The following is a 55,604-nucleotide window of genomic DNA, read 5'->3' on the forward strand; positions in this document are numbered from 1 at the left end:
TAAAAAGCTGCAAAATACATCATAGTAAGAAAAACGAGGTGACAAACATGCATACAGTGTGGAAAGGCAGTATTTCCTTTGGTTTAGTCAATATCCCAGTTAAACTACATGCCGCTACTGAAAATAAAGATATTAAATTGCGTCAGCTTCACAAAGAATGCCATACACCTATTAGCTACAAAAAGGTTTGTGAAGGCTGTAATCAGGAAGTAAAAGATGAGGATATTGTTAAGGCTTACGAATATACAAAAAATAAATTTGTTGTCTTGGATCAAGAGGATTTAGAAAACCTACGTAAGGAAAATGAAGAGAAGGCTGTAGAAATTATTGATTTTGTTCAATTAACCGAAATCGATCCGATATATTTTGAACGTACCTATTTCTTATCTCCTGATTCAACCGGTGCTAAAGCCTATTCCCTATTGCGTAAAACATTAGAGCAATCAGGAAAAATTGGTATCGCGAAAATTATTATTCGATCAAAAGAACAGCTTGCCGTTGTGCGAGTTTATCAAAATGCACTCGTCATGGAAACAATTCATTATCCAGATGAAGTGAGAAGTGTTGGCGACGTGCCCAATATACCTAGTGAGCAAGACGTGGTGCCGAAGGAGCTTGAAACAGCTCTCATGCTTGTAGATCAGCTAACCACTACCTTTAACCCTGAAAAATATACTGACGATTATCGCAACGCTCTACTAGAACTAATCGAAGAAAAGAAAGCTACGAATACAATCGCTGCAAGTGATAAACAACGACCAATTCCCGATAATGTCACAGATTTAATGACAGCACTGCAGGCTTCCTTAGATAAAACGAAGAAGCCCGCTCCAAGAAAACGCACCACCCGCACAAAGAAAAATGCTTAAAAAGAGAGCGTATCCTTTCTACAGGATACGCTCGAAATAGTTATCTACATCCTTTTTATGTTGTACCACTAACAGCTTATCCAATACATCCCCCTGTTGTTTGAAAAATTTAGGTTTACCCTTTAGCTCAAAACGTTTATTCCAACGAAACATTTTGAAGAAAATAGAAAAAGTTGGTTGGTAATGGGCTTTTTCAATACCGATTTTTTGTTTCACAAACCTTTTAATAATGCGAAAAATACGGATTTTATAGGGAGTATCAAGAAAGATGATGCAGTCTGCTTGCTGAAAGCTCTGGATTACCCACTCCTCTTGATGAATTCCTTCAATAATCCAAGAGTCTGTCTGGACAATACTTTGTAAATACGCCATTCTTTCTTGTTCCGTTCTCATACTATCCCCTGTTTCTTTTCTAATCCAAACAACATTATCCAACTCATAATAGGGGATGTGATAGGTTTTAGCTAATTCCTTTGCTAATGTTGTTTTCCCACTGCCAACGGACCCAATGATATGTATTTTTTGTGGAATTGCCATTATCCCCGAACGCCCCTTTACCCTATGTATCTTTGTAGAAATATTCCCTTTATTATACAATGATTCTAGCAAAGGAAAATAGGAGGATAAAAATGTTCTACCATGAATTCGAGCATAATTTACAAAAATATAATGACCCAACCGAATATGATAATCTCTATGCTAATTATCAAGACGATCTTCATTATATTCAGGACTATATAGGTACGAAAAAAGAGCCCATTATCGAATTAGCATGCGGGACAGGACGTATAGCTATTCCATTAGCTGCACGGGGTATTCCTGTCTTTGGGGTAGATCTACATGAAGGAATGATCCAGCACGCGATCGAAAAAGCCAGTAAACGAGGTGTGCAAATCCAATTTAGCTTACAAGATTGTACACAACTACAATTACCTATAACGACTAATTTTATTTATATGACAGGCAATTCATTTCAGGACTTTTTAACAAATGAAAGTCAAAATGCTTTATTGCAATCTGTGAAGAAGCATTTACAACCAGGGGGTCATTTCTTTTTGATACGAGAAATGCCATTTTAAATGAGTTATCCGCCGTTGATGAATACAAAGAACAAACAATCACTAGCAACGGTGAAAATAGAAAGACGTTCCATCGTGAAGAATATAATCCTGTCACGCAAATATTAACGTGCCGTGCTGTTCATCAACAAGGGCAACAAACTTTCGAAGATGCCATATTACTGCGCTACACATATCCTATGGAAATGACTAGACTATTACAGCAAAACGGGTTTGAGTTGAAACATCTTTACGGTTCCTGGCAAAGAAGTGAATTTCATGCACTAAGTCCTTCTATGGTTGTCCATGCTCGTTTATTATAAAGTCTTTGATTTTTGCAAAAACCATGAAAAAAAGAGGCTACCTTAAGCCTCTTCCCTTACCTGATAATGCATTTGCACCATTTGACCATATCGTTTAGTTTCGAGTAGTTTTAACTCTTCAAAAGGACGTGGATATTTAAACAGTGGGATACCCGATCCCAGCAAATGTGGTGTAATCGTAACAATCCATTCATCAATTAACTGTTCCTGTAAAAAGGCATCTAGTATAGAGGCTCCACCAACCATCCAGATTTTTGCGCCTTGTTGTGCTTTTAACTGTTTAGTAAAAGTTACAACATCCTCTTGGACAAATTCAACGTGCTCATTTTTCTCCGTTTGAGTTGTAGTAAACACATAGCATTTCTTGTCTGTATATGGAAAAGGCTCGATATACTCTACGATGTAATCATATGTTCGTTTGCCCATAATGACGGTATCAATGGTTTGATACATATCCGAATAGCCGTTATCTCCTTCTCCCTCTGTTTCTTCTAGCCACTGTAAATCATCATTTTCCTTAGCTATAAAGCCATCTAAACTCGCTGCGATAAATACCACTATTTCTCGTGACATCATGTCAACTCCTCTTCTTTTTGATAATCACTTGTACAACGTCTATACTAACTATAAAACATGACAACTACTGGCATGATTAAATCAAAAGGTGAAAAAATATGTCCAAAGCTAAACGTTTAATTGATATTTTGCTATATATCAGTGCTAAAAAGAAATTTACGGCGCAGGAAATTGCAGATGATTTTAATATTTCTGTGCGAACCGTGCATCGTTATTTGTTAGATTTAAGTGATATGGGCCTGCCTATTTACGCGGAACAAGGGAGAAACGGTGGCTACACAGTACTTTCGAGCACGCTTCTTCCTCCTATTCTATTTACAGAGGAAGAAGCGGTAGCCATATTTTTCGCTTTTCAATCTCTTCATTATTACCGGGATCTACCTTTTAATACGGAAATGAAATCTGTATCTCAAAAGCTGTATGACTCCTTGCAGCAAGAAGCGAAAAAAAAGGTAGATACGCTTCAATCCTATATTGCCTTTTGGAACCCTAAGCGAACAATAGAAACACCACTATTAACAGACGTGTTAGAAGCAATAATCAACCAGGAACAATTACATATCCAATATGAATCAAAATCTGGAATCACGACAAAGCATGTCCAGCCTATTGGTGTGTATGCTCATGATGGCTTATGGTATATGCCTGCCCTTCATGCACCATTTGAAAAAATTCTCTTATTTCGAATAGACCGTATTCATTCCATAGAAGTCAGCGATAAGAACCCTGATTCTACCATTAATTTGCAGCAATGGCTAGAGAGTGACTATGAGCCTCAACAGCCTATTCGTTTATATGTGGAATTAACTAGAGAGGGTGTGCGCCAATGTTTAAGTGAGCCGAACCTTGAAAAGGCAGTTGTTCGTTCAAGTGATGGGACGGGGTTTATTGAGATGATGATCGATAAAGGAGAGCTTCATTTTATTAGCTCCCTTTTCTTCCGTCTTGGCCAGCACGCCATTGTAAAAGAACCACAAGAACTAATCCAACTTATACGAAAACAGGCGCATGACCTATTATCGATTTATCCAGAACAACGCGACATCTAAATTTCAAGTGACAATTTTGTCAGATTCACGTAACGTTCATCGTTATTACTTTTTAGTGACCTTCCTTATAATTGATCATGAAGGAGGAGATGACTGTTGCAACCAACCGACAACAACACACGTATTGATACGTTAGATTATTTAAGAGGGTTCGCCTTACTCGGTATTATTTTAGTGAATATCCCCTCATTAATGTGGATTGAACCACCTACACTAGCAAGCGATATTGCCTATAATCGCTTTTTAACACTTTTTATAGAAGGTAAATTTTTCATTATTTTTTCCTTTTTATTTGGAGTAGGATTCTACCTTTTTATTTCACGTGCTATGGCTAGAAACGAGAAAGCTTATGCCTTATTTAGCCGAAGACTTTTCATTTTATTACTTATGGGGCTTGTCCATTTCTATTTTCAACCTGGTGAAGCACTAACCATTTATGCCATTTTTGGTTTTATAGCCCTACCTTTTTATAAAATGCGTAAAGAAATCAATGTAATTATCGGTTTATTGCTATTGGCCCTTACAGCTTATTTTGGCATAAAAATTGCGATGCCATTTCCACTTATTCTACTAGGTCTAGCAGCTGGTCAATATCGTTTATTTGAAAATATTTCTATTCATCGTAATAAATTGATGCTTGCAACAATTGTAATGTTCTGTATCAGTATTGCTAGTTGGTTTTATCAATGGCAGTATGTGCCTGAAGCCAATGTCAACTTCGACCAATTGTCCAAGGATCAATTAGAAGAACATATCATAAATGTAGAGCAATTTACATTAATAGGTCTACAGATTAGTCCAATAGTGTCAGCATTTTATATGGGAGCAATCATCCTATTACTACAGAGCCCTCTATTCCAGCGCCTATTATCACCGTTAAAAGCCTATGGTCGGATGGCTTTAACTAATTATTTAGGGCAAACAGCACTTATTCTGGTCATTGGGCATGCATTCGATCTAATTGGTCAGCTTCGTTTCATCGAATCATTATGGATTTGTCTAGGGATTTATGTTTTCCAATTGCTCTTTAGTAAAGGATGGTTACACTTTTTCCGCTTCGGGCCAATGGAATGGCTCTGGCGAATGGGTACCTATTGGACAGTCCCTCCTCTACGACATAGAAAAAACATCGATTAATTTTTTAGTCAATGATAAATACCTATCAGCATGGCGTTAAACGTCATATATTGGTAATGTACCCTACTCGCTTTCCATCTTTGCTCATATCTTCAGCAAGAAACACATCCCCATATTATTTGGTCACTTATCGCAACATAAGTGACCTTTTTTATTATATGCAGCAAGCATTATGCTTCACCTGCCACATACCCATTGCATACTATGCAAATAAAACCCTTTTTTGTAGGGAGGATTGTATGAAAAATAACAAGGGCTATCGGAATAGTGAGGCAAGTGATTCTGTGAGTCAGGCAGCTAAGCTGGCCGTGATTGCAGGAGCTATTACAACACTTGGTGATGCACTAGCAACCATTGCAGCTGGCCTTGCTTTAGAGGATGAATTGAAAGAAAATGAGAGTAATCGTGATGACATTGACAAACTACAAAAGCAAATTGACGAATTAAATTATGAAATGAAGCAATTAAAAAGAATGTTGCGTTAATATTAAAACTCATACCAAAAATCGACAATACCCAATTGGATATTGTCGATTTTTCATGTTATTTAGCTGCCCAAATTTCAATTTCTATTTTAATGGCTGGTAATCCTAGTGCCGATACGTAGGCTATAGTCATAGAGGGATAGGAATCATTAAACATCGCTTCCCATTGTTGATAGAAATAATCCCAATCTATCTCCTCTGTCGCCCAAATATTTACTTTCACTACCTGCGTGGCATCCATTCCCTCCGCTGTTAAAATCATTTCAATATTTTTTAGCGTATTGGCAATTTGCTCATGCAATGTCTGTGGCAATTGATCGTCTTGTCCAACCCCTATCTGACCAGAAAATGCATACATCGTTGCATCTTTAGGAATAATGGTTACATGACTATACTTTCCAACAGGACTTGGCACTTGCATAGGATTTTTACGAGTTAGTTTTGATTTCATAGTTAGATCTCCTTTAGGTTATTATTTTTCTAAAAAAGGGCAGACTTCACCCTTGTTGATCAATTTTAGAAAAAAACAGCAGTAGAGAATCCAATACCCATGCGTAAAAAACGAATTGATCTTTTTTTCATGTGAATTCTCCTCCTTTTACCTAAAGTTATTTTCAACTTACCATTTCTATCCTTAAAATTCAATAAAATTGCGCAAATATTTATAAGATATTTTTCATTATTTCTCAGGCAATTAACTATTTAACCATAACGAATACATCATATATATAATAGTGTAAAGCTAAATTAGCCTTACACCTCCGAAATTGTTACTAGGGTTACTCCATCCCAAGTGACCCTGTAAGCTAAAAAAACTAGGTACCTCTTATAGGAGGTACCTAGTTTTTTGTTAATATGCGTGTTCATTTATAGAATAACATAGTATTCTGAACATTTTCTGAACAATCTAACGTTTATAGAAAAAGATCAACTATACTTCAATCTTTCAAAATAAAATTGAATTAACGGATTCTAGCCTTACGGAAGCCATCGAATATACTGATTGCCGCATATACAACAAATATAATGATTACCCCGCCAACTATCCATATTTCAAATTGCTTCGTTGATGTGGTAAATAAATGACTCATGTACGAGATAAATTCTTCGTTCATTAAATTCGGATTGCTTAATAAAACAATGAAAACAACGGTTGCGAAAAGCTCAACAATAGTATTAAAGATGGCCATTTTTTTCGTCCATTGTCCTTTTAGCAATTTGTAGAGAGCTAACCCAATTTCAAGAGCAATGACAACGATAACAATTGGCCAATAATGAAGTAAAATATCCTGATTAAAAGCTGGAATTACGAATTTAAGTCCATTTCCCCCACCTTCATATACACCTAGAAGATGGTTTGCATAAAAATAAAGGGTTGCCCAAAACGCTGTCCACATTAAATAACCAAACACTTCAAGCTTTGTAATGGCTTTTTTCTTAGGAATATACGTGATGTTATTCAAATCATCAGGGGTCCATTTTTTTAAACTCGCTGACAATGGTTGCGGATCTTTTCCTTTATCTGTTCGTTCGATAATGGCAAAAACGACTGTTAGCCAAAAAAAGACGTGGATTCCTACTTCGATGATACTCCAAATTCCTTCACCAATACTAGTGAGGACAACATTAATGATCGCTTCTCCTTCATCAAAACCAATAAAGTATTCAGCAAACATCGAAATAACCGCAATCACAGCAGCAATTGGTAAAATCATTTTTAATAATGATAGATATACATCAAAATAGCGTGGGCCAATTAAATGCATTGGCTGATCTCGATAACCACTTGCTAATGCTGCTGGATTTCCTAACTTTTCAAGAACCCCCTTTACATCATCCTTGCTGTAATCATCAGGCAACATATCCCCAATAGTTGACCGTAACTCTAGTGCGATGTCCTCCCGATTTTTTTCGGGCAACCTCCGAGTGACCTCTTGAATATAAATATCAATCAGATTCATCGTTATCATCATCCCCTTTTAATAACTCATATAGTTCTTTTGAATTGTTAATCCATTCTCGTTTTAATTGCAAAAAAATGTCTAAACCATATTCACTTAATACATAGTACTTACGCGGTCTACTTTCAGATGTATCCCAATTACTCGTTACTAACTCCTGTTTTTCTAAACGGCGAAGCAATGGATATAAGGTGCTTTGATCGATGGTAATGCCCGAATTCTCCAATAATTGAACAAGTGAATATCCATATTGTGGTGTTCGTAATTGACTTAATACCGCTAATGTCAGCGTTCCCCTCCTAAGTTCTGTCGTTAATGAATTCAATAAAGTGCTCATTCACCCACCTCAATTTTATATACTGTACGACATACACTGTATGACTTATAGTATGCATCTTACACTATTATGGTTACAATAACAATCGAAATTAGATACTATTTAAAAAATAATTTAAAAATTAAAAAACCAGGCTCCAAATTTAATTGAGTACCTAGACTGCTAGATAAATGTTGCTTGTTATTAATCACACTACGGTCAAGTGCTAATCCACAATTTAAGTACCTTGGTCTTTTCACAGGGGATATTGAGCGTTCCTGAAAATTTAAACTACTTATATGGATACACACTTTCATACTTCATCAAGTATCATTAATACTGCAAGGGACATTGCTTTCCAAACGCCTAGCTTATGAAAAATTGAATCTAGTTAATTTCGCTTTTTTCAGAGACTAAAGAAAAAAGGGGTTTTATAAATTGCGAATTTACTTACCTTACTTCATATTACTAGTGCTAATTCTTACAAGAATGGTAGTTACTTGGGGAGAAGCCAATAAGACGATTATGTATAGCATTACGCTTATAAGTGTTGCTGGTTTAACATTATTAAAATCAATTGAAAAAAGAAAAAAGTAGACATTTAATTTGATATTTAGGGGATCATTTTCACATTGATGAATGTAAGCTAGGTAAGGTAAATTGCGATAGATCCTTTACTTCCCTCATAGCCATTTGTTATTAATAAAATAAGAAAACTCGTATTTTGATCAATCTTTCATCAAAATACGAGTTTTTTATTATCTTTGTTATCTAAACCTTGTCTTGTCCGATTCAATGTACATTTAATGTGACAACTGTACTTGTATAACGGGGTTGCCAACACGTGTAAATCTTTAAATAGAAGATTCTTTTGCTACTTCTTTGCTTGATTTTCTGTATTTTGCTTTACCGATTCTTAACAATCTATCTTTATCTAGAATTGTTGGTAAACTTATACCGATAACAATAGTGATGATACCTACTATTTGCAAAGTTGTAACCGTTTCGCTTAATAAGATAACGGATACCATGACCGCGATTGGCAATTCAACAGCACTCAATATTGATGACATACCTAATCCTACTTTAGGCACTGCAATTGTGAACAGGAAAACCGGTATAATCATGCCGAATAACCCTAATGCCAATCCATAAATCCACAGTCCCTCGTTAAACAAAGTACCATTCCAAATAATTTCTGGAGACTGGAAAACGGCAGTAATCATGAATGCAAAGAATGAAACAAATACTAAGCGGTTAGAGGTTGTCATACTTTCAGTTGCTTTCCCGTTAACATACAAAAATAAGGAATAACAAAGTGCTGCTGCTAACCCCCATAACCACCCCTGGAAAGGTATTTGGGATAAATCAACATCAATTATACCAGCAGCTGGTATTGTTCCTACTACCAATATGATTAAAGATACGAATTCAATTCTACTTGGAAGTTGTCGTTTTGTTATACTAGAAATCAACATACCAATCCATGTAAATTGAAATAGTAAAACTACTGCCAATGATGCTGGCAAAAAGTTCAAAGAATGACCATATAAAATATTCGTTAGCCCTGTTAAAATCCCTGCATATATAAGGGTTTTAACACCTTTAAAGCTCAATTTTGATCTGTTTGTAACTAAGAAGATACATACTGCTATACAAAAGCCAATAAAAAACTGACTTGTTACTGCCTCAGAGACAGTAAAACCACTACGCATTGCCAGCTTTATAATCGTTGAAACGATACCAAAACTGCTTGCTGCAATCACTACTAATAGGGGATAAATATACATCTTCATCACTCACTTCCCTCCTATAATTTTTATATAAAATGAATTTTGTTTATGATTTTGAGATTTAGAAAAAAAATCATAATCTCCAATATAAATCACGAATTGTTATTTTACAATCTTTTTTTCAATTAAATTGTCACAAAAATACTAATCCTTCTCATTTATCGTGGAGTATGCAGAGCCTAGATAAAAAATTTCGTTGAACTAAAAAATTAGTCTTCTTTACCATTGATAAGAATTCAGCAGTTTAGTTCCCTGCACTCTTCTTAGCACTTAGAAAATAAAGACAAAAATAAAAAGCCACTCAAAATGAATGACTTGTATACATTATATAAAGTTGGCTTTAACGATAAGTTGGAGCATATAAATAGGTTAGGAGAAACTTGTTATCCAGTAGGAAGTGGTGCTGTAAACTTGCATTAAAATCAACATAATAAGTCCATCGATTTCTGCTTTCGTGTTTGAAATAACCCTGTTTTCATCCCAATAATCAGAACTATTTGGATATTCATGGCTAAGACTATCCTCTTCTAACAAATGGAACTTCATTTTACCACCTCTTACCTTCAACCTTTCCATGCCCTCTTAATTTTCTAAATATGAAATAGGATAAGGAGAGTAAACTGCTGTATCTCCATCTTCATCACGTTTTAAAATTATGATAAAATCTGCACCATTACTATTATCCCCTCTAGGAATTGGTGTAATCATGGCAGGACATCTTAACTCATCACTATATCCTTTCAATTCCTCCCTAAAGTTATTTAAAGCAAACGTCACACGTTGATCTATAAGGGCAAACAATTTGTCCACTCCACCTGTTTTCATATCAAAATATTCAGGGTTGCTCTCTCTTTTCTCAATTATTTTCTCCTTGTATTCTGAAACTGTAAAAAAACAAAATTCCCAGTCAAGAGGAAAAAGCCCTGCACCTAACCAATAAATATTCATTTTCATACCCCCTCATCAATAGTTTAAGTACCTTCAAAATCTTCAAAATTAATTTTAACATAAATATCCAACAATAAAATCACCTGTAACAACTATTGATTCCACTTATATCTCGTTAACTTAACTTCTTCCAAAGGTACACCACTTACTTTTTAGATTATTATTGTGGAATCTGAATTGCTATATTTGACCAGAAACACCTTAAACTCGCAAATAACGAAATTAAGTTCCCATGAAAGAACTTATCCATCTTTCATTTTCTGTGGTGACGTGCTAATTTTGCCCTTCGTGAATGGTTAACGGGTGCTTTAGTAAAACAAGGATTTATAAAGTATACATAAATAAGCTTAATAACGTTTCCAAAAGCAAGTTTGTAAACACACTTAAAAGCCACAAAATGAAGTTTATATTCCATTAAAGGGCGTATTTCAGAGTATGAAATGTGCTCTTTCGTTGTAAATCGGGCATAATCAAATGAGAGGTGTTTTATACATGTTTTCTAACGAACAATTACAAGGCTTAATTGAAGGAAAGATCGGCGGGAACAAGTTCCCCTATAATACAAATAATGAACTAGAAATTGAAGCCCATATCCGACGGTTATTTCATCGAATAAACCGTATTCCTAATTTAGTATGTGAAGCAGAGTGGAGTCATTTTGGCAGTGGATACGCCTCCTTTGTTGAATTTTTTTGTTATCGAAAAGAGGATTTTATAGTCGTTGAAGAGAAGTACGGTCATCGAGAGATAAAGAAAGATGGGATTATTATTGATATTTGTCGTTTAGCACCTGTAGCAATCATGGGCGAAGATTACAGATATAAAACAATTCGTATCGAAACGAATGAAGTAGTTGGTGGGGCATATGGTTCTTTGCTTGCTAGTCCAAATTTATTAGATTTGAGCGAGAAATTCCAAACAATTGCAGAAAAATTGAAACGAGCCTTAAAAGAGTTTGATTATGAACTATTAGAAGCTGAAAAAATGAATCAACCTTTGTCTTTTCAAACAAAAATACCGACAATTTATCGTGAACCTAGAGAGTATTTAGTCATGGATGCTATTTTTTATTGGGAGGATTAGTTTAATGTATCATTAAGTCCAAAACGAGTAAGTCGGATGTATAAAAGTTGAGTAATAGGCTTTATTGAACTATTATGCGTTTAAAAAGTAAACAACTTGATTATCTTTACACTTATTCAACAATCGGGCCAAATTGTTGAATAACATTATTTTATGCAATGGTACAAAACTCTACGGATATGTTATATATATTTTAAACTCAATTAATGTTATAATTTACCAATAATATTATTTGAGGAGCGATTATCTTTTGAAAAAGCGTTTTTTACATAGAAATGATTGGACTAGAATTATACAACGCGACTATTCTATAGAGCAGATAAATGACAAAGATTTTAATGGATTTATTGCTCTTATAAAAATGAATGAAGTAAAAGAGCCATTAATAACAGAATATTTAATTAAAAAGGTTTGTATTGTTGATAACAATTACTTATGGTTACAACAACTACCACTCAATGAAAATTTCGCTATTACATCAATGTTTAATGAAAATAGAGAAATTATTCAGTGGTACATAGATATCACATATGGAAATGGCGTTGAGAATGGAGAACCCTATATGATGGACTTATTTTTAGATATTGTTGTATTACCAACTGGAGAAATCATTGAAAAAGATAAAGATGAATTAGAAGAGGCTCTACACAATAATTGGATTACAAAATCACAATACGATTTTGCCTATCGAGTTTTTAATCAAGTGTTGAAACAAATACACGAAGGTACTTTTAAATACTATGATTTAAGTTTTAAGCATCGAGACTATTTACTAGGTAAGATTCGTGAATAAATCATGCTTTAATATGTCATTACCAAATGAAAGTTTGAGTTTTACTTTAGGGGTAGTTAAAAAAGGATGTTCAACAATCGGGTTTGCATTTCTTTATTAAGGAATGCGTCTTTCTTCATCAAAAGGCCAGATTGTGGAAGAACATTTTCAATAAAATTCGATATTACTGTTGAAATATAGAGTAAGATTGGGAAGTTTCTCACTTAAACTAACGGAGCAGGATAGTTAAAGAACATTTAGGGTACGTTACTTCTAAAAAGGAGTAATTTAAATGAAAAATCCATTCTTAATTAGTTCGTTTGTGATTATATTTTTGTTCAGTTTTTCTATATTATTAGGAAGTCCTGTTCATTCTCAAACTAATCCTTCAGATAATAATGAATATTTATATCCTGCAAATAAGGAAAAAGTTGTTAATGAAACTGTAGATGAATTTTACCAGGCATTAAGGAACCTAAAGTATCCTATACATCAGGAGGTTTATCAAAGATATAAGCAGAAGCCAAAGCAACAACAATGGCATTTGGATACTGTTCTTTTTAAAGAAATGCCTGATGCAACTGTAAATGTTAGAAAAAAATTATTGTTCAATGAGGTAGAAAGATTAAATTATATAACTTTTGATGGAAATATTCTTAGTACCTACCCTTATATAGATATTAACTATCATCAGACCGTTAGTCCTGATAGACAAGTTTATTTTTTTTATTCCTTTAAAGACACAGAAAAAGAATTTAGAGGTAATTATGCAATTTATGATGTTGAAACAAAAGAAATGGTAGCAGGCGGAAGTACTTATATGCCAAAGCTCAATCTTACAAGGAACACTTATGATTAAGAAAGATAAATTTAGGTAAAATAGCAACATGATTGTGTTCGTTGTTGAACTAGCTTAATATGGAAATTTATTCCTATTATAGTGTGTACACTGGATCGCTTGTCCCACCACTTGCCTTTTGTAGAGTTGCCTCAATCCCGTACATAGCGGTTTTCGCCCCAATGTAACTATTGTTATTTTCCTTCGCTACTTGTTACCTTGCTTCCTCGATTGTTTTTTACTATCCACCGATAATTCTCAATCCACTGTAACAAATTCTCTTACGTAACTGTTATTTGCCCTTTTAACATAGGATTGCCCTCCTAAGTTATGTTATAATGCTAATGACTAAGCCATTATTCAAAGGGCATAAACCAATTCGAGCTGTAGCGTGTGCAAACGCTGCAGCTTTTTCTATGTTATAATTTACACAAATTACATATTGAGGTGATATTATGGAAAGTGATAAATTGGTTTGTAAGGCTTGTGGTAGTGATTCCTTTACAACCGGTCAAGTTGGTGGTAGTAGTAGCCAGGGTAATATAAGACCAATCGGATCAGTAATGACTTTTGGTTCACCACTTCTTATGACTTTTTGTAAAAACTGTGGAGAGGTTGCTTCAATCAAAGTTGATAACCCAAAAAAATTTAAATGAAATATCTGTTTAGGGTCACTCCAAACTAGTGACCCTTTATAATTTCTTTACTCATATTGTGCAGTAAACTACTGTTGAATTATCTCAAGTATTTTTTACCTTCTCTTTTAACTACATACTTTTAAATGGATGGTTAATAATAAATTTATACAATATTTAAAAGAGGTGTATTATTTTATAAATGAAAAAAGGCTTATCTGCTTTTATAATATTAATTACTCTTGCTTTATTTTTCCTACCAAGGACAGGATTAGGGTTTTATGGACCCACTCATGATTCTAACGACCTTAGATTACAGGATATGCTCATGCTCATCCTTACTCCTTATATTGAAAAGGATTTGAGAAGCTATTATTATCCGAAGATTTTAAAGGATGTTTCACCCTTTGTTACTCCTTGGAAAATTGAATTAATTGAAACAAAAAGAAATCATTTCCGAGGCTTTGATCTGCAAATTACATTTGAAATTGAGCCTACAGATGGCGGACATAATATTTCATTAGGAAAAGATAGAATGACCTATGAAATAACTGTTGGTCCTGAGGTTAAATTGATAAATCACACTCACCTTAAGACTTATAAATATCCACCAGAATAATTCATTAAAATTTTTAACCTTTTATAGAATTTTGTATTTTTCATTGTTGAACAAATACTGAAAGGAATTTTTTCTATGAGAAAAATAATAATCATTTCGTTATTTTTAATAAGTTCCCTAGGGATAAATTCTACTTTTGCTAGATCAGATATACAGTATTTCCCTAAAAACCAACCCCCAAGTGTGATTGAGTTAGCCTTTCTACGTGAATTAGGTTTACCAATTCTTGAAACAATGTCTTCATATGGTGATAATCAATTATTCGATTATGCAAGAATTGAAAAAATTGAACGAAATAGACAAAACGACTACTATGATGTTAGTTTAAGGGTTATTTCCTTTGAAGGTGCCCACGATCAACCATTTAAACTAATTAACATCACTTTTCGTATACCGCCTGGTGAATCTGCAGAAAAATATAAAGTGATTTCAAATAAGGCAGTCATTTCATATAAAGTTAAAAATATTTCTCCTGAAGAAGTTGAGAAGTTATCTAAATTCACTAAGTAGCTCAAAAATTTTTTTTCACATTTTCTTTCAACTAACCACTTTCCTCTTCCCTAACAACCCACCAGCCCTTGGCCCAATCCTTCCAGCCATTTCAAGGTCCATAGCAATCAAAGCCACGCTCACCCTTCATTAATTGCTTCTCTTTCAGGTCCTGCTTTCCTAGCCTTTTTAAGTTCATCATGTGTTATCCCCCAACCACCATCAATCATTGAATACGTCAGAAGCTTTAATTAGTGAGGAAAACGGTATTCGAACAACTTCTTCCTCAATTCGAATTGCTGTGTAACCATTCCCTTTATGTCACCCACTTCTGTATGACCATCAACATAATGAACTGTGAAATCAGCGTTATAACCAAATATCGCGATATTTCTTTCCGTTCTTTTCGAACTTCGGCAGTAACACAAACCTTGGCTGTAATTCAAAGGATGTCACAATACCTTGTGCTTGTAAGTGCTTCAAGTGAACATAATATTTTGCTTCTATCGCTGAATCGAATATAACTCCGTCGTGTATAACTTTCTTGTTCCCGTATTTTGCTTTACTCATGTTATTTTGCTTACACTAGCAACTACAGGGATGCGTAAAGGTGAATTGGCTGGCCTTACGTGGAAAGATATAGATTTTATGCAAAACATCATATCTATAACAAAAACACGTGATGAATATGGGGTCAGATCAATGATTATGTAATTATTACTGCCAATTTAGAACCAATTAGCAGTAATTATATATCTAAAATGTTTAACGCTTTAAAAAAGAAGCATAATTTTGAGCGTTTCTCGTCCCATATACTTCGCCATACATTTGTAAGTATTCTTATTGCAGAGGGAACCGCTGTAACTACAGTTGCAAAAATCATTGGGGATACTCCTGAAATGGTGATGAGGGTATATGCTCATTCCCTCGCTGATGAGGAATTAAAGGCAACTCAAGTACTTTCATCTTTGATTAAAATCGAATAAATCATTTAAACATCAAATTTGGTGTACAAAGTGGGGTACAATCATAAGTTATACCCCACAACCATTGATATATTAGGATTTGTAAGCTTATCTAAAAATACTGTGCTCATAAAGATAATCATAAGAAAGGTCAACAAACAAATATTCATGTTCGTTGATGGCGATTGAAAATGTTCTCGTAATTTCTCCTGTTTCAATATCACGATATAATTCTGAGATCTCTCCACTTTGATCATTGCGCATTTTAATGATCGTTTGTAGGAAGTACGGTCGCCAACTCCAATTTTTATTAATTGCTCGTGGCTGCAATTCCCAATTGCCGTCAATTCTCATAACGTTAGGCGTTAACTGGAATCCATCTTCATTACAAATATATAGCCTAAAGGAGTAGTTATCCAGTAGTTCAGCTAAATACTCTAAATGCGAGATATTGTCACTCGTTGGTTTGACACGGTGAACAATCGCCTCTAGTTCATCCCTTAATTTTTTAAGCTGCAAAAATTGCGCCTCTAGCATTTTCTTTTCAGACGTAATAAATTGCTGGCATTCTTTTTTAAAGCGTTCCTTTAACATGTCTTTATCGACAAAGGTCATTGAAGGATTTGCTAAATATGGCCCTTGATAGTAGCGACCTCCATTTTTCCAAGCAAATTGTAGCTGATACACTGTTTCAATATCTTCAAATAAAAGATTGGCCCCTATTTTATAAGCAAGGCTGCCAATGGCAGAAATCATGTCCGATTGTGCTGACCAGGAATCATAATTTAAATCACGTGTATTGACCTTTAAAATATGTGGCGCCAATAACGCAATGTGCTCTAAATGACTTTCCGCTCCTACTTCTTGCACAGCAATTTTCACGCCGAACGTCGTAAAATAACGAAGGGCATGGTGTAATTTGTTTATATCCCCCATAAAACGATGCTCTGATACAACAATAACGATTCGATGTAAATCTTCTTCTCCTATATATTGCTGGATTATATTAAAATGACTTTCACCAAAATCTTGCATCAATAAATTAGGATTACTTGGAATGTAAATATCAATATCTGATGCAATTTCATCAATTTTGGCTAAGGCTGCATGTAAAATTTTATGCTCCATATCAATTCGATATTCTTCTGGAATATCTTCATTATTAACGAAGTCCTTTAAATTAATTTGTTGCCCTTCAATTTGTAGATGTCCGGAAATTTCGTAGGCAATCACCGTATGCGCATCTGCGCTAAATATCGGCTGATAATACCCATGTATTTGATCTAAATTTGTTAACACTTCAATTGCGTCCATCATCGAAACCTCCATTATGAATAACTTTTTATAGTTATTCAAAAATAACATTACACATACCATTAATATCTAAAAAAATGCTCTCTGTCTGTATAATAAGTGGTTTAAAGTAAATTCGCAACTTCACCTATCATAATTTTTGGCCAATCTAACCTAAATTTTTTAGATTGGCTTAGTTGTAGCCATTGTTCGATTTTCACCATTTCTTATGACTTTTAGACATAGGAGGCTGTATTTTTACTCTATCATTTCTATGCTCTCACACAAACCTACATGTCATTGTTTCAAGGCTGCTCTCTCACTATAATTTATGCGACATACTAATAAAACGGCCATGACAATGCAGGGGAATAGCCCGTTCATTCCACATAATTCAGTCATACACCTAGTATTTTAAGTCAATTTTATGTTGATTTTGCGGCTGAGTCCCTACGTATTTAATGATCTTTGGCAAATGTCATCAATTTTGCAAAGATGGATCGATGAAAAAAGCAGCATTCCAAAAAGGAGTGCTGCTAGTCATTATTCCGACATAAAGAAATACCAAATCATTGCTATCACCATTAATGATATGATAACAGCTATCGTTACACGAAGTGGTGAAATAGGGGCATCTCCACCTACTCGCCCAGTTTGTCCATTGACCATAAAACGATAAACCTTTTCCTTATAACGAAAAGAAGACAGCCAAATCGGTAACATTAGATATTTGTATGTAATATCATCATGGTTGGTGGAAAAACGCAGATTTGATACAACATCCGCATTATTTTCCCAACGAATTTTGGAGGAAATTTGCGCGTGAAGATGATCATGAATTTCACTTTTAGCTTGATTCCACCCATCCTGCAAGCCAACACTATAACGCTCTGACAAAAATCCAGCTACATATTCTGGTTTATAAGCCTTATTATTTAAAAGATTAAATGGTTCAATTTTTCGCATCATATCACGATCGTAACGTGTTGTTGCACTTACTAAGTGGTCGTCGATAAATTCCTGATAAAAGCCACTTGTCGAATACCAATCTGTTTCAGTATGAGTTTTCCCATCTTTATCAGTAACTGTTCGATGTCGTCCATATCTTGCAGAATATCTAGAGCTTGTTTTGGAGTCGAATGTCCAATAAGGAAGATAAACCCCTTTAAAGGCATCAGGCTTTGCGCTAATTTTAGCAGCCTTCGGTGTAAACCATCTGCCTTTGATCCATTTTTGAAAATGTTCCCCTGCTTGCTTATCCGTTACTTCAAAAGCACATACACCATTTGGTGCTAACGTATTATCAGCAGTAGCCTCCATAACCTGATTGGAACCACAGTAAGGGCAACTGTCAGCAACCTGCAAGGCATCGTAAATCGTTTCGGCTGCACACGCTTTACAAATGACTGTTTTTTTCTCCACGCCCCAATTAAAATTCCCACGTTCCTCTGCTTTTAAGAAGTCCATTTCCTGGGCAACTTTTTCCTCTTCTTGCTCCGGCGTAGCAATTTCCGTTTCAAAGCCACAATAAGGACAAGTTAGCTTTCCTGTTGCAGGATTAAACTCGATCGATGCACTACAGGACGGACATTCAGCATCAAAGTCAAGCTTCACTTGTTTGGCATTTTCAACCTCTTGCATTGACATAGGCCATCATCTCCTTACTTGACATCATTCTCATCAAAAACATCTCCACATTCCGGACAGAACTTCGGTGGGTTTGAAGGATCTTCTGGTGTCCAACCACATTTATCACAAGCATAAAGTAAAGCGCCTGCTGGTTTTTTCATCCCACATTCACTACAGAATTTCCCTTTATTTACCGCTCCACACGTACATGTCCAACCCTCGTCAGCTGGTTTTGCTGCACCACATTCTGAACAGAACTTCCCTGTATTTTCATGACCGCATGCACATGTCCATGCACTAGGTGCTTTCGCTGTCTGTTCTTGCATAGCAGCTTGAGCCATTTGGGCTTGCTTATTTTGTTCATTCATTTGATAGAGTTGACTAGCATTAACGCCACCAGCCTGTGTAGCCATGTTCATGCCCATAAATCCTGCCATAGCTCCCCCATCATTGTTAGCAGCCGCAATCATCGCATCTGCCTGTGCCCCTGTTAAATGAGCAGCCGCCATTCCTGGATTTCGCATCACAGCATTACGCTGAAGTTGTTTAATCATTGCTTCATCTTCTTCAGAAGCTTTCAGTGTACTAATCCCAAATGACACAACAGCTAAGCCACGTGTGGCAAGCCATTTTTCAGATAACACTTTATTGAGTGCCTCTGCTAACGCAACAGTATGAGCCGGTATTTCACTATAACGAACACCACTTGCAGAGATTTGCGCAAAGGCTGGCTGTAATGCCGTCATTAATTCTGATTTTAACTGGCTATCAATCGTATCTCGTGTAAATTCACGTTCCACATTACCACAAACATTTGTATAGAATAATAATGGATCAATAATTTTATACGAATATTCCCCATGACAGCGAATTGCGATGTCAATATCTAAACCAATATTGCGATCAATCACACGGAAGGGAATCGGTGCAGGGGTTCCATATTTATTTCCAACAATTTCTTTCTTATTAAAATAATAAACTCGCTGATCTTTCGCAGGCTCTCCTCCAAATGTGAAACGCTTACCTATCTGCTTGAACGTTTCCATTATTCCCTGTGATAAGTCTGTGCCATACATAATCGAAGGTTCTGTTGATGTGTCATAGACATATTCCCCTGCTTCTGAAGAAAATTCTACAACTTTCCCCTGCTCTACAATCATCATACACTGCCCTTCATTGATAGCAATAATCGAACCATTGCTTATAATATTGTCATTCCCTTTATTTGATCCACGTTTCGAAGTACGCTTCATTCCTTTTGTTACAAGGATATCTGCGGATAATGCCTCACAATAAAAATATTCACGCCATTGATCCTCTAAAACACCTGTTAATGCGCCAACCCCAGCTTTTAATAAACCCATATTATTCCCACCTTCAACTTGATATTTAACTTATTTTATCATCTACAAACACTATGTAATACGCATTATCGGACAAATTGTTTCATTTATCGTATGAAAGAGTAAAAAAACGAGAAGCTCCTATGATATGAATCATAAAGAACTATCCCGTTTCATTACATCTTTTAAGCCAATGCTGCTACCGCAACAAGCACCCAAGCTACGATAAATAACATCCCACCAATAGGTGTAATCGCACCAAGTTTTTTCACACCTGTCACTGCTAGCACATATAAGCTACCAGAGAAGAAAATAATCCCTGTAAACATAAGATATCCAGCCAAAGAAAGCAGGCTAGTACTTCCTAAAAGAGACTCACTAGATAGAATCCCTAGCCCAATAATCCCTAAAGCATGGTACATATGATATTGCACAGCCGTTTCCCAAATGGCAGCATAATGAGGTGATGCAAATTTATCCTTCAGTGCATGTGCACCAAAAGCACCTAAAACAACACCTAGACACGCTAAAATCGCGCCTAACGCTAAAAACATTTCCATTCGTTGCTCTCCTATTTTGCCTCAACAGCAATTTCTTTATATTTGGCATCCCAAGCAGGATCAATTTTACTTAATGATACCGGACGCAATGTATCCTTATGCGCTAGAATATGTACGGATTGAGCAGTGGCTGCTACCGTGCCATCCTCATGTAAAATTTCATAGCCATAGGTTGTACGTAAACGGTCATGCTTTTCCACCCAAGTGCGCACAGTTGCCACCTGTCCATAATGCATCGCTGCCTTATATGAAATAGATAAATCCATTACTGGTGATACATAGCCATCTTTTTCTAAAGCGGCATACTCAAAGCCCGCATCACTTACAAGCTGTGTGCGTCCAATCTCCATCCAAATGATGTAGTTTGCATGGTACACCACACCCATTTGGTCGGTCTCTGCATACCTTATTTCAATCTGTTTCTCACTCACAAACATTTTCTTCACCTCGTCCTACATTATAGCGTAAAAATGTTGATTTGGTGGGGTTTTTGCTCTGAGGAAATTAGAACGGTGAAAAATAGAGCGTTGCTTTTCTTGGTATTTAAAATAAATATCGATTTTTCTAATATAAATTTTTATTCCATATAAACTCATATAAACACTTTTAAATGGGGTACTATCTGGGGTACTGTGGGGTACCACTTTTTGAATAATTAAATAAACGTGCACGAGCAGTTACAATACAGCACCTACAAAAATAACCAGGTACTCATTCGAGCGCCTGGTTATCAGTTTATTGCTTCTGGAACTTTATCAAAATCAAACCTTTAAACGATACGATTCTTAAGGACCCTGATGCAGTTTTCTCTAAATACTGAACTTTGCAGCACAGTCTAGGTTCCAACCACATCATATCTCGTTCTACTTTGGTAACGATTTGTTTAGCTATTTCTCTAAATGCAGTTTTTTCCCCTGGCTTGAATCCAAATTCTAAATTTGCGAGTGGTTTATACTTACCATTGCTTAACTGTTTACCAACCAGCATAGTAAATGGATTTTCTTTATAACCTAAGATTACTGCATCTGTGATTTTAAAGTGTTTATATTTTAACCAATCATACGATCTATGATTAGTTTTGTATGTTGAATTGCTTCGTTTTCCTACAATACCTTCCATGCCTTTGTCTTTTGTTAGCTGAAAGATATTATTGCCATTACCTGCTACAGAAGGTGTGATAAGCAGGCTATTAGAGGGTTCAATTATTGATGAAAGGATTTCTTTGCGTTCCACTAATGGCTTGTTTGTATATGTTTTATCCGTTGCCAGTACATCAAAAGCAACAAAAGTTACTGGATGGGTTAAAGTAGCCTGTTCAATCTTGCTTGTGTTTGTTAGTCGACCCCGAAAAGCGAAGTCATCAAACACAGATACACCATTCTTTAACACTACTCCCTCACAATCAATGATTGCTGTATGTGACTGAATTGAACGTCCAACTTCTTGAAGTTCCGGAAACTTAGCTGTCACATTGTTACCATGTCGAGTAAAAGCCTCAATCCGTTTGCCTTGCTTGTGTAAAAGGATGCGCCAGCCATCCCATTTTATATCGTAAATCCAATCAGGATTATCATTAATTTCTTCATTGTTACCCATGTGAAGTAACATTGGTTTAATTGGAGTAAATAACATTACCTATCCCTCCTTAACCTACATTATCTCATGTCAGTGAAAGCAAGAATACATGTAAATCAAGGTACTGATGGTAACCATTTAGATTCGTTCACTGAGAGATAATATCTTTATCTAAAATTTTTGCGATGACTTCTATACTACTACTCTTCCTTAGACTTTTTTAAATGGTGTTTATTCAACAAACGGGCCATATTGTTGAATAACACTAAATAAGAATACTTTAATTATTTAAGTTAATATTTAATTATATTTGTGAAGGATTCTACTTAAACTAACGAGCAGGTTAGTTAAGTTGGGAATGTTTAATTTTAAATAAAAACAAGGTAAAATTAGATAAAAATAAGTAGGCGGTGAATAATGAATGGAACCTAAATGGTTAGAATGGGCAAAACAACTTCAATCCATTGCACAGGCCGGACTAACCTATTCTAAAGATGTTTATGATGTAGAAAGATTTGAGTTGATTAGAAATATTAGTGTTCAAATTTTGGAAAATCATACAACTATAGACAATACAACTATAAAAGAACTATTTGCAAATGAAACTGGGTATGCAACGCCAAAAGTTGATATTAGAGCTGTTGTATTTAGAAATGATAAAATATTAATGGTGAGAGAAACAAAGGATAGGGAATGGTCGTTACCTGGAGGATGGGGTGATATAGGTTTATCACCAAGTGAAGTTGCAGTCAAGGAAGTAAAAGAAGAGTCAGGATTTGATGTAAAACCGATAAAATTATTAGCCTTATTCGACAAAAAATGCCATCCTCATCCACCTTCTCCATATCACGTCTATAAAATGTTTATCCAATGTGAAATCATTGGCGGTCAACCGAAAGAAAGTATTGAAACAGATGCCGTAGAATTTTTCGCCGAAAATGAATTACCACAATTATCGATGGCAAGAAATACAGAATCACAAATTCAACTTGCATTTAAACATTTGTATAATCAGCAAGAACCTGTATATTTTGATTGATAGTTAAGATTAATGGCTCCCAAGTTATTCAACTAACTGGTGTCTTAGTTTAATAACAATCTTCCACAATCGGGCGCGATTGTGGAATAAACCTAGATTTAAAGACTTTATTTTTTAGTGTAAAGAAATAACTTATTTCAAAAAACACAACTATATTTTAACCCCGTCCTTGCTTAGAACGGGGTTATGCTTGTTTGAAAATTAAATAGTATTTGTACTGTCACTTATCTCCTTTAAGTACTGAAAAATAAGATTTTCAACTTGGGTTTTTAGCGCTTGTTTTGCGTACCGTAGCACTACATCTTCTCCAGGATTTTTCACCACAACATCGCTAAAATATTGGTCTATATGAATCCACTTCACTACCTCTATTTTTTGTTTGGCTAGCATTCGCTTCTTGTTGTAATAATCAGGCCTAATAACTTTTAATAGAACATCAACTATTTCGATATAGACCTTGGACATCTTTAGATTCCCTAGTTTATCGTAGTCATTTTGTAAAGATTTTACTGCCATATCCAATAGGATATATTCATGTACATTTCTACGCTCATCAGGCTTAATCATCTGTATCTACCAATTATGCTTTTTGTATCTTCTCAAATTGAATACGTTTTATTGATAAATCAGCATCTAAAAGTAGTTCTTTCCTATACAAGTCTGTTCCTGTTATTTTTCCTATTTCATCATGTAGCTTGTTATGGTCCCATAGTGTTAATTTGATTAGTTTCCTCATTTTAAAAGCGCGTTGGGTTGTTTGCTCGATTTCTTCAAGTTCCCATTCAGCCAACTCTCGCTTTTTATCGTAAAATTGCTCTCTTTTCCACTCCTTTATCAACTTTAGATGCTCTGGTAGCATCATTGATGTCCATTTCATATTCCCACGATCATGTAGCATCACAAATCACTCTCCACTAATATTCAGTATCTGAAATACTTAAAATATCTAAGAAATGTACTTTATGAATGTTGTAGTACTTATCTTTAATATGGATTAGTTTTGTGTTTGCATCCATTTTGGTGACTGTACCTTCTAGAGCTTCGTCGCGTTTATAGATGCTAAAGACTTTGTTTTGTTTTTCTTCTATAACTTCAGTTAATGCATTTACTATTTCCTCTAAATCAAATTCATCTCTTTCTGGGTGTTTAGGCTCCTTTTTCTTTTTTATTGCTTTTGTTTTAGCTGCCATTTTAAGCTCTCCTTAAACAGAACATTTGTTTGTATAATTGTAGAACAGATGTTTGTATTTTGACAAGATTAAATTTATGGAAATAGAAAACCCCTGCTACCGAAAATTTAGGTAAGAAAATAATTAGCCACAAAGAATATTGTTAATATTAGGAATTTTTCTTCTTTAAGGAAATTATTGAAAAATATTATTTAAAATGAGATGATTTCCTTAATATTCCGGAATATTAATAAAATTGAAATACAAGGAGTCAAAAATGAAAAAAATATTTAACAAATTATCTATAATAATAATATTTACATTAATTCTTCAATTAACTTTACCTTTAACTAGCACTGCCAACACTCAAAATGGGTTAGATTTAATTAGACAAGAAACAAATTTAACAGAAGATGATATACAATTAAGTTTAGATATTATTTCTGAACATAGCAGTTTATTTCTTGAAAATGCTGATATTACTGTCCTTAATTCATATGGTCTTGAAGATCAAAATATTGCATTACTAAAATATTTTTATGATATTAATTATCCATCGGTAACTTTAAATGCCTTTGCTGTTTCACAGAATGTAACTAACAATGATAACATTCAACCCCGTTTAGCAAATGTATTAATCAGAGTATTGATTAAAGATGCACTTAAAAAGAAAATGGGTGATAAAATAAAAAAAGAGATTGGTGAGGAAGTAAAAGATAAAATTGAGGATAAATGGATAGCTGCAGCTGAAAAAGAAATTGATAAACATGGCTATTCTAAATTCGTAGGACCAGAAGGTTCTGGGGCAAATGGAATTAGACAAGGTGAACACATTTTTGAAATTTACGGAAAAAATGGTAATTCTATTATGAGAGGACATGTAGGCCTTGAACAAAATAAAACTGTAACTAACTGGCACTACCACCTTAAATATGATGGTTTTGAATATCATCATGGACAAACACTTTTAAGACATAATAGCTTACCTGCATGGGGGACTCCGATTAAGTGAATGAACATGAAGAAGTTTTTATATTAAGCTATGGGTGTGATTTGGATCATAGTAATATTGATTATTTAGTAAAAGAACGGCTGTTACCTTTTTCTCATTGGACTAATAAGAAACGACCTAAGGGAACAGATATTTGTGTTAGATATGAGGTATTTGATATTAACCCAAAGAAACACAAACAACTCTATTACGGCCACAAATTTTATATTAATAAAATAAGATTAGAGGCTTTCATGTATTCACTCTCTAAACTTAAAGGAAATCATGTTTATGTTCACCCTAAGGTTAGAGGGCATGTTAATGTTTATATTGATGACCTAGAGTATACAGGCCGAGTATACCAAACATTAGTGAATGACCAAAAATTAATTTTTATAGACGAGGAATCTGAAAATAATTTCACTTTAAGAGAAAAATTGCCCAAACTACAAAAAGATTTACACTATCTAAAGATGCAAAGTAATATAGCTTTCGAAGAGAGAGATCGGTTAGTTACTAATTGGATAAATCGCATAATTAACGAAATAATTTAAAAAAGCAATAAAATTGTTCAAAGTCTATACTTTAATAGTTTACTGTAAATTGGACACACTAAGCCCAGGCTCAATTTAATGAGTACCTGGGCTTTTGCCATTAATTGCTACGTTGAGCAATGATAATTTCCAATCCTTTAAAATCACCACCAGTTAATGTCCCAGCATCGAATTTATCTAACCATGACTTATCAATTAACTTTTTATCCACGGCTTGTTTAATGTAATCACGTACCGCACCTTTTGTTGTTGAGTTAGTGAATTTCATAATATCCTCATCCTTTTCTGTTGGTTTTCCTATTTCCATCGGCTTCATTGTTTCTTCAATTCGTTTCAAGAAACTATTCCAGCGATTTTCTGCCAATATACGGTGCGGACAATATTTACCGTTCCAATCTTGATGCTTCTTAACTCGCTCAATGCCCCAACCAAATTGCTTTAATAGCTTAGAAATGTATTGAACTGCGTTTTCCTCTGCCACTCCATAGCGAACACCACCACTTTTGCTGTAACAAATTTCTACACCTATAGAAGTACGGTTGCTTTTCTTTAGTGCGTTCGGATCTTTGTCACCTCCACCATCACCACAATGCCAGGCACTTCGGTAAAATGGTATTGCCTGTATTACTTCTTTATCATCCACAGCAACATGATAAGACACCTGATTGTTGTTGTTAATCATGTATTCAATTTCCTTTGCTTCAGTAGCATCATTGGCTGTGTTGTGCACAGTTATAAATTGAGGCACAATGGTGTATGTTGCCTTAATTGAATACTTGCTTGCTGGCAAGAAGGTTTGTTTAAATGTGTAAGCCATTACTGCTCACCTTCTTTTTTAGCTGCCTTTAACAAAAAATTATATGAACGAGACAGGTACATCTTCAGTTGATACAGCTGCTCTCTTTAATATTTCATCTTCTGGCTTAATTCGGGGTTGGAAATTAAAGTTTGAAGTTGGTGGTTATGATGCTCTTGTTTCCAAGAAAAAGGGGCGTCCATCCATGAAAACAGACACAAAAAGAACAACGAAATCAATACCAGCTGAAGGGTCTGTTGAGGCGTTAACAGCACGTATTAAACAATTAGAAATGGAGAATGCCTAAATTAAGTTACCGTTTAAAACGTTTAACTTTTGATTACCTTCTGGTTGGAATAAAATATGTGCATATCCATCATTTCCATCATAGTAAAATTTGTAACGTTGTATAGGATATGTATTACTTGTTTGACTATTTAATTTGTAACCGTTTTTTAATTCAGGTGCATTATCATAAATGCTACTAGTAGTAATAGCTTGTACTTGAGCTTCAGCAGCTTGAGTATTAGAATTTAACTCTTGTGCAGACGCATCACTAGAAACTCCAGTGAAAATACCGATTGCTACAGCAGGGACAATAAATAAACTCTTCTTCATTAAAATTCCTCCTTTGATATGAATAATAAAATGTAAATTTTTATATATAATTGTAAAATATGCATTAATAACTATCGAAGGATAATGATAATTACAATTTTAAACCATTTTTAGTATAAAAAATAAAATCCATTATAATATCATGATATAAAAACCTTCATCTTTGTTCTGATGAAGGTTTAATTTATCTATGTTTTATTGTCGAGAGCTCTTTTCCGACTCGTGGTAGAGCGACACCACGTTATTTTGTAACGAATTGTGTTCTAGTTTTAGAGTGCATTTCCGTGCACTTTGTGGATGTAGTAAGTTTGACTGAAATGATGGAAAGTGGACGAAGTTCACATATAAACCACTCCTTTCAAAATTCGAAACTGTAAAAACAAAATTAATCTATAAATACAAAAAGCCACACCTTATTAGATGTGACTCGCAATAAAACCATTATGCTAATCTTAAAATGACAATAGATGCACTGATAACTTGTGTGCCCAAAGTAATGCTATTTAATAAAGTAACTGGGTTGACATTAATATTTCTTAATGTAAGAACATCTGATGCATTTAAAGTTGTTATTACTTGACCATTTTTCGTTGAGTTACCAGTAGAGTCTCCATAATTGGAACCAGCTATTTGGTTGTCGCCATTGAAAAGAGCAAATGCATTAGGGCCACCTCCAACATTCAACTCATAGGTAATAAGGTAAGTACCCGTTTGATTTATTATGATAGGTGCTGTTCCTGGTACATGTGTTACAAACCCTGCAGGTGTAATATTGCCATTTGTATTAAAAGTAACTTGGCCATTACTCGGGATAGTTAGTTGTAAAGTTGTATCATAAATATAAGCAGACCCTGGAAGCCCCATACCTACAGGTTGTTGTGGTACCTGTACTCCTTGATGGATATTTTTGTCATTACACCTTTCTTCGCAATCATCATGAATTCTGCTAATTCTTTTATTAGTTGGTTCCTTTTCACTTCTATTGAAACTGTCGAAACCCATTTTATCATCCTCCTTGTTTTATTACATTATTCAATGAAGGGACAAATGAAATAGACAATTTTACTAAACTTATATGTATTAATTAGCTTTTATTAACTAAATAAAAGACCACTATATTAAGTGATCTTTTTAACAAGGGAATGATTTATTTTTATACATATTATTCTTAACAAAACACGTAAGTTGGGGCATTGCCTTATCTCTTTAAAAATATGTGCCGGCCACGTATGTCTCGCTCCGAACAAGTTTATTCAGCGCAGGTCAGTCGTCGGTCTGTCTTTCCCTAATATTTAGGTTTTGGTAAATACCAGGGGAGGAAACCTTTACCGCGCCGTCCTCCCTCACAGTATACAATTAAATTGGTAAATCTATGAAACAACAGACATTTCGGACATTCTTTTGGCATTTCGCTGATAATCCTACGTACATGTCGTTCCGTAATCCCCTCTAGTTCAGCAATATGTTTCGTTTTCATACCTGATAACTTCCAGTGTAAAATAGTAATTTCTCGCTCTCTCTTAAGATGGCTAGAACTTTTATCAATGAATGCTATCTTATTTTGGTACTCTCTCACTAGTCGTTCTGGTAATATGCTTTTGTTTCTGAATGCCTGTTTAGGTGTTGGATCACTAATACCTCCACCTCTTGGCATGCCGATATTATCATAATCGGTAACCATAATATCGTTTGCATACGGATTCTCTGCCTCATATCCTAATGCTCTTTTTTGGTAACGGGCCTTTGTTGTTTAATGCTACTCACCGTTAAAATGAGATTTATCAATAAGCTTTTTGTCTACTGCTTGTTTGAGGCAATCCTCGAACTGCAGCTTTAAATGTTTCATTAGTAAATCGCATTATATCATCATCCTTTTCTGATTTCGACTGGTGTGCCATGGCTCTTTCCGTTATTGTTGCCTACAGGAGCACCCCTACTTCGTTTAGTAACGTTACCTTTCATAAACATCCCATTTATCTTGGTTCTTCCACTTACGTATTTGCGAATCGAGTAATTCTAGTTGTTCTGCAATATCCTTTAGGAGCATTTGCCCTTTGCTTTCAAGCCACATTTGAAACGCTTTATAACATTTCGGATTTCTTGGTCTAGCCATATCTCATACACTCACTACCACCTCCATCATTTGTTTGTTATGTAATCACCCCATTATGCTAGTTGCTTAGAAATTAAAACAAATTTCTATACGACACATCGTTATGTCTAAAAAAATTTATCTTTTATTTTTCTCTAATAGCTGATTTATTTTGTTATCAGTATTTAGTAATACTTGTTTTATTTGTTTAATCTGATGTTCTTTTTGTAACATCTGCTCATACTTTTCCTGGAATAAAACTTTTATCTCAAGAAGATTTTGTATTTCTTTTTTTGTGAGTTTTTTATTTTTATCAGTATTTCCCGACCATTCAAAAAGGATTTTGATTTCTTGGAGTGAAAATCCAGTTTGTTTAAGTTTAAGGATTGTTTCAACTATATCAATGTCTTTCTTATTATATTGACGCTGCTTATTTTTAATTTCTGGATGCAATAAATCCATTTTTTCGTAATACCGGATAGTATCTTTACTAAGGCCTGTACATACTGCAAATTCGGAAATTTTCATTATTATCACCTTCTAGATTATATATTTATAAACCATTAAGGCCATTATACAATGGAATATAAAGCGAACGATATGATGGCTATACTTAATCCGTCCATTTGTTAATAGCCCTTCAGTAACTGTTAATATATGTAACAGAATAAATGCAAGTATCAACAGCATAAACATCCAGTTTTTGTTTGGTATAAATAATATTAAAAGAATACTAATTGATACGGTAATAAACAAAAACGTTTGTACTTGGAATCCGATTTCTTTCCATTTTTTTAGCCCTGCTATTCCTATTAAAACTGCGTATAAACCAATTAATATATTTGTGACAATTACCATTCCATCACTCCATTCTTTTTATTTCATTCATCTTAAAAGATGGAGTTGACTCCATGTCAATAGATAATAAACAATTTATTTTCACTCTCAAAAGTAAGTACCGTTGCCCTAGCAGTCAAAGGGGGAGGAAACTGCTTGATACACACTTTTCAGGGCAAAATAAAAACACCCAATTAGGGTGCGTTAATTTGACTTTCTTAAATTTTTCGATTAACCTTTTTTCGTGATTCTGTTCAATTGTTAGAGTAAGAGTATCTGCTAAATCAGCAAAGTTTGACTGAAATTATGGAAAGTGGGTGAAGTTCACAGGATAACCACTCCTTTATTTAAAGAAGATTTCAATTGAAACAAATACTGAAAATAAAAATACCCCAATATGGAACCAACCAGAAACTTTTCTCTCTCTTTGAAATTCTTTTATTCCAAGAACTAAAATCAATAATCCTAAGAAGAATAACACTAGGAAACTCAACTGATAATCACTTGTGATAATTGAGTAAGTTGAGAGTGATACTACTATGATTGAAAAAAGAATTTGTAATATTGTTAGCAAATTTATCATCACCTTTTAAATATTGTAGTTTGATTATACAATACAACAGATAACATGGATATAATTACCATATATTTATAACCATCCATCTTTGGTAAAAAATATGATTTTAAATTCAATTAGTTAGTGCTCGGAATTGTTCTTGAGTGGCCGAACTAATAGTTTAATCCCTTTTTACGCGTTCATCCACAAATTTGGTCCAAACCATGAATAAAGACGCTTTCCGTATTATTGAAAAGCGTCTGTTAGCCGAAAAATTATCTGCTTATAAACAGTGAATTTTCATACTTCTTTTATTCATTGAGATAGCTGTGTAGCTTACTAATTAGATCTTTGTCTACATCAACCTTATAGAGAGAACCTAGCATTTCATTCAAAGCTTCAACTATATTCAACGCGTTCTTATAAGCCAATTCTATCTCATTTTCTTTTAATTTTGAGGTTATGGATACATAATCTTTATACGACTCTGTACTTATATCTTCTTCTAAATTTTTTGTACTATTTAACCATCGTTCAACCGTATTTTCCTTTACCCTTATTAATTGTAGTATATACCTTTGCACAAGGGTTAAAGCCTCCAGAGAACGTGCTAACTCTCCTCTTCTCATAACATTTACACCCATCAACCAAGCATTCACGAAGTTATTAAAAGCGAAGTTAACATTCTCATCAGTCATTCGGTCTGGTCCAGCTCCACCTAAATCATCTAGTAAAGGCTTTAATTGCTCTGTAGAATCATAAATATACATAGACTCAGGATCGGGAAAAAGTCCTGTAGGCTTAAAACTTTTTATGATTTCTATTTTTGAGACAGGAAGAAAATGAAATTCTCCACGAATCATATTCGAAAAAATCACTACCTCTGTTCCAAACTCATTGTAAAAGATCAAGTGAATTGGATAAACTTCAGAAACCCAATGTCTAGAGCTAAATTTCTCCATCTTATCATCTTCAATGAATATATAAAACTCAACATCAGAATACTGATCTCCTTCACCTTTTGTAAAAGACCCATACATCATACATGCTGAAACAAATTCATCTGCAATACATTTATCTCTAACACTTTGAATAATTTTATTTTGAATTAACATATCTCCATCTCCTTATCTAATCATTTCTTATTCAGATAAGGATTTGTCAACTACTGGACAGCATGAGCAACACATGTATAATGCTCCTTCCATTTCTTAATCAGTATGAGTATAACATAATATATTATTGAGTTACGACTTCCACTTTAAACATTTTTTGTAAAATAAAACAGGAAACCGGATTTTTATTTAAGTCTCATACGATCTACACTCTCTCCAAATACCTTTAAAGAAAAAGCATGGATAAACTAATAAATATAAATTAGGAATCCACCAAGAAATATCGAAATCTAAACGGATTGTCCAAAATGCTAAAGCTTGTAACCCTGAACAAAAAGTTAAAATTAATGATAAAAAAGCAAATTGTTTCCAAATATGTTTTTGTTTCGAATATAAGTACAAGCTTAAAAATCCAGTCAACGAGATTAACAAATCTAAAGGTAGAAAAGACCAGTTCCATGCAACTAAAATAGGATTTTGATAATCTTTAAACAAATATTCTTGTGGAATCATATGAAAAATTGTTATGAACCAATATATAATAAACCCAATATCAGTAATAAGGAAAAAATATTTTAAACGTTTCAATTTACACGTTCCTCCACCATCTCTTTGTTTTTCTCTTCATGTGCCGAACTATTAAAATTTAAGATAACGACTCCAATTAAAATAAAAAGAATCGCTAGTATCTTAATTACATTGATACTTTCTCCAAAATAAAAGAAACCAATTATTGTAATCGTAACAATTCCCATACCTGACCAAACCGCATAGGCAACGGACATCTCCATCCCCTTTAATGCAAATGACAAAAATGAAAAACATACGATATAAAACACAAAAATAAGAATACTTGGGACGAGTTTCGTCAGTCCATCAGATAGCTTCATCGCAGTTGTACCGGCTACTTCAAATAAAATCGCTAAGCCTAAATAAATCCACTGCATTATTCTCCCTCCTTCTATTTGGAAATAGCAATTCCATACAGCAACATGTCCATAATAGATTCGAGCATACTCTTCAATGTATAATTACTCTTTTCAATAAACAAAGGATCATATATGCGATTGAGTGAACCTAAATATACTTCAATAAAAAACGGAATATTAATTTGTCTAATATTCCCTTCTCTCATTCCCTCTTCTATTAATCGGATTACAGTAGACCAACCTTCACGTAAAAACTGATCTAATTTCAACCATTGATTATAATGGTGTTTTTTTAGTTCTACTAATAAATGTGCATCTATGAATATAAATTGTTGTGGAATACAAATTAAGATGCGTCTTATTTTTTCAACTGTTTGTAACGTATCATCTTCAGCAATATGTTTTTCCTTTTCTTGAATACTTTCTATTACATTACGAATAACTTCATCTACTATCTCATCCTTTGAAGAGAAGTACTCATAGATTGTCCTCTTACTCACAGCTAATTGTTTTGCTAAGTCACTAATTGTAAATGTAAACCCCTTCGTTTGAATTTGGTGAATTGTTTCTGTTAAGATTCTCTGTTTCATAATCCGCCCCCTGAACTCTTGGTACTGATTTGGTTTTTATAGTACCATCATCATTTTACAATATTTAATATCATCTATACAACTAGCATTTTACTAAACCTTTTATCTAACGAATAAAATACTAAAAAAAGACACCCCATTTCTACATGAGTATCTTAATCAAATTTTAAGTTTAACTCCAAAGACTCCAAAATGAACCTCTCAATTCAGGAATCGCCCTATTCTGGCATAATAGCTAATGGGATACTAACTATTTATAAGCTTTTGTATGCAACTTGAACGATTTGTTGTTCACCATTCTTCTCAAAAAATTTATAAGTTTCCATCCCGATTTTTTCCGCAACTTTTTGTGATGGAATATTTTTTAAGGTCGTATATGAAAATATTTCAGAATAGCCAAGAACATTAAATGCATATTCCTTACAAGCAGACGCTGCTTCTGTGGCATATCCCTTATTCCAATACTCTTTAATAATGTGAAACCCAATTTCAGGTAACCTTACACCATCGATGTTCTGCATTGTTATTCCACAATCACCGATAAATGTATCTCCTTCTTTTAAAACAATTGCCCATAGACCGTGCTTATATTGCTTATAATTTTTCTCATTCCATTTGATCCAATTTTTAACCTCTTCTTGGGTAAATGGATGAGGGTAATATTGCATAGACTCTGGGTCAGAAAGCACTTTTGATAATTCGTTACAATCGTCCATTTTTAACTCTCTAAGGTATAATCGTTCCGTCTCGATTATCTTCATAATACCCATCCTTTGCAGTTAATTTTTTTGCCACAAAATGGCCCTTTGCATGAAGAAAGATGCTTTCTTATTTCAGAAAAGCGCCCGATTGTGAAAGATCATTAGCATATTTTCTTCTTAACCTAAATCATCCGTTAGTTCAATAGTAATATATTATTTAAGCAACGGTTGAAGACCTATTAGCAAGGGGGCATACACGATTAATGGAATAAGCAAAATCACTGCACCAATTTTTTTAATTCCCTTTTGTAATAGTAAAAGAGAAGTAATGAAAAATAATGGGTAAATAATAAAAGCTATTATTAATATACCATCAACTAATCGATATAGTTTTCCTGAAAATACTCCTATGAATGGGATTGAAATCCATTCTAGGACGCTAAACGCAATAACCAATATCCATAACCATTTAAGTGTCATCACTGATCACCTCTAAATCCCTATTGTTCAAATAAAAAACCTTATTCCATTTTACTCGTTCAGAGAATTTTTTTAACTCCAATATCATGTCCCATTGAAGCATTAACATTAAACATGACTATAGGATTCATATGGTCCTTGTATTTATTAATATATAAAAAACCGATTTTCCTTGTCTCAAGGGGAATCGGTTCTTTTAAGTCAGTCATCTAATGAACATTGAACTTCATTATAATTTGTAAGTTTGGATAGTAGTTCAATAAGTTGTTGTCGCTGCTCTTGAGTCAGATTCTTTAATAAAATATCTGCTGCCTCTTCTTCAAGTAATCGTACTTTTTTAATTTGCATTTGTGCATTGTCAGTTAATTGTATCAAAGTAGCTCGTCGGTCTATTGGATCAGGCATCCGGACAAGAAGTCCATCCTGTTCCAACGCATCTACAAAGTCAGTAACTGTTCGGGCCTTAACCCCTAATTTGGCTGCTAACTCGCTCATTCGTATTTTCTCTACTTCAGAAACAGCAAGTAAAACACGAAGTCTGGGTCCTGAAATTTGAAACGGCATGTCAAGATTTGATAGATGTGCTTCAAATTCTCTCTGGATATAATGAGAAGTCTTAATTAACGCATGAATACCCTCTACTGCAGATGTTTTTGAAGAATGTTGATTTGTCATAAAAATTCCTCCTTGACAGTTTTAAATTAATCGCATAAACTCATTTTGAGCAAACTTATATTGAGTAAGCTCACTAAATCAATACCCTATAATATCATTGTACCATAGAAGGGTATTGTGAAAAAAAACAATATATTGGAGGGATTATCTTGTTAATTATATCTATTATTCTTCAAAGCCTGCTAGCCTTAGTGTTCTTGTTGACTGGGTTTATGAAGGTATCTGGTAATAAACAGCAAGTAGAAACATTCGAGCACCTTAACCTACCTCAATGGTTCCGAGTGATTACTGGATTGGTACAACTAATTGGGGCCACTGGTTTAATTATCGGTTTTTGGAATCCTGGAGTAACAGCATTAGCTGGCTTATGGCTTGCGATTACGATGCTTGGTGGAGTGATGACGCATATTAGGGCAAAGGATTCTATCACTCAGGCAATTCCAGCATTCATACTGGCGATACTGGCAACTATCATTACTATTTTTAACTTATCTGACATGCTGAACCTGTTTTCTTAAAAAGTTCGATACTTAATAATACACCTATGATATCAAGATATTAACAGTATATCTGCACTCTAAAAGGAGATTTATATCGTATGACAGTAAAAACAGAAAATAACAATGAAGTATTCTCTATTAGAACCATCATAGGCCCCTTATTAGCTGTCATTGTTGGTATGATGATGGTAATTCTTGATAGTACGGCGATGAATGTTGCCTTGCCTGGCATTGTGACAGATTTCAAATCTGATGTTTCGACCATGCAATGGTCCTTAACAGGTTATACGCTCGCTTTATCAGCTGTCATTCCTTTAGCTGGTTGGATGACGGACCGATTTGGAGCAAAAAAGATATTTTTAATTACAATTACCTTTTTTACAATTGGATCCGTTCTCTGCTCTGTTGCACAAACTCCTGAACAGCTTATCCTCTATCGAGTTATTCAAGGACTTGGGGGAGGAATGGTAGCACCAATAGGAATGACTATTATTTTCCAACTCGCTCCTTCGGATAAAATTGGGTCTGTAATGGGGGCACTTGGGGTTCCGATGCTTTTAGCACCTGCTTTAGGACCTGTTCTAGCAGGATATCTAGTTGAATACGTTACTTGGCATTGGATTTTCCTTATTAATTTACCAATCGGGATTATTGCAATTTTGGTTGGATTGAAATTTTTACCGAATGTTGAACGAAAGACCGCTGCATCCCTTGATTATTTAGGGATTCTATTAGCGCCTATCGCATTCGCAATGCTAGCCTATGGAGTGAGTGAAGGTGGCAAAAGCTGGACTTCAATAGAAACTCTTACTGGATTAATTGTAGGTGGAGTTGCTCTCATTCTATTCATAATTGTTGAACTTCGTCAAAAGCAGCCTTTACTAGAGCTGAGAGTTTTTGGATCATCTGACTTTAGAAAAGGAATTGTGATTTCATGGATTTCTCAAATCGCATTATTTGGGGTTATGGTTATTGTCCCGTTATTTTTACAAACAGTAAGAGGTTACGGTGCATTAGCTACTGGTTTAATTCTTCTCCCACAAGCTCTTTCATCGGGTGTTATGATGCCAATTGGAGGGCGTTTATATGATAAAATAGGTGCTCGTCCTTTAGCTATAACTGGCTTGTCTATTATTACCGCAGCGCTAGTTATGCTTTCCCGAATTTCTATGGACACAACTACAGGATTTATCATTACATGTTTAGTGATGATTGGAGCAGGTATGGGACTATCCATGATGGCAATTAATACCCATGTTCTTCAATCTGCTCCCAAACATCTTGTAAGTCGCGTCACACCATTAACAACAGCGGCCCAACAAGTAATGGTTTCATTTGCAGTAGCAGGTATGACTGGGTTTCTAACGTCAAAAATTACTACTCATATGAAAACAATAGCTGACCCAATGGAAGCTACCTTTTCTGCCTATGGTGACACATTCCTTCTAGCTGCTGGGATTGCATTAGCAGGTGTGCTTTTAGGAACAATCCTTGGTAGACCAAAACAACAGTCGGAACATGCTGAAGATGATGAAACAAAAGAAGCTAATGCAAAAATGAGAGTAGGACATTAGATAAGTAATTGGACAATAAACTATATTTTACCCCCATCCAAAACAGGATGTGGGGTATGCGCTTTGGAAATATTTACGTTTTATCAACGTCATCAACTGCTCTAACAGATGAATTGATCTTCTGCTCCGTTAGTCATCCCTGTAAAATTTGACCACTATCTGTATTTAGTAATCTTGCCAATCCATTTTATAAAATCTTGTGTGTCCCCCTTGAAATTGATGCTCATTTTACCAAACAGTTAGAGAAACATCATTGATACATTGTTTAAATTTTTTGTTTGGTTATCCACCATTCGGTCTCCGAACAGATTCTCTAAAATTTTGAAGTATGTAATCAATAATTTTTTTCGTGATAAAAGCAGGATCTATACAAACTTGATATTAACACTTACATCGATATCCAATAATTAGGTAAATCATGTAGGGAGTAGAAACGCGGAGTTGTAGTGAATTCGCGTTTCTTTGTAATTCCCTTTTATCTTTTCTGGTTAATGTAATCTTTTTGAGCTCCTTCATAGCTTCCGATAACATTTTGATAGCTAGGTAATTGGCTTGCAAGTAAAGCACCAAAACCTTCGATGTCGTTTCGCCAATCTCTTTGCAATTCACTGGCAATACTAAACCAGTTCATCAGTTGTACGCCACTATGGGCCATACGCATTAATGCCGCATCTGCAACTTGTTTACTGAAAGTTCCTGACGCATCCGTTACGACAAATACTTCATAGCCTGCGTTAAGCGCTGATAATGCAGGAAAAGCAACACAAACATCTGTTACAACACCCGCAATAATCAATTGCTTTTTACCAGTCATTTTAACTGCATTGACAAAATCCTCATTATCCCAGGCGTTGATCTGTCCAGGGCGTGGAATCTTAGGCGCATCTGGAAACAACTCAACAAGCCCTTGCATCAGTGGCCCATTTGGTCCGTTTTCAAAACTTGTGGTCAAGATGACAGGTAAATTAAAAAACTTCGCGGTATGTGCAAGTGCGAGGACGTTGTTTTTAAATTCATCTACCCCATAGTCACGTACTAAACCAGAAATTAATCCTGTCTGATGATCGACTAAAAGTAAGGCTGCATTATCTTTTGATAAACGTGTATACAAGTCAGCCATTCTGTTGCTTTCCTCCTTTATTTTAACTTGCAAAAGGCTAGTAGAACCCTGATTTGCAGACTTAATATGGTCAATTGTATAGACACGTATTCATATATTTCTCAACTATTAGTATGTATATTTTATTGGAGACGTAAGCAATTTACTTTAGAAATGATGTTGCTTTCTTCTGAAAACAATAAAATAAGGCATAGGAAGGGATTCCGTTGCCTTATTTTTTATTTGCTATGTTTTTTAATTAAATCTACGAATGCATCAATGAAGGTTTGTAAAAATTTAACCGTTCTTTCATCTTTCACATTACCGTTTTCATCTAGTAAATCAGCCACATTTCCAATATAAGCTTCAGGTTGTTGTAGTATTGGCATATTTAAGAATACTAAAGGTTGACGTAAATGATGATTAGCACCAAAACCACTCAATCTACCAGGTGATTGGCTGATAATTGCTGCTGGTTTGCCATCCCATACATTTGCTCCATAAGGACGAGAACCCACATCCAATGCATTCTTTATTACTGCAGGTATAGAACGGTTATATTCAGGAGTTACGAATAAAACAGCCCCAATTTCCTTCATCTTGTTACGGAAAGCCGTATATTCTGAAGGTGCATTGTCTTCATCATCAAAATCCTGATTATAAAAAGGTAAATTTCCTATTTCGACAAATTCTGTTTTATATCCTTCAGGGAATAAAGATGCAACATGTATTGCAAGTTTTTTTGAAAAAGATTCTTTCCGAAGACTACCAACCAAAATACCAACTTTTATCATTAAAGTTCTACCTCCCTATTTATGTTTTTTGCGGGCCATGGACATAGATATTTTCTTTGTCTCTCCAAGTTAGTTTTCCAGAAAACTAAAATCAAAAGTAATAGTGATTCCTCTCCGTTCTTTCATTTCTAAAAACATTGTATCTACTTGTCGCCATGCGGTTTATGCAATGGTCATTACACTTCCGTATTTTTATTATGGAACGGAACAAAATTATTTAAACCACTTATATAAATACCATAAAAAAAGAAGTACATGTTGTCTCCTCTACCCTTTCCCTCTAAAATAAAACAAAAACCGTCATATTAAACTTTGCGAATCCAATTCAAGCCTTTAAGGAATATCTACAGCTCACTAACATCGCCTAGAACCTTCTATTAATCAATAATTTCTTTTGTTTACTTCAGTAGGTATGATTGATTGTTAGTATTCATGGTCGTGACATCTAAATAACTAATTTTATTCAAAAATATGCCCTTTCCATGAGTAAAGACGCTTTCCTTAATTTCAGAAAAGCGCCTGATTGTTGAATAAAATGATATTGTTCCTTAACCATTTTAATACCTATAATCTCCATACATTATTTATTAGATATCCATTCATATAGAATATCTGGTAAATTTTCTTCATTTTCGTGCCCTCTAGAAATGATTTTAAATCCGTTCTTTTCATAAAATCGTCGAGCGTTTTCATTTACTTCAAATGTATATAATGATAATCTCCCACTTGATTGTTCTTTTGCTTTATCTAGTAATGTTTGACCTATACCGAATCCTTGATAATCAATATGAATATAAAGTTGGCTTATTTCCCTTTCATTATAGGCAATCATACCAACTACATTGTCATCAATTAACGCTACATCTATTTGATACTGCTCAGGTAATATATGATTTAAAAAGTATATATGATTTTCAAAGCTATGGGCTTCTTTCTGACCAATAGCCCTTTCCTTACTTTCTCGCCACATTCTCACTGTCTGTTCAGCATATTTTGGATTATACTGAGTTATTATTAATTTGTGCCGGTTCACCACATTACCTCCTTAAGGGTTTTCACTATTGCGCCCGTTTCTGGAATAAGTATATATGATCACGGACATCACAATAGGTTTTTCTAAATTTGCTTTAGGCCAAGCTAAATATGAACCTCCGAAAAGAAGCCCTTTTGTTTATCAATTATAATTGATTTTTTATTGCTTCATTAACTGCCCAGCTTTGATGTTCATGGAATAATTTTCCTATTGCATCGATGGGTTCTATCCATTTAAGGAAATGTTCTTCTTCCGTTGCTTTATTTATTTGCATCCCTATATCGCATAAATAAAAATAACCTTCGCTAAGATAATACCTATTTTCATTTGTGGAATAAAAATATCTTCTGGCACACCCTACATAATTACCCATTTCAATAGCCATCCCCATTTCTTCAAGGGCTTCTCTTTTTAAACATTCTTCATGAGTCTCATTATTTTCAATTCCGCCGCCTGGAAGAAAATACTTTCCATCAATTGTTTGAATAATCGCTAAATTTTCTTTATGACTATCGAACATTAAACAATAAACAGCTGGTCTCCTTATGTATGCTATATCTTCTTTCTTTTCACCGAATGTGATAATATCCATAATTTAATCTCCCCCTGCCATTATTCAATTTTAACATAAATACCCAATAGGCATGTATTAGTTATCTAATCATTAATGGCCCGATTGCGGTACAGCAACTCCCTACAGCCACTAAATAAATTCCCTATACTATAAATGAGAAAAGACCAGGTACTCACTTTTAGATGAGCGCCTGGTTATTTATCCCTTCTGGAACTTTTTCAAAATCAAAACATTTACACAATATGATCTTTAAAGAAACTATTTGGATCCAGTCTTACTTTTTCCTGATTATAGTATCCCCAAGTGCAATTCCAACAAAAACAACCAAAACTGTTAGAATTAATAGGGCTCTAAAAATAATATATGCAATTTGATCGAACATCGTCTCACCTTCTTTTCTTCATTATTCCTACAATTATATTTTGAAATTATCCAACTTCTAATGAAGATTTAATCAATAAATGCCCAAAATCATTTGTGCTTTTTAGAACATAGTTTACGTCTTTAAAAAGGATATATGCAACCTCACTTTTAATATTTATGGACCTTCAAAATATGATACGAATAAGGAGTAAAGACTTTAATTGTAGGATTGGTATTTAATAAAAAAATTAGGCTTCCTTGATGTATCTATGATTGTTATGTACCCACTTTGTTTGATCTTAATCATATTAAATGTCGTAGTGTAGGTTGTGCGGCTCAATTTGAATTGAAATTGTGCCTAATCAAACAGGAGGATTATATAGCGTTTACGGGCGAACAGCTTCAGGTGTAATCATTGATGCCTAACAATTTGTAAACTCAGAGTTAACACCGATTCTTTAATTATCTAAACAGATTTTAACTGTTAAAATCAATGAAGTTATACTCAGTTTTAAGGCTATTGAGATAATGACATAACTAGCTTCAAACAATAGGAAAGTGAAAATGAGAGTACTCCATTCAGCATTTAAAAATAATAGACAAAGTCGAAAAAAGGAATCTAGGTTAGATTCACTCTTTGCTTTAAATAATTTAATCATGAGGTATAAAAAATGGAAATAAATACGTTAGAAAAACTAAATGGAAGGCGTGATGTTTTTGAATTTATGCGAGGTGATTTTAAAAACGAACATTGGCATAAATCTTCTATCTTTTTAACAACAGAAGCCTTTGATGTTTTGCATTTATACATAGAAGAAGTTTTACCGGATTTTAATTACTTTGGTCCAAACAAAGTTAATCGAGAACAATGGAATCAAATCGCTTTCAATGCAATTTCATTAAATAATTCAGTGGATATCGCTTTTCTCCGTTTTTTTAATAGCCTAGATTATTGGGTAAAAGAAAATTTCGAGGAACACATTTGTTTCTCAATTTGTGGTCCATAACAATTTCCTTCTACTTTTGAATATTATCACAAAATATTCCAGCGCCTTATCATTTGTCGTAGATACTTCTTAATTATCTTGTCTAATCACTTAGACTTGTCGATAAACGCTTTTCTAATGATTCAATTGCAAGTTTAAGCGCAGTTAAACGTCGGTCATTTAATGTTTTTTGAGAACTACCTTCTTTTGCTTTTGCGATCTGTTTTTCGATAGATGGCATGATATCTTCTAGAATTTTCTTAGAAATCAATATGGTTTCTTCATCAGATGAAAAGTTTTCCCCATTCCAAATATTTTTGAGGCTTTCTAAACCCATTTTCACAGCGTTTAGCCTCTTTTTAACAAGAGTTGTGTTAACCCCTTTTTCTGTCATACGTTGATAAGCAGTTGCAAGTTTATTACACGTCGACTCCAGAGATTTAATAGATTGATTTTGGATTTCTTGGCTGATAGCCTTCATATTGGAACCTCGCTTTCCTTTGACAAATTTACTGTATAATGCGTTATTACAAACGAATAGTTGATTATATCAAGAATGAAGACAGGCTTCAAATGTCCCTTATTCAAAAAACAGGCCTCATTCGAGAACCTGTTGGTTGTTCCTTATATAATTAATCAATAATTTTTCCACCTGTGTTTTCAACGCCTGATTTGCATAACGGAGGACGACATCATTACCCGCAGTTGCAACTTGCACATCACTAAAATATTCATCCACACGATGCCAGCCAACCACTCGTATACGCTGCTGTGCAAGCTGTCTTTTGAGGTCAAAATACTCTTGGCGTAAGTCCTTTAATAACGCATCCATCAATGGAAGAAAGACAACTTTCATTTTAAACTGTTCTGCTTTTTGATAATCAATCTGCAATGATTTTACCGCTAGTTCTATTAATAAGTACTTGTGTAACAGCTGGCGTTGTTCAGGTTTAATCATAATAATCAGCTTCTAGTTGAGCTGACTTTATACTTTGAATGGGGATTGTTTTCGTTTTAAGTAATGTTTCGAGTATGAGTTCTGTAGTAGTAATCGCTTTAATAATTCCTGTCCATTGTGTTGTTTTACCTGCCGTCCACACGTCTAGCTTGACATCTAGCTGCTGACGATAAGCGTGATCCATTGTTTGTTGTAATTCTTCTAGTTCCCATTCAGCTAATTCTCTCGGCTTATCAGTAACATCTTGTTTGTATTCTTTGAGAAAATCTAAATGCTCTGGCATCATCATGGCTGCCCATTTTATCGTTCCTCTGTCCTTTATCATTCAATCACTCCTATGCTAAGCTAAATGTCCACCAACTAAGCGATCACGGCTGATAGCAGTACCAGCGCTTGTAAACGATACCGCTCGTAATAATGCTGTCGCCCCAAATTTATTACGTATTGCATCCATTGTTGGTCCAATCAATTGCCGCTGTGGTTTTCGCTCGTCAAATAAATCTAATTGGATACTATGCTCTCGCTCTAAGTTGGATATCCGGACAGAAAGCTGTCGAGCTGGCTCCCCTGCAAAATGCTCATCGAGTAATTCAATACAGACTTTATACATTTCAAGTGTTTCATTTGTTGGAACAGCAATCGTTCTTGAACGGTGGAATCCCTTCGTCATCGCATTACGACTGTACGATAAACCTAAGCTGATGGTGCGGCCAACAAAACCGGCATCTCTTGCACGTTTCATAACATCCTCGCACATTTCTAAGAGAACGACTGATATTTCTTTTCGTGTGTGATAATCTCTCATCAACATTTGTCCCTTACCGAAGCTTAAAGCTCCGTTTGTAATTAATGGCTCACCCAGTTTAGATAAATCAATTCCCCAGGCGTGATGATATAATTGGTTGCCCATAATGCCAAAGCGTTTTTCTAATTCATCTAAATTAGCATTAGCTAATCCACCTACTGTTTGAATGCCCATCTTATTTAGGTTGGCTTCCATTTGCTTACCTATGCCCCACATTTCTGATAAAGGTCGTACAGGCCATAATTTTGTTGGCACATCATCATAAGTCCACTTAGCAAAGCCTGTTTTCTTTGCCTCGATGTCCAAAGCCAATTTAGCCATCAGCATATTGGGCCCCATCCCTATAGCGCTTGGCACATTAAATTGATCAAGAATTGCTCTTTGAATTTCTTTCGCTGTTTCTTCAGGAGATCCCCATAATTTTTCTGTGCCAGTTAAGTCCACAAAGCTTTCGTCCACACTATAAACATGTATGGCGTCCACTGGTACATAGTTAGCGATTAGCTTTGTAATAGTCATCGACATCTGGATGAAAAAACTCATTTTTGGTTCAAACAATTTTATATCTGGATGTTGAGGGATTTCATAACGTCTATTACCTGTCTTAATTTTAAATCGCTCTTTCATTGCTGGGGATGCTGCTAACACCACACTGCCTGGTTGATTAAAATTACCCACGACTGCAATTGGGTCATTTAAAATATCTAACCCTTCTAACATGGCAATACAGCTTGCATAAAAACTCTTCATATCGATGCATATAATAGGTCGATTCGGCATATCCTCATAGTTCATACAACCTCACGCCCCTTACTTACTATAGGAATAACTGCTAGAACATTGCTGATTAAAAAAGTACGCTTTGCCTGCCTTGTAAAACAAAATGCTTGGAATGAATCGCCAACGATTTTAATAACCTTTACTCGCCTTTTTGTTACAGACCCATTTTTAGATACATACATCATGTTTACCAATTGATTACGTTGCATAGCCTTAATCAGTTGTTCCCTCATCAAAGTTTCCTCCTAATACGTGAAATGTTCCTATTTGTTATTTTATACAGGAACACTTGTTTGTATACATAATAGAACAAATGTTTGTATTTTGACAAGATAAAAATTATGGAAATAAAAAAGGCTACCTTAATTTGATAGCCATTCACATTCTTCATTGAAATTGATACATGTATTCTTTTCATCCTGTGGGTAATCAATCATTTGATGACATTGTCTGATTACGTTTGATTAAAAAACATAATGGCGCTACTATTTCCATACTCTAGCACCTTTAACAACATTTCTACATACAATTTGAAATAACTTAAATGAAAAAAGTCTAGGCTCAAATTGAATACCTAGACTTTTTTGGAAAGAAGATGGAATCTTTTACAAATAGATGATCATATAAATTCTAAACAAAACTTTATTAAATAATAATATGAATAAACTAGGGGTAAAGAAACCCTTCATCCGTTTAAACTGCGCAGAGCGATTTTTTATTTATATTAGTAGCCGTATGGACGGTAGTATGGTTGGCGATAGTATGGTGGATAGAACGGAAAGAATGGATAGAATGGGTAGAATGGATAATATGGGTATTGATAACGTGGACGTCTTCTTCTACGACGTCTCCCATAACTGTCATAATCATATTCATAGTCATCATCATATCTATCTCTGTCATATTGATCATAATAATCGCGCATAATGTTTCCTCCTCTCGATATCGGTATAGGTTATGCTAAATTAGGCTTGAGGGCTATGCATTTGCCTATATTTAACATTATTCATGGTGATTGGCATTTAATTCGTTATTCAATTCCTTATTCCAAGCTCCCAAACAAAGAGCATTCGTTCGCTTTTTTTATCCAGTAAACATCCTAAACTTAATTACAAACCATTTAAAATTTATATGAAATATATCCCACCAAAAAAGCCTTCATCCTAAGATGAAAGCTTCCCATGGTTAGTTATTCGGTGCATGCAAGCCAAGCGCTTCTTAAAACGCTTGGATAGTAGGGCTTTTTGTTACAGTAGTTTTTTTATGTATAAGTAACCCTAAATTGCACAAATTAATATCGAGTGTATCGCACGCACTTGCTGTGGCGCTAGTTGACCGTCACGGCCTCCCCATTTATTACTTTGGGTCACTTCCAACTCAAGTGACCCTTTTTTATTGTTTCAATATATTTACTCCCAACGAACAGGAAGTAAGTCGTTTATAGTAAGGACAGTATTGTCTTTTACCATTACCTCACATTTATAGTTATCGTCATGAATTTGACAAATGAATTCTCTACATCTTCCGCATGGAGGTATTATTGTTCCATCCTGATAAACTGCAATAACTTTTTTTACTCTACTTTCTCCATCAGTAATCATAGCAGCAATTGCTGCATGTTCTGCACAAAATCCCATGGAGCAAGGAGTATCTATACATACCCCTTTATAGACCTTACCATTGTCACTTAAAATGGCCGCAGCAACCGAACCTGCATAAGAATTTTTTGAAATTTGCTTTGGGTTTAAGACACTTTTTGCAATATTATATAGTTCTTCAAATTTCATAACTTCGATCCCCTTTTAATCATATTGTTCAGTAATTTGCTGTAGTGTCTGTAAATGCTGCAGCTTTTTTATGTTATTACAAAAATCGATAAATTGGTGTGTAAAGCATTGAGGTAGTGACTCTTTTGCAACGTAATGGTAGGATAATTTATGAATTTTTTAAACAATATTTTAATCATTCTTTTTCTATTCTAAGGCAATAAACTATAAAACCCAATGTAGCTGAGCATATAAATAGTAGTGTTAAGCTAAATTAGTTTAACAGGGACCTCCTGAATTGTTACTTAGGGTCACTACTATCCCAGGTGACCCTTCTTAAATTAAACATTATGGAAAAACACTCTATTTTGAAGAAACATTCAAATAGAGTGTTTTTAGCTTGGATAATCTGCTGCATCATGTCTATTATGTATAGCCACTCAATTAACGAAAGATTACTCCATTTTATCCACTTATTAGTCTCACTCAAGTCGTTGTTAATTTAGCATAGATGATAAAAAACAGCGTCATTTCTCCCATAATTACAACGTTTGGCACTTCTACAATCAAATTAATAATAAAGAAGGAAGCTAGGATCCCTATAAATAATACTAAATGATAAAGTTTTAAACGATCTTGACTAAACCTGTATTGATGAAAAACAATAGTAGTTGTCATGAAATATAGGCATACGGAACCGAAAATAAAATATAAATCAAATGAATAATGAACCTCATTTAGATACAATAGTTTAATGGAAGCAGCAATCATGCTCAAAGACATTAATATGAATAGATGCCCATAAATAATGGTTTGGCCTGATGTTTTGATCGATTTGTCAACTTTCTTTTCAACATTTTCAAAATACTGCCACCACATTGAAACTATAAGAATAAACGATATGAGGGAAAATAAAATAGCATCCCAATCCCCTTTTTGAGGCTGCAGCACATAAAGGGTGCTAACGACTGATTCTCCGAAAAGAATGAGTGTTAATGAAGCAAAGCGTTCTAATAAATGAGACGTATTAGACGGAGCTTTCACCAAATATTTACGCCCCAAAAAAGGCACCAGGATATCAACTAAAATCCCTGTATACAAAATGCTATAACGAATCCATGAATCAAAAAATATAGAAAAACAAGAGATGATGATGCCAATCCAAAAACGTGTACCAAAAAATTGCGCTACCTTTTTCCTATCGCCCTCTTCAAAACGTTGAACAACCAAATATTGGATAGCTGTTAGAGCTCTTAACCCAATATAGCCAAAAAGAAACGACAGATAATATTCATCAAAGTTAACCGATAAGCTGGCTGTCATAATAAGGACAAATAGCATCTGAAAAATTGTAAAAATACGCTGATATAAAAAATCTTGTCCAAAACGATTAATAAACAATGTTTGTCCTACCCAAGACCACCAGATAGGGATAAATATTAAAACAAACTTCAAAAAGTATTCCGGGCGAATTTCCCCCTTTTCAACATGAAGTAATACATTTGTGGCAGTCGAAACAGCCGCTACAAATATCAAGTCATAAAAAAGTTCTAACCAGGTTATTTTCTTTTCTTCCATTATCACCATACTCCTTCAAATTTTGAAACATCACTTATTCTCTTAACTGCTTAGAAGGTTATGGTTTGAACCTATAAATACAACTTGTAAGCACACTACCTTTTTAATTCACTATGACCATCTGCTGAAGCTTGCAATGCCGAGGAAAGTCCTCGTCTAATAAAGTTTGCAGAAACAGGCGCTCTCCCTATTTCCCTTGCCCATATCGATAATTGGCCTATATGATGAATTTCATGTGCTATAGTATGGCGAACGATTTCACCCCATGTATGTGTTTCAATTCTTCCGTCTTCTAATGTGTTATGAAGTAAACGCTCTTCCATACTGTCATCCCATTGGTTTACAAAGCTTTCAACCTCTGCATGAAATGCCGATGCCAATTGACGAACCTTTTCCAAGCTATTATAGTCGTCAAAGCTCTCCTGAAAATCGGTCTTACCTTGTAAAATACGGATCCAACTCCATTCGACATCAATTATATGGAAAAGTGTATGTAATATACTACCCATTCCCCCAGTTCTGTTTTGCAGGAGTTCCTCTTCGCTCAACTCTTCACACCAACGAAACCAGTCTTCTCTTACCATCCAATTATATTTAAAAAATAATTGCAAAAAAACCCCTCCTAGTTGAAAAATAAAATACTAGCAAGTTATTATTTCGTCAAATGAGGGTAGGATTCCTTTTTCTCTCACATATGCTCTTACTCTTTCTGATCTCCCACGCCTGTTTAATTTAAAATCCAATTAGACCTTCCACAACTACATTTCGTTACCACAAAGTCCAATGGTAATCCCCTCATTTACATATAATTAAAAAGGGATATCTGGCAGCAAAAAACTACCGCACGCGCTGCTTGTTATCCCCCTTCATCGAAATTGATAGATTTATTCACTTTCAAAAGCTAGTACAGACTTTTAAAATTTGATATTATGATTAGCATTACTCGTATTTAGTATGTAATCCATGCACTGAATCATATCGTTAATACGTTGTTTTTTTGAGTTGTAATAACGGATGTTTGAACCTTCTCGAATACTTATGGCATCTTTAATAATATTGTGCCATCTTTCAGGTAATTTTTTTAAAGCATATTTACTTGCCTCAACTTTTGAAACAATTTCACGTTCTTGCAATGTATAAAATTGTCTTAGCATCCCTGTAATTGACCATTCAACTTCTAAATCAATTAATTTATTAGGTAACAGAATTGACATAGATTGATATTTTTTTCTAGCTTTCAATCTATTTGCCCAATAGGTGTTCATATTTTTTAATATGTAGTCATTTAGAATTTTGTCATTTACATTGAAGTCGTATGTATCTATACTTGTGCCTAAAATTGTTATTCCTTTATTTTTTAGAATCCACCAAGTAATGGGATTAACCCCTTCATTACTCCATTTAATTTTACCGTCATTTACGTATAAACAATTTTTTATCTCCGACTCGTCTTTTCCAACATCCTCAACTAATAAATAACATCCATCCATCACTGTTCCCTTATATTTTTGATTCAAAGCTTTATGCAGATTAGCTATTTCTTTCACATCTAATTCAGTTAAAGGTCTGTTTATCACTGCGATAAAATCAATATCACTAGAACCTTCGCTATACGCGTTAAGAGCAATTGAACCATGTAAATATAACCCTTCCAGTGTATTTGGAATTTGTTTATTCAATCGTGTAAGATATTCATTTAATATAGTTTGAACCAACATAGACACATTTGAGTTCAGAAAAATCCCCTTCTTCCTAGCATTGATATTTATAATATCAAAATAATGGAAGGTTTTCTAATTTCGATAATCCCAGCGAATGTAGATGAATGCTATTCCCTCTATCTGTATTTGTTAAGAAGGACTACAAAAGATGGTCGGTCGTTAGTCCTAACATTTAGCAATTAAACCTCATCTCATCGACCGACATCCGAGTTTATTTTTCTATGATAAGACATACTCTTAAATTTCATTAAAGCAATCGTTTACAATCATTAAGATGCTTCTTTACAAATCATTAATAAATTCCCATCTAAATCTTTGAATACAAAATAAAAATGATCCTGAATCTCTGTAACAAGTTCCACATGATTTTCCTGCATAAATTGATAAGCAGCCTCAATATCATTCGTTAAAAATTGAATGGCTGGAACTTGGTAAGTAGAAATATCACCATCCTCTTTTCTCCACTTTGGCATGGCATCTAATATTAATCCAGCCGTACCTTCCATCGGTACCACGAATACGTGTCCAAAATATTCTTCTCCTCCTTCCAATCCAAGAATTTTTCTGTACCATTCTTTTGCTTTCTCTAGGTTACGAACTGGGATAAACACACCACCGATTTGGTTTTTAATTGGTGTTCTGTAGTCAGGTGTAGTCATAATACTTCCTCCTTTAATGATGTAATACACTTTTAATTCGCTATTTTCTAATATACACCTTTCTAATTTTGAAAAATTCTTGTGCAACAAGCCTATACTTAGTTCAATCAGAAAAAAAGAACTGCATAGGCAAACTCTTTAAGTTATAATTAACGTCTTTCGTCTTCAATGTGTTATAATGCTTGTAACTGACTAGCCTAAACATAAGGGCATAAACCAATTCGAGCCGTAGCGTCTGTAAACGCTGCGGCTTTTATGTTTGTGGCAGTTTCAAAACAAAAGAAAAAGCCCCACTTCATTGCGCGTGTGACTCTTCTAGACCTCCTAATATTCACTTTTCAAAAGTGAAAAGATGACAAGATCAACATACTTCCCTTTTTCAAATTCATGCTGTCTTAAAACACCTTCTTTGGAGAAATTCAATTTTTCCACTAATCTTATTGATGATGTATTTTCCGGTTCAATTTTCGCCTCTATTTTATTGATTCCCATCGATGTAAAGGCAAAGTGTATTATCTCGCTTAAAGCCTCTTGCATCATACCCTTCCCCCAATAGTCAGGTCTTAAATCATACCCAATTTCTATACGGTTATGTTGTTTTTCATAATTCAAATAACCACATGTTCCAATCACTTTTTGAGACTTAGCGTCTTCGATTACCCATCTTAAGCCAATTTGTTCCTTGAAAATTTTATCGTACCAATTTACTTCATCTAATGCATCTGCCATTGAATCAAATACTTTTAACGGCATATACTTGACTACATTTTCATCGGAATAAAGCTCAAAAAGATCCTGGCAATCCTCAACGTTTCCTTTTCGTAAGATAAAGCGTTCTGTCTCTATTTTTGGAAAATCTTTAAATTCGAACCCCATATTCCTCATAACTCCCCTTTTTCACCAAAACTAACATTTACTAATTGAATAGTAACATATTGCTTAGGAAAATAATCCAAAATATTTAGGTCCTCTATAACAATAGTAGTATTATTCATGAGTAGGACTTCGTTTATGTTTTTCATTAATAATTTTCTTATTAAGGATTCTTACTTTTCCCACCATCAATAACCTCATATCTTCTACTATATACTTAGCTAACTCTTCGTCCGATATGTCATCACCATCAATATCAAGACGGAATTCCTGCCCTTGAATTCCACCCCCGTTTGTAAACTCAATTTCAAAGTCAAATAAAACTCGTTTATCCATTGCAGTCCCCACCTTACCTTTAGCGTGCTATCAATATATTCTGCATGGAATGAACTAATACCTTGTTTCTAATTGGCTGCTGCAGCTTCATAAATGCGAAGAAACACTCTCTTTTGCTCAAAATGGGTGAATCTGCTACTCTTGTATTATCAGAATTTTCCTTTTTAAAAGGTGGCGAAGGAGGAACAATCATTGAGTGAAAAATTATTAAGAGTAGGTACCACCTATATTCCAGTTGTAAGTGTAGAACAATCAACAGAATGGTATGTAAACAAACTAGGAGCGGAATTAAGTAATCAAGATAAAGACAAGGCTATACTTAATTTTGCTAACCAAAGTATATTTCTAGTTAAGTCTAAGGAAAATCAAAGCGCCAATTTTTATGATATTTACGGCAATGAGCATTTTTCCTTAACGTTTGAAGTCGATGGTTTACATGCTTTAAAAGCTATACATCGAGAGTTTATTGAAAAACAAATTAGAGTGGGGGAAATTGAGGAAAGAGGACATACGGGGAGAAACTTTGTTTTTTATGATATAAATGGCAATAAGTTTGATGTATGGAGCGAATTAAGCCCGCTCTTTAAGGAAAAATACGAATGCTCAAAGTAATCTCTTAACCTATTTTGCCCAGGCTAATTAAAATCAGCACCTGGGCATTTTGATTTATCTATACATATCTAATAAATTTAACAAATACCTTTCTGTTTCGTTGATTGAAAACATGACTTCCTTATGAAGTTTATCTTCCATAACATTATCATCATTAAAAAGCTCTAAGTATTTATTTACTTCCAGAAAGAATTTTTCATGTTCCTGTAAAAATTCATCAATTTTTTGGTCACCAGGTGTTACGGATAAATAAATAGTTTTAAATAAATTAAAGTCACTATATGCATTACTTAAGAAATAGATGGCCAGCGTTTTATCGCTATTAACATGTGATTTCACAAAAGTTAGATTTTGTTTTAATTTAATCAACGCATTGATAAGATTTGTAGTCTGTTTAAGCATATTTGCTGTATTACTATACATTTTAATAACCACCTCCAACTCTAATAATAGCAAAAAATCATCAAATTGGAATAATTCCCTGCAAAAGTTGTCCTTTCTTCCCTGAATAAAACACTTTATAACCGGAACTATAGGGAAATGTGGCATGCACTAACTAAAAGGCATCAGGACATCTTTCACAAATACCAGCCTTTTAATTGGAACGATTTTGTTTTTATAGTTTTTTCTTTACTAAAGGCAATAAACTATAAAACCCAAGTCATCGAATCATATAAATAGTAGTGTTAAGCTAATTTAGTTTAACTTGGTACCTCCCGAATTGTTACTTAGGGGTCACTACAAGGTGGCCCTTAATAGTTCTCTATTGATCTTTCATCTGTTAAATATTTATATAGTATAAAAACAATGAATGATATGGCTGAAATGAAAACCCAATTTCAATTCATAGCAGTTATCTACATATTGTTTCATAAATTCTTCAGAAAGCTGTGGCGTTTGCTGACGCTGCGGCTTTTTTGTGCATTTTTCTGTGCCATAAATTTGATTCACTTACTTATACGCGATAATTAAACGATACGAACAGTAGCACTTGAGCTCAAACATGAATAAAAACTAAATGACAAGCTATAGAGCAGGAAATAGATGTTTATGTCTTATTCCTTTTTTTGAGTATTTAAATTGATAACGTCCAATTTAAGTTCTTATAAAGATATAGATATTTCTACTATGTAATAAGCCTTGGTATATAAGAACACCTTTGTTTATAAGTTTTCTATTGAAAAAATATCTACTAATTCATCTCTACAATTTTTTTATTTTTTGAGAAATATGATTAATACGACCAAGGAAAGTAACAACCTATTACATATTATGAAAAGGTAATCTGCAGATTATAGATCTTTACATTGGAGGGGGTGAAAATTACATGCCATTAACAACTGGACCAATAGAAAATACAGGAAATCAACCAGCTAATGCAACTAGCGTTCGTGTCAAAATTCTCAATCTTACTGGAGGTCAACTTACTGGCGTAGTTCGAGTTTTTAGACTAAACGGTACAAGACACCTTATATCAACAACTCCATTTAGCGTGGGTGCAAACGCTTCTGCTTTTGTAACACCAGGTTTAGGAAATTCGGCTCAATATGAAGTTGAAATTGCTCCTAACCAAACAGGAGGATTATATAGTGTTTACGGACGAACTGCTTCAGGGGTTATCATTACTGCTCAAAGACTTGTGCACTCAGAATTAACAGAAATTCTTTAATTTCCCATCAGATTTTAACAGTTAAAATCATAAAAGCCCTATAGCTTGCTATAGGGCTTTCCTATTCATTCATTTACCTCCGACTTATCCCCTTTCTGTATTGTTCAGTAACAAGAAAAAAATCTATCTCCTTATATTTCTTCAAATTTCATATTATACTTTCAATTATTTAAGCTATACAAAAAATCACATTCATAAAAGGTTGAAATCATTTTCTTTATAGACATATTACCAATCGCCTTCCAATCTTTATTCATAAAATATTTATATAGGATAAGATGTATTCTCTTGGGGATTTTTTCCTTGTAACAGATACCTATAATTTACGGGGTCCACAACATATTAAAAAGGGAGGTGAGGAAAGATGAAAAAATTGGACCAACAAAAATTTATTTGCCACAGTGAAAATAATCGAGTATTTCGGCACCGTATAAACGCTATTGACATAGATTCCAATGAATCACCTTTAGAGGTTCTTCCTGAAGAAGAAGTTATTCTCCCAATAAAAAATAGATATTTCTATAAAGTTGCAGATGATATTGCTTTAACAAATGGAGCAATCTTCTAAATTTATTTTCAGATAATAATGGCAATTCATGAACATAATTAAAACACTTTAATCCTCATGGATAGATCAATCTTTACCTTAAAACTGTCACCTAAGAGACACCGGTCAGTAAAAAGTAACTTAAGATTCGTTAACCCGAAACCCAATTCATACTGGTACAATCACAACCAGAACTCCATTAGAAAGGTAAATATAGTTTAGCTTTTAGCCTAACACTCCTATTTTGGTGCTAAGGGTCACTTTTATCTGAGTGACCCTTAAGATCTTAGTTTTATTTGTCTAAAAATCAGTTACATCTAATCCCTAATATTTACCGATACTTCACGAATAAATTACTGATAAAATGAATTCTTTATGGAAGGCAATATGACTGATATTTGGATCGTTATCCTTCAATTATAGTACTGCCTCCCTGCCAAAGTATATTTACCTTTTAAGGATGCAAATAAATTATAGGAGTGCCATATTATATATAGGAGGATTTTTGGTAGTAGTGATGGTAATTGGGATTATGCTTTACCACCAACATCAGCTAATAAAAAGTTATCGATCACTACTTTATGGACAACTATATATCATACAAAAGCCAATTGAACGTATTATATTATTTTAGGAAACAGGTGAACAGTATACTCTAGAACAACGAGCACAACTATTTGAGCTACTATATGATGCATTTGTGGATGTTGCTAATCATACTGATGGCGGTCTACAGATGGAGCCCTCTATTAAAGAACAATATTTTGGAGGATTTCAATATAAAGAACGAATATCTTCAATGCTTGAATGCCTACATAGAAACGAGAACGCCAGAAAAACGTGAGGAAGCCCATTTACAACTGAAGGAACAATATGAAGCCTATCAGATATTTTTAAAAAATTCGGAAACAAATTAGTT

The 55,604-nt window shown here is 34.3% G+C and carries 73 protein-coding genes and 2 pseudogenes; 25 read left to right on the forward strand and 50 right to left on the reverse strand.

Annotation, left to right across the window (positions count from 1 at the left end):
- The first annotated feature begins 47 nt into the window (after positions 1–47).
- Positions 48–869: a non-homologous end joining protein Ku gene (gene ku, locus MKY49_RS12365; RefSeq protein WP_274793252.1), complete on the forward strand. Its 822-nt coding sequence runs from the start codon at positions 48–50 to the stop codon at positions 867–869.
- An 18-nt stretch (positions 870–887) separates the two neighbouring features.
- Here the strand turns inward: ku and MKY49_RS12370 are convergent, their stop codons facing one another.
- A complete protein-coding gene (locus tag MKY49_RS12370; protein ID WP_341386383.1) occupies positions 888–1,406 on the reverse strand; it encodes an AAA family ATPase in 519 nt (172 codons plus the stop codon).
- A 92-nt stretch (positions 1,407–1,498) separates the two neighbouring features.
- Here MKY49_RS12370 and MKY49_RS12375 point away from each other — a divergent pair, with 92 nt between their 5' ends.
- A complete protein-coding gene (locus tag MKY49_RS12375) occupies positions 1,499–1,948 on the forward strand; it encodes a class I SAM-dependent methyltransferase (RefSeq protein ID WP_341386384.1) in 450 nt (149 codons plus the stop codon).
- A gap of 344 nt (positions 1,949–2,292) precedes the next feature.
- On the opposite strand, the gene MKY49_RS12380 is transcribed toward MKY49_RS12375, so the two are convergent.
- A complete protein-coding gene (locus tag MKY49_RS12380; protein WP_341386385.1) occupies positions 2,293–2,823 on the reverse strand; it encodes a dihydrofolate reductase family protein in 531 nt (176 codons plus the stop codon).
- 101 nt (positions 2,824–2,924) lie between these two features.
- Between MKY49_RS12380 and MKY49_RS12385 the strand changes: the two genes are divergently transcribed.
- The 3 genes from MKY49_RS12385 to MKY49_RS12395 all read left to right on the forward strand — a co-directional run bounded on the left by MKY49_RS12385 (position 2,925) and on the right by MKY49_RS12395 (position 5,497).
- Positions 2,925–3,875, forward strand: coding sequence for a helix-turn-helix transcriptional regulator (locus MKY49_RS12385; RefSeq protein ID WP_322610691.1), 951 nt, complete (start codon positions 2,925–2,927; stop codon positions 3,873–3,875).
- A 96-nt stretch (positions 3,876–3,971) separates the two neighbouring features.
- The gene (locus MKY49_RS12390) at positions 3,972–5,012 is read left to right on the forward strand and encodes a DUF418 domain-containing protein (protein ID WP_341386386.1); all 1,041 of its coding nucleotides are present in this window, start codon (positions 3,972–3,974) and stop codon (positions 5,010–5,012) included.
- Positions 5,013–5,251: 239 nt separating this feature from the next.
- Positions 5,252–5,497 (forward strand): hypothetical protein, encoded by a 246-nt coding sequence (locus tag MKY49_RS12395; protein WP_274793257.1) that lies wholly within the window; start codon positions 5,252–5,254, stop codon positions 5,495–5,497.
- Positions 5,498–5,555: 58 nt separating this feature from the next.
- Here MKY49_RS12395 and MKY49_RS12400 read toward each other — a convergent pair whose 3' ends face one another.
- From MKY49_RS12400 to MKY49_RS12410, 3 genes are all read right to left on the reverse strand, one after another.
- Complete coding sequence (locus MKY49_RS12400) at positions 5,556–5,948, reverse strand: RidA family protein (protein ID WP_341386387.1); 393 nt, start codon at positions 5,946–5,948, stop codon at positions 5,556–5,558.
- A gap of 511 nt (positions 5,949–6,459) precedes the next feature.
- A complete protein-coding gene (locus MKY49_RS12405; RefSeq protein WP_274793259.1) occupies positions 6,460–7,458 on the reverse strand; it encodes a hypothetical protein in 999 nt (332 codons plus the stop codon).
- Complete coding sequence (locus MKY49_RS12410; protein WP_274793260.1) at positions 7,445–7,795, reverse strand: PadR family transcriptional regulator; 351 nt, start codon at positions 7,793–7,795, stop codon at positions 7,445–7,447. The genes MKY49_RS12405 and MKY49_RS12410 overlap by 14 nt, the downstream gene beginning before the upstream one ends.
- A 417-nt stretch (positions 7,796–8,212) precedes the next feature.
- On the opposite strand from MKY49_RS12410, the gene MKY49_RS12415 reads away from it, so the two are divergent.
- Positions 8,213–8,371: a hypothetical protein gene (locus MKY49_RS12415; RefSeq protein WP_341386388.1), complete on the forward strand. Its 159-nt coding sequence runs from the start codon at positions 8,213–8,215 to the stop codon at positions 8,369–8,371.
- Positions 8,372–8,628: 257 nt separating this feature from the next.
- On the opposite strand, the gene MKY49_RS12420 is transcribed toward MKY49_RS12415, so the two are convergent.
- From MKY49_RS12420 to MKY49_RS12430, 3 genes are all read right to left on the reverse strand, one after another.
- Positions 8,629–9,564, reverse strand: a complete 936-nt coding sequence (locus MKY49_RS12420; RefSeq protein WP_274797333.1) for an EamA family transporter — start codon at positions 9,562–9,564, stop codon at positions 8,629–8,631.
- 372 nt (positions 9,565–9,936) lie between these two features.
- Positions 9,937–10,113, reverse strand: a complete 177-nt coding sequence (locus MKY49_RS12425) for a hypothetical protein (RefSeq protein WP_274793262.1) — start codon at positions 10,111–10,113, stop codon at positions 9,937–9,939.
- 36 nt (positions 10,114–10,149) lie between these two features.
- Positions 10,150–10,515: a hypothetical protein gene (locus MKY49_RS12430; protein WP_274793263.1), complete on the reverse strand. Its 366-nt coding sequence runs from the start codon at positions 10,513–10,515 to the stop codon at positions 10,150–10,152.
- A 492-nt stretch (positions 10,516–11,007) separates the two neighbouring features.
- Between MKY49_RS12430 and MKY49_RS12435 the strand changes: the two genes are divergently transcribed.
- From MKY49_RS12435 to MKY49_RS12460, 6 genes are all read left to right on the forward strand, one after another.
- Complete coding sequence (locus tag MKY49_RS12435) at positions 11,008–11,598, forward strand: hypothetical protein (RefSeq protein ID WP_341386389.1); 591 nt, start codon at positions 11,008–11,010, stop codon at positions 11,596–11,598.
- Between the two features lie 250 nt (positions 11,599–11,848).
- Positions 11,849–12,391 (forward strand): DUF402 domain-containing protein, encoded by a 543-nt coding sequence (locus tag MKY49_RS12440; RefSeq protein ID WP_322606519.1) that lies wholly within the window; start codon positions 11,849–11,851, stop codon positions 12,389–12,391.
- A gap of 271 nt (positions 12,392–12,662) precedes the next feature.
- Positions 12,663–13,229 (forward strand): hypothetical protein, encoded by a 567-nt coding sequence (locus tag MKY49_RS12445; protein WP_341386390.1) that lies wholly within the window; start codon positions 12,663–12,665, stop codon positions 13,227–13,229.
- 434 nt (positions 13,230–13,663) lie between these two features.
- Positions 13,664–13,864, forward strand: a complete 201-nt coding sequence (locus MKY49_RS12450) for a hypothetical protein (RefSeq protein ID WP_322606521.1) — start codon at positions 13,664–13,666, stop codon at positions 13,862–13,864.
- 181 nt (positions 13,865–14,045) lie between these two features.
- Positions 14,046–14,462, forward strand: coding sequence for a DUF3888 domain-containing protein (locus MKY49_RS12455; protein ID WP_341386391.1), 417 nt, complete (start codon positions 14,046–14,048; stop codon positions 14,460–14,462).
- Positions 14,463–14,537: 75 nt separating this feature from the next.
- Positions 14,538–14,972: a hypothetical protein gene (locus MKY49_RS12460; protein WP_341386392.1), complete on the forward strand. Its 435-nt coding sequence runs from the start codon at positions 14,538–14,540 to the stop codon at positions 14,970–14,972.
- Between the two features lie 230 nt (positions 14,973–15,202).
- Here MKY49_RS12460 and MKY49_RS23030 read toward each other — a convergent pair whose 3' ends face one another.
- Together MKY49_RS23030 and MKY49_RS12470 are read right to left on the reverse strand one after the other, a co-directional pair.
- The gene (locus tag MKY49_RS23030) at positions 15,203–15,280 is read right to left on the reverse strand and encodes a DUF1064 domain-containing protein (RefSeq protein ID WP_396631756.1); all 78 of its coding nucleotides are present in this window, start codon (positions 15,278–15,280) and stop codon (positions 15,203–15,205) included.
- A 40-nt stretch (positions 15,281–15,320) separates the two neighbouring features.
- Positions 15,321–15,521 carry a DUF1064 domain-containing protein gene (locus MKY49_RS12470; RefSeq protein WP_312506715.1) on the reverse strand — a complete coding sequence of 67 codons (201 nt, stop codon included), beginning with the start codon at positions 15,519–15,521 and terminating at the stop codon, positions 15,321–15,323.
- Between MKY49_RS12470 and MKY49_RS23035 the strand changes: the two genes are divergently transcribed.
- Both MKY49_RS23035 and MKY49_RS23040 read left to right on the forward strand, forming a co-directional pair.
- On the forward strand, positions 15,483–15,665 hold the full coding sequence (locus tag MKY49_RS23035) for a tyrosine-type recombinase/integrase (RefSeq protein WP_396631755.1): 183 nt from the start codon (positions 15,483–15,485) through the stop codon (positions 15,663–15,665). The two genes, MKY49_RS12470 and MKY49_RS23035, sit on opposite strands and share 39 nt — an antisense overlap.
- The gene (locus MKY49_RS23040) at positions 15,665–15,937 is read left to right on the forward strand and encodes a tyrosine-type recombinase/integrase (protein WP_445928416.1); all 273 of its coding nucleotides are present in this window, start codon (positions 15,665–15,667) and stop codon (positions 15,935–15,937) included. The genes MKY49_RS23035 and MKY49_RS23040 overlap by 1 nt, the downstream gene beginning before the upstream one ends.
- An 87-nt stretch (positions 15,938–16,024) precedes the next feature.
- Here MKY49_RS23040 and MKY49_RS12475 read toward each other — a convergent pair whose 3' ends face one another.
- The 6 genes from MKY49_RS12475 to MKY49_RS12500 form a co-directional block, all read right to left on the reverse strand.
- Positions 16,025–17,230, reverse strand: coding sequence for an EAL domain-containing protein (locus MKY49_RS12475; protein WP_341386932.1), 1,206 nt, complete (start codon positions 17,228–17,230; stop codon positions 16,025–16,027).
- Positions 17,231–17,752: 522 nt separating this feature from the next.
- Entirely contained in the window at positions 17,753–18,856 is a 1,104-nt protein-coding gene (locus MKY49_RS12480) for a hypothetical protein (protein WP_274793271.1), read from the reverse strand.
- A gap of 14 nt (positions 18,857–18,870) precedes the next feature.
- Positions 18,871–20,202: an SPFH domain-containing protein gene (locus tag MKY49_RS12485; protein ID WP_341386393.1), complete on the reverse strand. Its 1,332-nt coding sequence runs from the start codon at positions 20,200–20,202 to the stop codon at positions 18,871–18,873.
- Between the two features lie 164 nt (positions 20,203–20,366).
- Positions 20,367–20,741 carry a DUF423 domain-containing protein gene (locus MKY49_RS12490; RefSeq protein WP_341386394.1) on the reverse strand — a complete coding sequence of 125 codons (375 nt, stop codon included), beginning with the start codon at positions 20,739–20,741 and terminating at the stop codon, positions 20,367–20,369.
- A gap of 11 nt (positions 20,742–20,752) precedes the next feature.
- The gene (locus MKY49_RS12495; RefSeq protein ID WP_004225136.1) at positions 20,753–21,178 is read right to left on the reverse strand and encodes an acyl-CoA thioesterase; all 426 of its coding nucleotides are present in this window, start codon (positions 21,176–21,178) and stop codon (positions 20,753–20,755) included.
- Positions 21,179–21,476: 298 nt separating this feature from the next.
- Positions 21,477–22,373, reverse strand: a complete 897-nt coding sequence (locus MKY49_RS12500; RefSeq protein WP_341386395.1) for an ATP-dependent DNA ligase — start codon at positions 22,371–22,373, stop codon at positions 21,477–21,479.
- Positions 22,374–22,737: 364 nt separating this feature from the next.
- Between MKY49_RS12500 and MKY49_RS12505 the strand changes: the two genes are divergently transcribed.
- Positions 22,738–23,355 (forward strand): NUDIX hydrolase, encoded by a 618-nt coding sequence (locus MKY49_RS12505; protein WP_341386396.1) that lies wholly within the window; start codon positions 22,738–22,740, stop codon positions 23,353–23,355.
- A 201-nt stretch (positions 23,356–23,556) separates the two neighbouring features.
- On the opposite strand, the gene MKY49_RS12510 is transcribed toward MKY49_RS12505, so the two are convergent.
- The 3 genes from MKY49_RS12510 to MKY49_RS12520 are packed head-to-tail and all read right to left on the reverse strand — an operon-like array spanning position 23,557 to position 24,545.
- Positions 23,557–23,922, reverse strand: a complete 366-nt coding sequence (locus tag MKY49_RS12510) for an aconitate hydratase (protein ID WP_341386397.1) — start codon at positions 23,920–23,922, stop codon at positions 23,557–23,559.
- Positions 23,923–23,935: 13 nt separating this feature from the next.
- Positions 23,936–24,253, reverse strand: coding sequence for a YolD-like family protein (locus tag MKY49_RS12515; protein WP_341386933.1), 318 nt, complete (start codon positions 24,251–24,253; stop codon positions 23,936–23,938).
- A gap of 16 nt (positions 24,254–24,269) precedes the next feature.
- Positions 24,270–24,545 carry a YolD-like family protein gene (locus tag MKY49_RS12520; protein WP_341386398.1) on the reverse strand — a complete coding sequence of 92 codons (276 nt, stop codon included), beginning with the start codon at positions 24,543–24,545 and terminating at the stop codon, positions 24,270–24,272.
- A gap of 256 nt (positions 24,546–24,801) precedes the next feature.
- Here MKY49_RS12520 and MKY49_RS12525 point away from each other — a divergent pair, with 256 nt between their 5' ends.
- A complete protein-coding gene (locus tag MKY49_RS12525; RefSeq protein WP_322606533.1) occupies positions 24,802–25,536 on the forward strand; it encodes a YpjP family protein in 735 nt (244 codons plus the stop codon).
- A complete protein-coding gene (locus MKY49_RS12530) occupies positions 25,533–26,069 on the forward strand; it encodes a hypothetical protein (protein ID WP_341386399.1) in 537 nt (178 codons plus the stop codon). The genes MKY49_RS12525 and MKY49_RS12530 overlap by 4 nt, the downstream gene beginning before the upstream one ends.
- A gap of 100 nt (positions 26,070–26,169) precedes the next feature.
- On the opposite strand, the gene MKY49_RS12535 is transcribed toward MKY49_RS12530, so the two are convergent.
- On the reverse strand, positions 26,170–26,886 hold the full coding sequence (locus tag MKY49_RS12535) for a peptidoglycan recognition protein family protein (protein WP_341386400.1): 717 nt from the start codon (positions 26,884–26,886) through the stop codon (positions 26,170–26,172).
- Positions 26,887–26,923: 37 nt separating this feature from the next.
- On the opposite strand from MKY49_RS12535, the pseudogene MKY49_RS12540 reads away from it, so the two are divergent.
- Positions 26,924–27,166: pseudogene (locus MKY49_RS12540) on the forward strand (helix-turn-helix domain-containing protein); the annotation flags it as partial.
- Between the two features lie 2 nt (positions 27,167–27,168).
- Here the strand turns inward: MKY49_RS12540 and MKY49_RS12545 are convergent.
- From MKY49_RS12545 to MKY49_RS12600, 12 genes are all read right to left on the reverse strand, one after another.
- Positions 27,169–27,483 carry a hypothetical protein gene (locus MKY49_RS12545; protein WP_341386401.1) on the reverse strand — a complete coding sequence of 105 codons (315 nt, stop codon included), beginning with the start codon at positions 27,481–27,483 and terminating at the stop codon, positions 27,169–27,171.
- A 441-nt stretch (positions 27,484–27,924) separates the two neighbouring features.
- Entirely contained in the window at positions 27,925–28,485 is a 561-nt protein-coding gene (locus tag MKY49_RS12550) for a hypothetical protein (RefSeq protein ID WP_274793299.1), read from the reverse strand.
- Between the two features lie 949 nt (positions 28,486–29,434).
- A complete protein-coding gene (locus MKY49_RS12555) occupies positions 29,435–29,596 on the reverse strand; it encodes a phage terminase small subunit-related protein (protein ID WP_322606541.1) in 162 nt (53 codons plus the stop codon).
- A 117-nt stretch (positions 29,597–29,713) separates the two neighbouring features.
- On the reverse strand, positions 29,714–30,103 hold the full coding sequence (locus MKY49_RS12560) for a helix-turn-helix domain-containing protein (protein WP_341386402.1): 390 nt from the start codon (positions 30,101–30,103) through the stop codon (positions 29,714–29,716).
- 652 nt (positions 30,104–30,755) lie between these two features.
- Entirely contained in the window at positions 30,756–30,995 is a 240-nt protein-coding gene (locus tag MKY49_RS12565; protein ID WP_274793303.1) for a DUF3953 domain-containing protein, read from the reverse strand.
- A gap of 284 nt (positions 30,996–31,279) precedes the next feature.
- Positions 31,280–32,083 carry a nucleotidyltransferase gene (locus MKY49_RS12570; RefSeq protein ID WP_341386403.1) on the reverse strand — a complete coding sequence of 268 codons (804 nt, stop codon included), beginning with the start codon at positions 32,081–32,083 and terminating at the stop codon, positions 31,280–31,282.
- Positions 32,084–32,272: 189 nt separating this feature from the next.
- Positions 32,273–32,671, reverse strand: coding sequence for a YvaD family protein (locus tag MKY49_RS12575; RefSeq protein ID WP_341386404.1), 399 nt, complete (start codon positions 32,669–32,671; stop codon positions 32,273–32,275).
- A complete protein-coding gene (locus MKY49_RS12580; RefSeq protein ID WP_312506417.1) occupies positions 32,668–33,030 on the reverse strand; it encodes a DMT family transporter in 363 nt (120 codons plus the stop codon). Before MKY49_RS12580 ends, MKY49_RS12575 begins: the two co-directional genes overlap by 4 nt.
- A gap of 14 nt (positions 33,031–33,044) precedes the next feature.
- The gene (locus tag MKY49_RS12585) at positions 33,045–33,602 is read right to left on the reverse strand and encodes a TetR/AcrR family transcriptional regulator (protein WP_274793308.1); all 558 of its coding nucleotides are present in this window, start codon (positions 33,600–33,602) and stop codon (positions 33,045–33,047) included.
- 254 nt (positions 33,603–33,856) lie between these two features.
- Positions 33,857–34,363 carry a GNAT family N-acetyltransferase gene (locus tag MKY49_RS12590; protein WP_322610676.1) on the reverse strand — a complete coding sequence of 169 codons (507 nt, stop codon included), beginning with the start codon at positions 34,361–34,363 and terminating at the stop codon, positions 33,857–33,859.
- Positions 34,364–34,516: 153 nt separating this feature from the next.
- Positions 34,517–34,783 carry a hypothetical protein gene (locus MKY49_RS12595; RefSeq protein ID WP_341386405.1) on the reverse strand — a complete coding sequence of 89 codons (267 nt, stop codon included), beginning with the start codon at positions 34,781–34,783 and terminating at the stop codon, positions 34,517–34,519.
- A gap of 201 nt (positions 34,784–34,984) precedes the next feature.
- Entirely contained in the window at positions 34,985–35,458 is a 474-nt protein-coding gene (locus MKY49_RS12600; RefSeq protein WP_274793311.1) for a MarR family winged helix-turn-helix transcriptional regulator, read from the reverse strand.
- Positions 35,459–35,607: 149 nt separating this feature from the next.
- On the opposite strand from MKY49_RS12600, the gene MKY49_RS12605 reads away from it, so the two are divergent.
- Positions 35,608–35,976, forward strand: coding sequence for a DoxX family protein (locus tag MKY49_RS12605; protein WP_341386406.1), 369 nt, complete (start codon positions 35,608–35,610; stop codon positions 35,974–35,976).
- Between the two features lie 80 nt (positions 35,977–36,056).
- Positions 36,057–37,532, forward strand: a complete 1,476-nt coding sequence (locus MKY49_RS12610) for an MDR family MFS transporter (protein WP_274793313.1) — start codon at positions 36,057–36,059, stop codon at positions 37,530–37,532.
- A gap of 475 nt (positions 37,533–38,007) precedes the next feature.
- Here the strand turns inward: MKY49_RS12610 and ycaC are convergent, their stop codons facing one another.
- The 4 genes from ycaC to MKY49_RS12630 form a co-directional block, all read right to left on the reverse strand.
- Positions 38,008–38,652 (reverse strand): isochorismate family cysteine hydrolase YcaC, encoded by a 645-nt coding sequence (gene ycaC, locus MKY49_RS12615; protein ID WP_341386407.1) that lies wholly within the window; start codon positions 38,650–38,652, stop codon positions 38,008–38,010.
- 218 nt (positions 38,653–38,870) lie between these two features.
- Positions 38,871–39,425 (reverse strand): NADPH-dependent FMN reductase, encoded by a 555-nt coding sequence (locus MKY49_RS12620; RefSeq protein WP_274793316.1) that lies wholly within the window; start codon positions 39,423–39,425, stop codon positions 38,871–38,873.
- A gap of 580 nt (positions 39,426–40,005) precedes the next feature.
- Positions 40,006–40,458: a GNAT family N-acetyltransferase gene (locus MKY49_RS12625; protein ID WP_341386408.1), complete on the reverse strand. Its 453-nt coding sequence runs from the start codon at positions 40,456–40,458 to the stop codon at positions 40,006–40,008.
- A gap of 145 nt (positions 40,459–40,603) precedes the next feature.
- Positions 40,604–41,050, reverse strand: a complete 447-nt coding sequence (locus tag MKY49_RS12630) for an NUDIX hydrolase (RefSeq protein ID WP_341386409.1) — start codon at positions 41,048–41,050, stop codon at positions 40,604–40,606.
- Between the two features lie 690 nt (positions 41,051–41,740).
- On the opposite strand from MKY49_RS12630, the pseudogene MKY49_RS12635 reads away from it, so the two are divergent.
- Both MKY49_RS12635 and MKY49_RS12640 read left to right on the forward strand, forming a co-directional pair.
- Positions 41,741–41,821: pseudogene (locus MKY49_RS12635) on the forward strand (ATPase); the annotation flags it as partial.
- A 245-nt stretch (positions 41,822–42,066) separates the two neighbouring features.
- On the forward strand, positions 42,067–42,402 hold the full coding sequence (locus tag MKY49_RS12640; RefSeq protein ID WP_274793319.1) for a hypothetical protein: 336 nt from the start codon (positions 42,067–42,069) through the stop codon (positions 42,400–42,402).
- Between the two features lie 82 nt (positions 42,403–42,484).
- On the opposite strand, the gene MKY49_RS12645 is transcribed toward MKY49_RS12640, so the two are convergent.
- The 13 genes from MKY49_RS12645 to MKY49_RS12705 form a co-directional block, all read right to left on the reverse strand.
- Complete coding sequence (locus MKY49_RS12645) at positions 42,485–42,862, reverse strand: hypothetical protein (protein ID WP_341386410.1); 378 nt, start codon at positions 42,860–42,862, stop codon at positions 42,485–42,487.
- 117 nt (positions 42,863–42,979) lie between these two features.
- Positions 42,980–43,339: an aconitate hydratase gene (locus MKY49_RS12650; RefSeq protein ID WP_312506427.1), complete on the reverse strand. Its 360-nt coding sequence runs from the start codon at positions 43,337–43,339 to the stop codon at positions 42,980–42,982.
- Positions 43,332–43,664, reverse strand: a complete 333-nt coding sequence (locus MKY49_RS12655) for a YolD-like family protein (protein WP_274793322.1) — start codon at positions 43,662–43,664, stop codon at positions 43,332–43,334. Before MKY49_RS12655 ends, MKY49_RS12650 begins: the two co-directional genes overlap by 8 nt.
- Positions 43,665–43,679: 15 nt before the next feature.
- Positions 43,680–44,939, reverse strand: a complete 1,260-nt coding sequence (locus MKY49_RS12660) for a Y-family DNA polymerase (protein ID WP_341386411.1) — start codon at positions 44,937–44,939, stop codon at positions 43,680–43,682.
- Positions 44,936–45,157, reverse strand: coding sequence for a transcriptional regulator (locus MKY49_RS12665; RefSeq protein WP_274793325.1), 222 nt, complete (start codon positions 45,155–45,157; stop codon positions 44,936–44,938). Before MKY49_RS12665 ends, MKY49_RS12660 begins: the two co-directional genes overlap by 4 nt.
- Positions 45,158–45,648: 491 nt before the next feature.
- Positions 45,649–45,849 carry a hypothetical protein gene (locus MKY49_RS12670; RefSeq protein ID WP_274793326.1) on the reverse strand — a complete coding sequence of 67 codons (201 nt, stop codon included), beginning with the start codon at positions 45,847–45,849 and terminating at the stop codon, positions 45,649–45,651.
- Positions 45,850–46,333: 484 nt separating this feature from the next.
- Positions 46,334–46,711, reverse strand: coding sequence for a cytidine deaminase family protein (locus MKY49_RS12675; protein WP_274793327.1), 378 nt, complete (start codon positions 46,709–46,711; stop codon positions 46,334–46,336).
- Between the two features lie 465 nt (positions 46,712–47,176).
- Entirely contained in the window at positions 47,177–48,268 is a 1,092-nt protein-coding gene (locus MKY49_RS12680; protein ID WP_312506431.1) for a low temperature requirement protein A, read from the reverse strand.
- A gap of 95 nt (positions 48,269–48,363) precedes the next feature.
- Complete coding sequence (locus MKY49_RS12685; RefSeq protein ID WP_274793329.1) at positions 48,364–48,879, reverse strand: DinB family protein; 516 nt, start codon at positions 48,877–48,879, stop codon at positions 48,364–48,366.
- A 303-nt stretch (positions 48,880–49,182) separates the two neighbouring features.
- A complete protein-coding gene (locus MKY49_RS12690; RefSeq protein ID WP_274793330.1) occupies positions 49,183–49,947 on the reverse strand; it encodes an aminoglycoside adenylyltransferase domain-containing protein in 765 nt (254 codons plus the stop codon).
- Positions 49,948–50,258: 311 nt separating this feature from the next.
- Complete coding sequence (locus tag MKY49_RS12695) at positions 50,259–50,648, reverse strand: VOC family protein (protein ID WP_274793331.1); 390 nt, start codon at positions 50,646–50,648, stop codon at positions 50,259–50,261.
- Between the two features lie 324 nt (positions 50,649–50,972).
- Positions 50,973–51,524 (reverse strand): GNAT family N-acetyltransferase, encoded by a 552-nt coding sequence (locus MKY49_RS12700; protein ID WP_274793332.1) that lies wholly within the window; start codon positions 51,522–51,524, stop codon positions 50,973–50,975.
- Positions 51,525–51,635: 111 nt separating this feature from the next.
- The gene (locus MKY49_RS12705) at positions 51,636–51,857 is read right to left on the reverse strand and encodes a cyclase (RefSeq protein ID WP_274793333.1); all 222 of its coding nucleotides are present in this window, start codon (positions 51,855–51,857) and stop codon (positions 51,636–51,638) included.
- A gap of 192 nt (positions 51,858–52,049) precedes the next feature.
- Here MKY49_RS12705 and MKY49_RS12710 point away from each other — a divergent pair, with 192 nt between their 5' ends.
- Positions 52,050–52,469, forward strand: a complete 420-nt coding sequence (locus MKY49_RS12710) for a VOC family protein (protein WP_341386412.1) — start codon at positions 52,050–52,052, stop codon at positions 52,467–52,469.
- A gap of 54 nt (positions 52,470–52,523) precedes the next feature.
- Here MKY49_RS12710 and MKY49_RS12715 read toward each other — a convergent pair whose 3' ends face one another.
- Positions 52,524–52,892 carry a hypothetical protein gene (locus MKY49_RS12715; protein ID WP_274793334.1) on the reverse strand — a complete coding sequence of 123 codons (369 nt, stop codon included), beginning with the start codon at positions 52,890–52,892 and terminating at the stop codon, positions 52,524–52,526.
- A 904-nt stretch (positions 52,893–53,796) separates the two neighbouring features.
- Between MKY49_RS12715 and MKY49_RS12720 the strand changes: the two genes are divergently transcribed.
- Both MKY49_RS12720 and MKY49_RS12725 read left to right on the forward strand, forming a co-directional pair.
- A complete protein-coding gene (locus MKY49_RS12720; protein WP_274793335.1) occupies positions 53,797–54,138 on the forward strand; it encodes an ATPase in 342 nt (113 codons plus the stop codon).
- 364 nt (positions 54,139–54,502) lie between these two features.
- Positions 54,503–54,706, forward strand: coding sequence for a hypothetical protein (locus MKY49_RS12725; RefSeq protein ID WP_341386413.1), 204 nt, complete (start codon positions 54,503–54,505; stop codon positions 54,704–54,706).
- Positions 54,707–55,604 lie beyond the last annotated feature (898 nt).

Origin of the sequence: Lysinibacillus sp. FSL M8-0134, assembly GCF_038069745.1 — a bacterium.
Lineage (GTDB): Bacteria > Bacillota > Bacilli > Bacillales_A > Planococcaceae > Lysinibacillus > Lysinibacillus irui.

Bases quoted from the DNA above. Each gene is read 5' to 3' on its own strand.
- MKY49_RS12515 (WP_341386933.1), bottom strand. From the start codon at position 24,253: ATGCTACATGATCGTGGGAATATGAAATGGACATCAATGATGCTACCA.
- MKY49_RS12535 (WP_341386400.1), bottom strand. From the start codon at position 26,886: ATGGCTTACACATTTAAACAAACCTTCTTGCCAGCAAGCAAGTATTCA.
- ycaC (WP_341386407.1), bottom strand. From the start codon at position 38,652: ATGGCTGACTTGTATACACGTTTATCAAAAGATAATGCAGCCTTACTT.
- MKY49_RS12580 (WP_312506417.1), bottom strand. From the start codon at position 33,030: ATGCAGTGGATTTATTTAGGCTTAGCGATTTTATTTGAAGTAGCCGGT.
- MKY49_RS12485 (WP_341386393.1), bottom strand. From the start codon at position 20,202: ATGGGTTTATTAAAAGCTGGGGTTGGCGCATTAACAGGTGTTTTAGAG.
- MKY49_RS12455 (WP_341386391.1), top strand. From the start codon at position 14,046: ATGAAAAAAGGCTTATCTGCTTTTATAATATTAATTACTCTTGCTTTA.
- MKY49_RS12715 (WP_274793334.1), bottom strand. From the start codon at position 52,892: ATGTATAGTAATACAGCAAATATGCTTAAACAGACTACAAATCTTATC.
- MKY49_RS12720 (WP_274793335.1), top strand. From the start codon at position 53,797: ATGCCATTAACAACTGGACCAATAGAAAATACAGGAAATCAACCAGCT.
- MKY49_RS12385 (WP_322610691.1), top strand. From the start codon at position 2,925: ATGTCCAAAGCTAAACGTTTAATTGATATTTTGCTATATATCAGTGCT.
- MKY49_RS12565 (WP_274793303.1), bottom strand. From the start codon at position 30,995: ATGATAAATTTGCTAACAATATTACAAATTCTTTTTTCAATCATAGTA.
- MKY49_RS12490 (WP_341386394.1), bottom strand. From the start codon at position 20,741: ATGGAAATGTTTTTAGCGTTAGGCGCGATTTTAGCGTGTCTAGGTGTT.
- MKY49_RS12420 (WP_274797333.1), bottom strand. From the start codon at position 9,564: ATGTATATTTATCCCCTATTAGTAGTGATTGCAGCAAGCAGTTTTGGT.
- MKY49_RS12480 (WP_274793271.1), bottom strand. From the start codon at position 18,856: ATGTCAATGCAAGAGGTTGAAAATGCCAAACAAGTGAAGCTTGACTTT.
- MKY49_RS12370 (WP_341386383.1), bottom strand. From the start codon at position 1,406: ATGGCAATTCCACAAAAAATACATATCATTGGGTCCGTTGGCAGTGGG.
- MKY49_RS12650 (WP_312506427.1), bottom strand. From the start codon at position 43,339: ATGATTAAACCTGAACAACGCCAGCTGTTACACAAGTACTTATTAATA.
- MKY49_RS12665 (WP_274793325.1), bottom strand. From the start codon at position 45,157: ATGAGGGAACAACTGATTAAGGCTATGCAACGTAATCAATTGGTAAAC.
- MKY49_RS12475 (WP_341386932.1), bottom strand. From the start codon at position 17,230: ATGGACGCAATTGAAGTGTTAACAAATTTAGATCAAATACATGGGTAT.
- MKY49_RS12545 (WP_341386401.1), bottom strand. From the start codon at position 27,483: ATGAAGAAGAGTTTATTTATTGTCCCTGCTGTAGCAATCGGTATTTTC.
- MKY49_RS12590 (WP_322610676.1), bottom strand. From the start codon at position 34,363: ATGAAGATAATCGAGACGGAACGATTATACCTTAGAGAGTTAAAAATG.
- MKY49_RS12405 (WP_274793259.1), bottom strand. From the start codon at position 7,458: ATGAATCTGATTGATATTTATATTCAAGAGGTCACTCGGAGGTTGCCC.
- MKY49_RS12600 (WP_274793311.1), bottom strand. From the start codon at position 35,458: ATGACAAATCAACATTCTTCAAAAACATCTGCAGTAGAGGGTATTCAT.
- MKY49_RS12630 (WP_341386409.1), bottom strand. From the start codon at position 41,050: ATGGATATTATCACATTCGGTGAAAAGAAAGAAGATATAGCATACATA.
- MKY49_RS12570 (WP_341386403.1), bottom strand. From the start codon at position 32,083: ATGTTAATTCAAAATAAAATTATTCAAAGTGTTAGAGATAAATGTATT.
- MKY49_RS12430 (WP_274793263.1), bottom strand. From the start codon at position 10,515: ATGAATATTTATTGGTTAGGTGCAGGGCTTTTTCCTCTTGACTGGGAA.
- MKY49_RS12435 (WP_341386389.1), top strand. From the start codon at position 11,008: ATGTTTTCTAACGAACAATTACAAGGCTTAATTGAAGGAAAGATCGGC.
- MKY49_RS12525 (WP_322606533.1), top strand. From the start codon at position 24,802: ATGAAAAAAATATTTAACAAATTATCTATAATAATAATATTTACATTA.
- MKY49_RS12520 (WP_341386398.1), bottom strand. From the start codon at position 24,545: ATGGCAGCTAAAACAAAAGCAATAAAAAAGAAAAAGGAGCCTAAACAC.
- MKY49_RS12400 (WP_341386387.1), bottom strand. From the start codon at position 5,948: ATGAAATCAAAACTAACTCGTAAAAATCCTATGCAAGTGCCAAGTCCT.
- MKY49_RS12675 (WP_274793327.1), bottom strand. From the start codon at position 46,711: ATGAAATTTGAAGAACTATATAATATTGCAAAAAGTGTCTTAAACCCA.
- MKY49_RS12640 (WP_274793319.1), top strand. From the start codon at position 42,067: ATGGAAATAAATACGTTAGAAAAACTAAATGGAAGGCGTGATGTTTTT.
- MKY49_RS12560 (WP_341386402.1), bottom strand. From the start codon at position 30,103: ATGAAAATTTCCGAATTTGCAGTATGTACAGGCCTTAGTAAAGATACT.
- MKY49_RS12550 (WP_274793299.1), bottom strand. From the start codon at position 28,485: ATGGGTTTCGACAGTTTCAATAGAAGTGAAAAGGAACCAACTAATAAA.
- MKY49_RS12470 (WP_312506715.1), bottom strand. From the start codon at position 15,521: ATGAGTAAAGCAAAATACGGGAACAAGAAAGTTATACACGACGGAGTT.
- MKY49_RS12680 (WP_312506431.1), bottom strand. From the start codon at position 48,268: ATGGAAGAAAAGAAAATAACCTGGTTAGAACTTTTTTATGACTTGATA.
- MKY49_RS12555 (WP_322606541.1), bottom strand. From the start codon at position 29,596: ATGGCTAGACCAAGAAATCCGAAATGTTATAAAGCGTTTCAAATGTGG.
- MKY49_RS12620 (WP_274793316.1), bottom strand. From the start codon at position 39,425: ATGATAAAAGTTGGTATTTTGGTTGGTAGTCTTCGGAAAGAATCTTTT.
- MKY49_RS12495 (WP_004225136.1), bottom strand. From the start codon at position 21,178: ATGTTTGTGAGTGAGAAACAGATTGAAATAAGGTATGCAGAGACCGAC.
- MKY49_RS12610 (WP_274793313.1), top strand. From the start codon at position 36,057: ATGACAGTAAAAACAGAAAATAACAATGAAGTATTCTCTATTAGAACC.
- MKY49_RS12585 (WP_274793308.1), bottom strand. From the start codon at position 33,602: ATGAAACAGAGAATCTTAACAGAAACAATTCACCAAATTCAAACGAAG.
- MKY49_RS12655 (WP_274793322.1), bottom strand. From the start codon at position 43,664: ATGATAAAGGACAGAGGAACGATAAAATGGGCAGCCATGATGATGCCA.
- MKY49_RS12500 (WP_341386395.1), bottom strand. From the start codon at position 22,373: ATGTTATTTACTCCAATTAAACCAATGTTACTTCACATGGGTAACAAT.
- MKY49_RS12410 (WP_274793260.1), bottom strand. From the start codon at position 7,795: ATGAGCACTTTATTGAATTCATTAACGACAGAACTTAGGAGGGGAACG.
- MKY49_RS12460 (WP_341386392.1), top strand. From the start codon at position 14,538: ATGAGAAAAATAATAATCATTTCGTTATTTTTAATAAGTTCCCTAGGG.
- MKY49_RS12725 (WP_341386413.1), top strand. From the start codon at position 54,503: ATGAAAAAATTGGACCAACAAAAATTTATTTGCCACAGTGAAAATAAT.
- MKY49_RS12510 (WP_341386397.1), bottom strand. From the start codon at position 23,922: ATGATTAAGCCTGATGAGCGTAGAAATGTACATGAATATATCCTATTG.
- MKY49_RS12445 (WP_341386390.1), top strand. From the start codon at position 12,663: ATGAAAAATCCATTCTTAATTAGTTCGTTTGTGATTATATTTTTGTTC.
- MKY49_RS12380 (WP_341386385.1), bottom strand. From the start codon at position 2,823: ATGTCACGAGAAATAGTGGTATTTATCGCAGCGAGTTTAGATGGCTTT.
- MKY49_RS12645 (WP_341386410.1), bottom strand. From the start codon at position 42,862: ATGAAGGCTATCAGCCAAGAAATCCAAAATCAATCTATTAAATCTCTG.
- MKY49_RS12395 (WP_274793257.1), top strand. From the start codon at position 5,252: ATGAAAAATAACAAGGGCTATCGGAATAGTGAGGCAAGTGATTCTGTG.
- MKY49_RS12695 (WP_274793331.1), bottom strand. From the start codon at position 50,648: ATGACTACACCTGACTACAGAACACCAATTAAAAACCAAATCGGTGGT.
- MKY49_RS12505 (WP_341386396.1), top strand. From the start codon at position 22,738: ATGGAACCTAAATGGTTAGAATGGGCAAAACAACTTCAATCCATTGCA.
- ku (WP_274793252.1), top strand. From the start codon at position 48: ATGCATACAGTGTGGAAAGGCAGTATTTCCTTTGGTTTAGTCAATATC.
- MKY49_RS12425 (WP_274793262.1), bottom strand. From the start codon at position 10,113: ATGAAGTTCCATTTGTTAGAAGAGGATAGTCTTAGCCATGAATATCCA.
- MKY49_RS12375 (WP_341386384.1), top strand. From the start codon at position 1,499: ATGTTCTACCATGAATTCGAGCATAATTTACAAAAATATAATGACCCA.
- MKY49_RS12450 (WP_322606521.1), top strand. From the start codon at position 13,664: ATGGAAAGTGATAAATTGGTTTGTAAGGCTTGTGGTAGTGATTCCTTT.
- MKY49_RS12595 (WP_341386405.1), bottom strand. From the start codon at position 34,783: ATGACACTTAAATGGTTATGGATATTGGTTATTGCGTTTAGCGTCCTA.
- MKY49_RS12660 (WP_341386411.1), bottom strand. From the start codon at position 44,939: ATGAACTATGAGGATATGCCGAATCGACCTATTATATGCATCGATATG.
- MKY49_RS12670 (WP_274793326.1), bottom strand. From the start codon at position 45,849: ATGCGCGATTATTATGATCAATATGACAGAGATAGATATGATGATGAC.
- MKY49_RS12700 (WP_274793332.1), bottom strand. From the start codon at position 51,524: ATGGGGTTCGAATTTAAAGATTTTCCAAAAATAGAGACAGAACGCTTT.
- MKY49_RS12705 (WP_274793333.1), bottom strand. From the start codon at position 51,857: ATGGATAAACGAGTTTTATTTGACTTTGAAATTGAGTTTACAAACGGG.